At 66.9% G+C, this 57,024-nt stretch carries 53 protein-coding genes and 3 pseudogenes (1 of these 56 only partly in view); 29 read left to right on the top strand and 27 right to left on the bottom strand.

What is annotated here, in order from left to right:
- Both ACWEKS_RS35955 and ACWEKS_RS35950 read right to left on the bottom strand, forming a co-directional pair.
- On the bottom strand, positions 1–207 hold the 5' end (the start) of the coding sequence (locus ACWEKS_RS35955; protein WP_452344231.1) for an LLM class flavin-dependent oxidoreductase. The gene continues 852 nt to the left of window position 1, outside the view; the window shows 207 of its 1,059 coding nt (coding positions 1–207); it begins with the start codon at positions 205–207; its stop codon lies beyond the left edge, outside the window.
- 28 nt (positions 208–235) lie between these two features.
- Positions 236–1,327, bottom strand: coding sequence for an acyl-CoA dehydrogenase family protein (locus ACWEKS_RS35950; protein WP_452344230.1), 1,092 nt, complete (start codon positions 1,325–1,327; stop codon positions 236–238).
- Positions 1,328–1,688: 361 nt separating this feature from the next.
- Here ACWEKS_RS35950 and ACWEKS_RS35945 point away from each other — a divergent pair, with 361 nt between their 5' ends.
- The 5 genes from ACWEKS_RS35945 to ACWEKS_RS35925 are packed head-to-tail and all read left to right on the top strand — an operon-like array spanning position 1,689 to position 7,981.
- On the top strand, positions 1,689–2,864 hold the full coding sequence (locus ACWEKS_RS35945; protein WP_452344229.1) for an acyl-CoA dehydrogenase family protein: 1,176 nt from the start codon (positions 1,689–1,691) through the stop codon (positions 2,862–2,864).
- Between the two features lie 21 nt (positions 2,865–2,885).
- On the top strand, positions 2,886–4,538 hold the full coding sequence (locus ACWEKS_RS35940; protein WP_452344228.1) for an ABC transporter substrate-binding protein: 1,653 nt from the start codon (positions 2,886–2,888) through the stop codon (positions 4,536–4,538).
- Positions 4,539–4,557: 19 nt separating this feature from the next.
- A complete protein-coding gene (locus tag ACWEKS_RS35935) occupies positions 4,558–5,511 on the top strand; it encodes an ABC transporter permease (RefSeq protein ID WP_452344227.1) in 954 nt (317 codons plus the stop codon).
- Positions 5,508–6,371 carry an ABC transporter permease gene (locus ACWEKS_RS35930; RefSeq protein ID WP_452344226.1) on the top strand — a complete coding sequence of 288 codons (864 nt, stop codon included), beginning with the start codon at positions 5,508–5,510 and terminating at the stop codon, positions 6,369–6,371. Before ACWEKS_RS35935 ends, ACWEKS_RS35930 begins: the two co-directional genes overlap by 4 nt.
- Positions 6,368–7,981, top strand: a complete 1,614-nt coding sequence (locus ACWEKS_RS35925) for a dipeptide ABC transporter ATP-binding protein (RefSeq protein ID WP_452344225.1) — start codon at positions 6,368–6,370, stop codon at positions 7,979–7,981. The genes ACWEKS_RS35930 and ACWEKS_RS35925 overlap by 4 nt, the downstream gene beginning before the upstream one ends.
- Positions 7,982–8,052: 71 nt before the next feature.
- On the opposite strand, the gene ACWEKS_RS35920 is transcribed toward ACWEKS_RS35925, so the two are convergent.
- From ACWEKS_RS35920 to ACWEKS_RS35905, 4 genes are read right to left on the bottom strand one after another with little or no spacing between them, the layout of a single operon-like run.
- Positions 8,053–9,219: an ATP-binding cassette domain-containing protein gene (locus ACWEKS_RS35920; protein ID WP_452344224.1), complete on the bottom strand. Its 1,167-nt coding sequence runs from the start codon at positions 9,217–9,219 to the stop codon at positions 8,053–8,055.
- The gene (locus ACWEKS_RS35915) at positions 9,167–9,718 is read right to left on the bottom strand and encodes a hypothetical protein (RefSeq protein ID WP_452344223.1); all 552 of its coding nucleotides are present in this window, start codon (positions 9,716–9,718) and stop codon (positions 9,167–9,169) included. Before ACWEKS_RS35915 ends, ACWEKS_RS35920 begins: the two co-directional genes overlap by 53 nt.
- Positions 9,715–11,067 (bottom strand): NtaA/DmoA family FMN-dependent monooxygenase, encoded by a 1,353-nt coding sequence (locus ACWEKS_RS35910; RefSeq protein WP_452344222.1) that lies wholly within the window; start codon positions 11,065–11,067, stop codon positions 9,715–9,717. The genes ACWEKS_RS35915 and ACWEKS_RS35910 overlap by 4 nt, the downstream gene beginning before the upstream one ends.
- Positions 11,064–12,626 (bottom strand): ABC transporter substrate-binding protein, encoded by a 1,563-nt coding sequence (locus tag ACWEKS_RS35905; RefSeq protein ID WP_452344221.1) that lies wholly within the window; start codon positions 12,624–12,626, stop codon positions 11,064–11,066. Before ACWEKS_RS35905 ends, ACWEKS_RS35910 begins: the two co-directional genes overlap by 4 nt.
- Before the next feature lie 264 nt (positions 12,627–12,890).
- On the opposite strand from ACWEKS_RS35905, the gene ACWEKS_RS35900 reads away from it, so the two are divergent.
- The 5 genes from ACWEKS_RS35900 (at position 12,891) to ACWEKS_RS35880 (ending at position 17,577) form a co-directional block, all read left to right on the top strand.
- On the top strand, positions 12,891–13,796 hold the full coding sequence (locus ACWEKS_RS35900) for a LysR family transcriptional regulator (RefSeq protein ID WP_452344220.1): 906 nt from the start codon (positions 12,891–12,893) through the stop codon (positions 13,794–13,796).
- 105 nt (positions 13,797–13,901) lie between these two features.
- Positions 13,902–14,984 (top strand): aldo/keto reductase, encoded by a 1,083-nt coding sequence (locus tag ACWEKS_RS35895; protein ID WP_452344219.1) that lies wholly within the window; start codon positions 13,902–13,904, stop codon positions 14,982–14,984.
- Positions 14,981–16,018 carry an aldo/keto reductase gene (locus tag ACWEKS_RS35890; protein ID WP_452344218.1) on the top strand — a complete coding sequence of 346 codons (1,038 nt, stop codon included), beginning with the start codon at positions 14,981–14,983 and terminating at the stop codon, positions 16,016–16,018. The genes ACWEKS_RS35895 and ACWEKS_RS35890 overlap by 4 nt, the downstream gene beginning before the upstream one ends.
- 1,055 nt (positions 16,019–17,073) lie before the next feature.
- Positions 17,074–17,298, top strand: a complete 225-nt coding sequence (locus ACWEKS_RS35885; protein ID WP_452344217.1) for a hypothetical protein — start codon at positions 17,074–17,076, stop codon at positions 17,296–17,298.
- Positions 17,299–17,346: 48 nt separating this feature from the next.
- Positions 17,347–17,577: a hypothetical protein gene (locus ACWEKS_RS35880; RefSeq protein WP_452344216.1), complete on the top strand. Its 231-nt coding sequence runs from the start codon at positions 17,347–17,349 to the stop codon at positions 17,575–17,577.
- Positions 17,578–17,635: 58 nt separating this feature from the next.
- On the opposite strand, the gene ACWEKS_RS35875 is transcribed toward ACWEKS_RS35880, so the two are convergent.
- From ACWEKS_RS35875 to ACWEKS_RS35835, 9 genes are all read right to left on the bottom strand, one after another.
- Positions 17,636–18,448, bottom strand: a complete 813-nt coding sequence (locus tag ACWEKS_RS35875; protein WP_452344215.1) for an SDR family NAD(P)-dependent oxidoreductase — start codon at positions 18,446–18,448, stop codon at positions 17,636–17,638.
- Between the two features lie 314 nt (positions 18,449–18,762).
- Positions 18,763–19,713, bottom strand: a complete 951-nt coding sequence (locus tag ACWEKS_RS35870; protein ID WP_452344214.1) for a TIGR03564 family F420-dependent LLM class oxidoreductase — start codon at positions 19,711–19,713, stop codon at positions 18,763–18,765.
- 172 nt (positions 19,714–19,885) lie between these two features.
- Positions 19,886–21,205 (bottom strand): maleate cis-trans isomerase family protein, encoded by a 1,320-nt coding sequence (locus ACWEKS_RS35865; protein ID WP_452344213.1) that lies wholly within the window; start codon positions 21,203–21,205, stop codon positions 19,886–19,888.
- Between the two features lie 3 nt (positions 21,206–21,208).
- Positions 21,209–22,090: an NAD(P)-dependent oxidoreductase gene (locus tag ACWEKS_RS35860; RefSeq protein WP_452344212.1), complete on the bottom strand. Its 882-nt coding sequence runs from the start codon at positions 22,088–22,090 to the stop codon at positions 21,209–21,211.
- Positions 22,091–22,204: 114 nt separating this feature from the next.
- Positions 22,205–22,792, bottom strand: a complete 588-nt coding sequence (locus ACWEKS_RS35855) for a TetR/AcrR family transcriptional regulator (protein WP_452344211.1) — start codon at positions 22,790–22,792, stop codon at positions 22,205–22,207.
- Positions 22,793–22,992: 200 nt separating this feature from the next.
- Positions 22,993–23,217 carry a hypothetical protein gene (locus ACWEKS_RS35850; protein WP_452344210.1) on the bottom strand — a complete coding sequence of 75 codons (225 nt, stop codon included), beginning with the start codon at positions 23,215–23,217 and terminating at the stop codon, positions 22,993–22,995.
- Between the two features lie 57 nt (positions 23,218–23,274).
- Positions 23,275–23,982, bottom strand: coding sequence for a response regulator transcription factor (locus ACWEKS_RS35845; RefSeq protein ID WP_452344209.1), 708 nt, complete (start codon positions 23,980–23,982; stop codon positions 23,275–23,277).
- Between the two features lie 38 nt (positions 23,983–24,020).
- A complete protein-coding gene (locus ACWEKS_RS35840; RefSeq protein WP_452344208.1) occupies positions 24,021–24,269 on the bottom strand; it encodes a hypothetical protein in 249 nt (82 codons plus the stop codon).
- A 19-nt stretch (positions 24,270–24,288) separates the two neighbouring features.
- The gene (locus tag ACWEKS_RS35835) at positions 24,289–24,669 is read right to left on the bottom strand and encodes a MerR family transcriptional regulator (RefSeq protein ID WP_452344207.1); all 381 of its coding nucleotides are present in this window, start codon (positions 24,667–24,669) and stop codon (positions 24,289–24,291) included.
- A 66-nt stretch (positions 24,670–24,735) separates the two neighbouring features.
- On the opposite strand from ACWEKS_RS35835, the gene ACWEKS_RS35830 reads away from it, so the two are divergent.
- The 4 genes and pseudogenes from ACWEKS_RS35830 to ACWEKS_RS35815 all read left to right on the top strand — a co-directional run.
- A complete protein-coding gene (locus ACWEKS_RS35830; RefSeq protein ID WP_452344206.1) occupies positions 24,736–25,950 on the top strand; it encodes an MFS transporter in 1,215 nt (404 codons plus the stop codon).
- Complete coding sequence (locus ACWEKS_RS35825; protein ID WP_452344205.1) at positions 25,947–27,296, top strand: NtaA/DmoA family FMN-dependent monooxygenase; 1,350 nt, start codon at positions 25,947–25,949, stop codon at positions 27,294–27,296. Before ACWEKS_RS35830 ends, ACWEKS_RS35825 begins: the two co-directional genes overlap by 4 nt.
- On the top strand, positions 27,293–28,525 hold the full coding sequence (locus tag ACWEKS_RS35820; protein ID WP_452344204.1) for an LLM class flavin-dependent oxidoreductase: 1,233 nt from the start codon (positions 27,293–27,295) through the stop codon (positions 28,523–28,525). The genes ACWEKS_RS35825 and ACWEKS_RS35820 overlap by 4 nt, the downstream gene beginning before the upstream one ends.
- Before the next feature lie 181 nt (positions 28,526–28,706).
- Positions 28,707–28,934: pseudogene (locus ACWEKS_RS35815) on the top strand (relaxase domain-containing protein); the annotation flags it as partial.
- 96 nt (positions 28,935–29,030) lie between these two features.
- Here the strand turns inward: ACWEKS_RS35815 and ACWEKS_RS35810 are convergent.
- The 4 genes and pseudogenes from ACWEKS_RS35810 to ACWEKS_RS35795 all read right to left on the bottom strand — a co-directional run.
- Positions 29,031–29,357, bottom strand: a pseudogene (locus ACWEKS_RS35810) (hemin ABC transporter ATP-binding protein); the annotation flags it as partial.
- A pseudogene (locus tag ACWEKS_RS35805) lies at positions 29,353–29,600 on the bottom strand (transposase); the annotation flags it as partial. The pseudogenes ACWEKS_RS35810 and ACWEKS_RS35805, both read right to left, overlap by 5 nt.
- Positions 29,582–29,800 (bottom strand): hypothetical protein, encoded by a 219-nt coding sequence (locus ACWEKS_RS35800; RefSeq protein ID WP_452344203.1) that lies wholly within the window; start codon positions 29,798–29,800, stop codon positions 29,582–29,584. The pseudogene ACWEKS_RS35805 and the gene ACWEKS_RS35800, both read right to left, overlap by 19 nt.
- Positions 29,801–30,023: 223 nt before the next feature.
- Positions 30,024–30,335, bottom strand: coding sequence for a hypothetical protein (locus tag ACWEKS_RS35795; protein ID WP_452344202.1), 312 nt, complete (start codon positions 30,333–30,335; stop codon positions 30,024–30,026).
- Between the two features lie 135 nt (positions 30,336–30,470).
- Here ACWEKS_RS35795 and ACWEKS_RS35790 point away from each other — a divergent pair, with 135 nt between their 5' ends.
- On the top strand, positions 30,471–31,025 hold the full coding sequence (locus ACWEKS_RS35790; protein WP_452344201.1) for a hypothetical protein: 555 nt from the start codon (positions 30,471–30,473) through the stop codon (positions 31,023–31,025).
- Between the two features lie 12 nt (positions 31,026–31,037).
- Complete coding sequence (locus ACWEKS_RS35785; RefSeq protein ID WP_452344200.1) at positions 31,038–33,911, top strand: M48 family metalloprotease; 2,874 nt, start codon at positions 31,038–31,040, stop codon at positions 33,909–33,911.
- 265 nt (positions 33,912–34,176) lie between these two features.
- Here the strand turns inward: ACWEKS_RS35785 and ACWEKS_RS35780 are convergent, their stop codons facing one another.
- From ACWEKS_RS35780 to ACWEKS_RS35755, 6 genes are all read right to left on the bottom strand, one after another.
- Positions 34,177–34,824: a hypoxia/intracellular survival transcriptional regulator MosR gene (locus tag ACWEKS_RS35780; RefSeq protein ID WP_452344199.1), complete on the bottom strand. Its 648-nt coding sequence runs from the start codon at positions 34,822–34,824 to the stop codon at positions 34,177–34,179.
- A complete protein-coding gene (locus tag ACWEKS_RS35775) occupies positions 34,814–35,242 on the bottom strand; it encodes a TIGR04255 family protein (protein ID WP_452344254.1) in 429 nt (142 codons plus the stop codon). The genes ACWEKS_RS35780 and ACWEKS_RS35775 overlap by 11 nt, the downstream gene beginning before the upstream one ends.
- 104 nt (positions 35,243–35,346) lie before the next feature.
- Positions 35,347–35,655, bottom strand: a complete 309-nt coding sequence (locus tag ACWEKS_RS35770) for a hypothetical protein (protein ID WP_452344198.1) — start codon at positions 35,653–35,655, stop codon at positions 35,347–35,349.
- Positions 35,652–35,924 (bottom strand): hypothetical protein, encoded by a 273-nt coding sequence (locus ACWEKS_RS35765; RefSeq protein ID WP_452344197.1) that lies wholly within the window; start codon positions 35,922–35,924, stop codon positions 35,652–35,654. Before ACWEKS_RS35765 ends, ACWEKS_RS35770 begins: the two co-directional genes overlap by 4 nt.
- On the bottom strand, positions 35,921–36,181 hold the full coding sequence (locus ACWEKS_RS35760; protein ID WP_452344196.1) for a hypothetical protein: 261 nt from the start codon (positions 36,179–36,181) through the stop codon (positions 35,921–35,923). Before ACWEKS_RS35760 ends, ACWEKS_RS35765 begins: the two co-directional genes overlap by 4 nt.
- Positions 36,182–36,260: 79 nt before the next feature.
- Positions 36,261–37,193: a LysR family transcriptional regulator gene (locus tag ACWEKS_RS35755; protein ID WP_452344195.1), complete on the bottom strand. Its 933-nt coding sequence runs from the start codon at positions 37,191–37,193 to the stop codon at positions 36,261–36,263.
- A gap of 270 nt (positions 37,194–37,463) precedes the next feature.
- Between ACWEKS_RS35755 and ACWEKS_RS35750 the strand changes: the two genes are divergently transcribed.
- The 12 genes from ACWEKS_RS35750 to ACWEKS_RS35695 all read left to right on the top strand — a co-directional run bounded on the left by ACWEKS_RS35750 (position 37,464) and on the right by ACWEKS_RS35695 (position 54,036).
- Positions 37,464–38,387, top strand: a complete 924-nt coding sequence (locus tag ACWEKS_RS35750) for a zinc-binding dehydrogenase (protein ID WP_452344194.1) — start codon at positions 37,464–37,466, stop codon at positions 38,385–38,387.
- A 139-nt stretch (positions 38,388–38,526) separates the two neighbouring features.
- Positions 38,527–42,693: a type I polyketide synthase gene (locus ACWEKS_RS35745; RefSeq protein ID WP_452344193.1), complete on the top strand. Its 4,167-nt coding sequence runs from the start codon at positions 38,527–38,529 to the stop codon at positions 42,691–42,693.
- Complete coding sequence (locus ACWEKS_RS35740) at positions 42,690–44,105, top strand: MFS transporter (RefSeq protein ID WP_452344192.1); 1,416 nt, start codon at positions 42,690–42,692, stop codon at positions 44,103–44,105. Before ACWEKS_RS35745 ends, ACWEKS_RS35740 begins: the two co-directional genes overlap by 4 nt.
- An 83-nt stretch (positions 44,106–44,188) precedes the next feature.
- Complete coding sequence (locus ACWEKS_RS35735) at positions 44,189–45,433, top strand: acyl-CoA dehydrogenase family protein (RefSeq protein WP_452344191.1); 1,245 nt, start codon at positions 44,189–44,191, stop codon at positions 45,431–45,433.
- Complete coding sequence (locus tag ACWEKS_RS35730; protein WP_452344190.1) at positions 45,433–46,173, top strand: SDR family NAD(P)-dependent oxidoreductase; 741 nt, start codon at positions 45,433–45,435, stop codon at positions 46,171–46,173. The genes ACWEKS_RS35735 and ACWEKS_RS35730 overlap by 1 nt, the downstream gene beginning before the upstream one ends.
- On the top strand, positions 46,164–46,607 hold the full coding sequence (locus ACWEKS_RS35725; RefSeq protein ID WP_452344189.1) for a PaaI family thioesterase: 444 nt from the start codon (positions 46,164–46,166) through the stop codon (positions 46,605–46,607). The genes ACWEKS_RS35730 and ACWEKS_RS35725 overlap by 10 nt, the downstream gene beginning before the upstream one ends.
- A 2-nt stretch (positions 46,608–46,609) precedes the next feature.
- Positions 46,610–47,638, top strand: coding sequence for a 3-oxoacyl-[acyl-carrier-protein] synthase III C-terminal domain-containing protein (locus ACWEKS_RS35720; protein WP_452344188.1), 1,029 nt, complete (start codon positions 46,610–46,612; stop codon positions 47,636–47,638).
- Positions 47,639–47,645: 7 nt separating this feature from the next.
- Complete coding sequence (gene egtA / locus ACWEKS_RS35715; protein WP_452344253.1) at positions 47,646–48,971, top strand: ergothioneine biosynthesis glutamate--cysteine ligase EgtA; 1,326 nt, start codon at positions 47,646–47,648, stop codon at positions 48,969–48,971.
- Positions 48,968–50,389, top strand: coding sequence for an ergothioneine biosynthesis protein EgtB (egtB, locus tag ACWEKS_RS35710; protein ID WP_452344187.1), 1,422 nt, complete (start codon positions 48,968–48,970; stop codon positions 50,387–50,389). The genes egtA and egtB overlap by 4 nt, the downstream gene beginning before the upstream one ends.
- A complete protein-coding gene (gene egtD, locus ACWEKS_RS35705; protein ID WP_452344186.1) occupies positions 50,386–51,357 on the top strand; it encodes an L-histidine N(alpha)-methyltransferase in 972 nt (323 codons plus the stop codon). Before egtB ends, egtD begins: the two co-directional genes overlap by 4 nt.
- Before the next feature lie 1,667 nt (positions 51,358–53,024).
- Positions 53,025–53,273 carry a hypothetical protein gene (locus tag ACWEKS_RS35700; protein ID WP_452344185.1) on the top strand — a complete coding sequence of 83 codons (249 nt, stop codon included), beginning with the start codon at positions 53,025–53,027 and terminating at the stop codon, positions 53,271–53,273.
- A 388-nt stretch (positions 53,274–53,661) separates the two neighbouring features.
- On the top strand, positions 53,662–54,036 hold the full coding sequence (locus ACWEKS_RS35695; RefSeq protein ID WP_452344184.1) for a LuxR C-terminal-related transcriptional regulator: 375 nt from the start codon (positions 53,662–53,664) through the stop codon (positions 54,034–54,036).
- Positions 54,037–54,072: 36 nt separating this feature from the next.
- On the opposite strand, the gene ACWEKS_RS35690 is transcribed toward ACWEKS_RS35695, so the two are convergent.
- Positions 54,073–55,539, bottom strand: coding sequence for an MFS transporter (locus tag ACWEKS_RS35690; protein ID WP_452344183.1), 1,467 nt, complete (start codon positions 55,537–55,539; stop codon positions 54,073–54,075).
- Positions 55,540–55,667: 128 nt separating this feature from the next.
- Between ACWEKS_RS35690 and ACWEKS_RS35685 the strand changes: the two genes are divergently transcribed.
- Positions 55,668–56,510, top strand: coding sequence for a TetR/AcrR family transcriptional regulator (locus tag ACWEKS_RS35685; RefSeq protein WP_452344182.1), 843 nt, complete (start codon positions 55,668–55,670; stop codon positions 56,508–56,510).
- A gap of 245 nt (positions 56,511–56,755) precedes the next feature.
- Here ACWEKS_RS35685 and ACWEKS_RS35680 read toward each other — a convergent pair.
- On the bottom strand, positions 56,756–57,024 hold a 269-nt coding region (locus ACWEKS_RS35680; RefSeq protein ID WP_452344181.1), incomplete at its 5' end, for a hypothetical protein.

Here is a 57,024-nt window from a genome sequence, read left to right as displayed (position 1 = left end):
GGTGCGTGCGGCCAGCGCGGCGGCCACGGTGAAGGTGTCCGGGCGGCCCCATCCGGTGCCCAGCAGGGCGCCGGTCCAGCCGTGTTGCTCGAGCGCGGCTGCCTGGGTGGTGAGCGTTTGCAGGCTGTTGTGGTCGGTGCTGACCGGTTCGCCGCGGTGACCTGCGGTGACCTGGTTGGGGATGTACCAGAGGAATTCGGGACTCATGGAAGGGTCGATCCTGTTCGTGAGGTGATCAGCGGGCCAGCTCGGCCAGCTGGGCCCGGCGCACATCGGCGGTCTGTCCCTGCACCAGTACGAAAAGTGCGGAGCGGGCGTGCAATTGGGCGGTGTCGTCGCGGCTCAGACCGCGTCCGGATCGGGCGATGAGCAGGGCGCGGGTCAAGGTGGACAGCGCTTCGCCGCTGGCGACCTTGGTGGCGAGACGTTCGTCGAGGCGATGGGGTCCGCCGCCGTGGGCTTTCGCCTCGTCGGCGAGGGCGTAGGCGCGGGTGCGGATCGCGGCGACACGCGGGCGCCAGGTCTGGGCGACGTGACGGGCCTGCGGGTCGGTGACGGCTTCGAGTTCGCGCAGCACCGTCTCGGCCAGCCCGAAGTGGTGGCTGCGGGCATCGCTGGCCAGCCCGACATCGAGCAGGCGGGCGCGGTCGAGCGAGTGCGCCGAGAGCACCTGCTCGTCGGCGACGAAGACCTCGTCCAGACGTACCCGCTCGGTACGGCTTCCGGCGACGGCGGCCAGGGTGAGCGGGGTGTCGCTGCGGGTGCGCTCATCGACTGGAACCAGCGCGGTTACCACGGTTTCGGTGCCCGGATCCACTGCGGCCACGGTGAGTGCGGCGTTGAGTCCCCACCCGCTGACCCAGGAGATGGTGCCGGTGAAGGTCCATCCGCCGGGAGCGCGCGAGGCGTGGATGTAGTGGTCGGGGTAGCGACGCACATCGCTGATCCCGGCGCCGAGCAGCAGTCGCCCGCGCAGCACGCGGTCGGCGAGTTCGGAACCGGCCAGTCCTGCGGCTCGCGCGTCGATGATGCGCTCGGCCAGGGGAGCGTGCTGGGCCCAGACCAGCCAGGTGTTGAAACACGCTCCGGAGATGATCTCGTGCACCCGACGATCGGTGTCGCGGTCCACGGCCAGGCCCCCGTATTCGGTGGGGGCGAGATGATTCAGCAACCCCAACTCGGCCAGCTCGCCGATGCGTGCGGACGGCACACCGTCGCGGTCGGTCCGCAGCGCGTGCGGCCGTAACACCGATTCGGCGTAATCGCCGACGCGCGTGAGGAAGGTGTGAGTATCGGTCGCGGTGACCGAGGCACTGTCGGCCGCCATCGATCTCCTTTCGTCATGCAGTTCATGAGAATTCGGCTGTGCACCGCTCAGTTCATCGATATGCTCACCGCATTATCGGCTTGTATTTCGAGACGACGTTCGCGACTATGGTCGGGCTTCGATCCGGAAATGTTTCCTGAGCAGCGCGAGAGGTCGGCCGAGTGGATAAAACTCTCGACGATTTCAGTTCCCCGCGACCATGTTTCAGAAAAACTGAACGATTCGCGAAGCGCAGCTCCGTTGTTCGCCGTAGAGCGGTCGTGCATTCTGCTCGACAAGTTGAGCAGGCTATCGGGCGCATTCCGCTCGACCTCGCGGCAATTCTTCTTCGCAGTATTGCAGGCAACCAGAAAGGCACACGATGACTGTGGCGGTCACCGCGCACGCCGATCCCCTCTCCGGATGGGACGAACCGGCGTGGGAATCCACCCTCGGCCACATCGCCGCGCAGGCCGACAGATACGACCGGTCCTCGACGTTCCCCCACGACTCCTTCGCCGCACTGCGTGAGATCGGCGCGCCGGCGTTGGTGGTACCGCGCGAATTCGGTGGCGGAGGAGCGGATCTGGCGACCGCGGTGGAGGTCATCGAGCGCGTCGGTGCGGCCGATCCTTCGGTGGGCCTGATCCTGCAGTGGAACTACACCAACCACTTCAATCTGCTGGATCCGGATTGTCCCTGGCCTTCCGAGGCGCGAGAGGCGGTGTTGCGCTCGGCCGCTTCCGACGGCGCGCTGATCAACGGCTTGGGGGTGGAGCGTGCGCTGGGCAGTCTGTCCCGCGGTGGTTTGCCGGCCACGACGGCCACCCGGCTGCCGTCGGGGGACTGGCGCATCGATGGTGAGAAGGCTTATGCCACCGGCATTTCCGGACTCGCCTGGTTCACGGTCACCACGCGCACGGCCGACCCGCAGCCCCGGTTGGCGACCTTCCTGCTCGATCGCTGCGCCTCCGGATGGCAGGTGGAGCCGACCTGGAATCACCTCGGGTTGCGCGCCTCCGACACCCAATCGGTCGTGTTCGACGGCACGGTCGTGCCGCACGCGCGACTGGTGGAGATCCGGGACCCGAGTTCGGGTCCGGGCCCCGTGCGGCCGGGGCGGCAGGCTCTGCCGCTGCTGCTGGCCGCCAACTACAACGGTGTCGCCATCGCCGCCCGCGACTGGCTCACCGCATACCTGCACACCCGTGTTCCGACCGCGCTGGGCGCGTCGCTGGCGACCGTGCCGCGCTTTCACGATCGGGTCGGGGAGATCGAGGCCGCGATCCAGACCAGCCGGGCACTGCTGCGGCAGGGGGTGGCGGATCTGGCGCGCGACCGGCGAAGCGAACTACCCGGCCTGGCGAAACACGTGGCCACCACGACAGCGGTGCGGGTCACCGAATCCGCGCTCGATCTGACCGGCAATCCGGGGCTGGACCGCCGTCATCCGCTCGAACGGCACCACCGCGACGCCATGGTCGGCCGGATCCATTCCCCGCATAGCGATCTGGTGCTCAGTGCCCTGGGCCGCGCGGCGATCGCCCGCGCCCGCTGACAACAGGAGTTTCGAAAGACGATGCAGAACAACAGATTCCGGCGCACCGCATTGTTCGTGACGGCCGCCGTGTTCGCCACGGTCCTGGCCGGATGCGCCGCCTCGGGCGGCCACGTCCAGGGTGGCGACGACGCCGGGCCGCCGGTCTCGGGCGGCACCTTGAAGTTCGGCGTGCTGGACGCTCCCGCCAACCTCGACCCGCACTCGGGCAGCTCCTATCCCGAATCGCTCATCACGAGCAATGTCACCGACAAGCTCACCTACCAGAACCCCGACACCGGGGCCATCGAACCGTGGCTGGCGAAGTCCTGGGAAATCAACGATGCGCTGACCCAGTTCACCTTCCACCTGCGCGACGACGTGAGCTTCAGCGACGGAACGAAGTTCACAGCCGATTCGGTCAAGGAGAACTTCGATCTGCTCGGTCGCGGGGACAAGGCGCTGGGCATCGTCCCGGTGACCGCCTACTGGGTGGGCTACACCGGTACCGAGGTCCTGGACCCCGCGACGGTGCGGGTGAGCTTCGACCGCCCCAATGCCGGTTTCCTGCAGGCACTGTCGCTGTACTTCTCGGGAATTCTCGGGCACTCGACCCTGCAGTTGTCCAAGGAACAGCGCGCCCTGGCCCAGAACATCGTCGCGACGGGTCCGTTCACCATCGCCGAGCACATCTACCAGCAGAAGACCGTGCTCAAGAAGCGTCCCGGATACGCGTGGGCGCCCGCCAGCCGCAAACACAACGGCGAGGCGTACCTCGACCAGGTCGAGATCGACGTCATCCCCGAAGCCGGGGTGCGCACCGGCGCCCTGCGCTCGGGGACCGTCGATGCCATCCTCGATGTCAACAACACCGACGAGGCCCCGCTGCGCGCCGAAGGGTATCGGATTGTGCCCCAGCTCATTCCGGGCCGCGATATCTCCTTCGACTTCAAGACCGACAAGTTCCCGACCGACGACCGCGTCGTGCGTGAAGCGGTGAAGCTGGGCTGGAATCGCGACGCGCTGGCCAAGACGGTGCTCACCTCGAGCTACAAGGTGTCGACCTCGGTGCTGTCCTCGCGGGTGCCGGGATACCACGATTTCAGCCAGGACCTGAAGCAGGATCAGGCCAAGGCCGAGCAGATCCTCGACGCCGCCGGCTGGAAGAAGGGCTCCGACGGCATCCGCGTCAAGGACGGCCGCCGCCTCGAACTCGCGCTGCTGGGCATCGACAACCTGGTCAACAACAAACCCGCGTATCAGCTGATCCAGCAGGACCTGCGCAAGATCGGCATCGATCTGCAGCTCAATGTGCTGCCCATCCCGGACTACACGGCCGCGAGCACCCAGAAGGGCCGCTGGAACGTGCAGGTCGCCAATCAGAGCCGCGCCGACGTGGCGGTGCTCGAGCAGATGTATTCCCCGCAGTACGGCAACATCTCGGTGCTGGCGCCGGACAATCCTGTCTCTCAGCAGGCGATCGACATGCTCAGCGCGCTGAGCAAGACCCTCGATCCCGCGGCGCGGGCCAAGGCGGCCGAGCAGGCGCAGCGCTTCCTGCTCGACGATCAGGTGCTCACCGTGCCGGTCTACAACCCCGCGCAGGTCACCGCGGCCTCGCCGCGGGTGCACAACGTCGGATACGAGGCGCAGTCGCGCAACGTCTTCTACGACACCTGGCTCTCACCGAAGTAGCGGCAGGGGAGGTTTTCGCATGCTGCGCTATGTGGCCGCCAAGTTCGCCCAGGCGGTGTTCGTGGTCTGGGGCGCCTACACGCTGACCTTCGCGCTGCTCTACGTGCTGCCCTATGACGCGGTGGATCTGTTGTTCGACCCGACACAGGGTGATCTGATCACCGAGGCGGACAAGCACAACGCGCGCGTGTATTACGGGCTCGACCACAATCTGATCGGCCAATACCTGCACCGGCTGGCCGCCGCCGCGCACGGCGACTTCGGACGCTCGACCCGCACCGGGCAGGACGCGTGGTCGATGCTGGCCTCGGTCCTGCCCCAGACCGCCGTGCTGGCCGCGACGGCGCTCGTCTTCGCCGTGCTGATCGCGGTCACGGTGGCGCTGGCGGCGGCCTACTCCCAGCGGAGGTGGCTGTCGGATCTGCTGGCGTCGCTGCCGTCCGCGGGCGTCTCGATTCCGGTGTTCCTGGTCGGATTGGCACTGCTGCAGGTCTTCTCGTTCCAGCTCGGCTGGTTTCCGCCCATCGGCAACGACGGACTCGCCGCGCTGGTGCTGCCGGCGGTGACGCTGTCGATTCCGGTGTCGGCGCCCATCGCGCAACTGCTGGTGACAAACCTGGACAGCGGCATGCGGGCCGGATACGTGACGGTCTCACGCGCCAAGGGCGCGACCCGGTGGTGGGTGCTGCTGCGGGAGGTGCTGCGCAACGCGGCATTGCCCGCGCTCACCATCGCCGGTGTCACCTTCGGCAATCTGCTGGCCGGCGCGGTGATCGTCGAAACCGTCTTCTCGCGTTCGGGATTGGGCCGGATCACCGAGACCGCGGTGCGCACCCAGGACGTCGCGGTGGTGCAGGCGGTGGTGGTGTTCGCCGCGCTGGTCTTCGTGACGGTGAACTTCGTGGTCGATCTGATCTACCCCGTACTGGATCCGCGCCTGCGGGCCCGGCTACGCAAGGACGTGCTCGCATGACGGTCCTCGAGATCACTTCCGCGGGACCGCGACAGGTCATCGCCGGTCCCGCGCGCCTGCTGCGCAGGGCACTGGCCCGGCCGGGCCTGATCATCTCGACCGCGGTTCTGCTCCTCGTCGCGGGGTGGGCGGTGGCGCCGTCCTGGTTCACCGATTACAGCCCGACCGAGGGCGATACCGACGCCAGCTTCTCACCACCAAGTGCGGCGCACCTGTTCGGCACCGACCGGCTGGGCCGGGATCTGCTGGCCCGCACCATCTACGGGACCTCCACGACGGTGAGCGCGACACTGCTGGCGGTGGCGATCGGCTTCGTCGTCGGTTCACTGATCGGGCTGCTCAGCGGATTCATCGGCGGACGGGCCGACGCGGCGATCATGCGCTGTGTGGACGTGCTGCTGGCCGTCCCTGGACTGCTGCTGGCCATGACGGTAGTCACAGCGCTCGGCTACGGCACCGTCAATATTGCTGTGGCAGTCGGTGTTTCCGCGATCGCAGCCTTCGCGCGCGTGATGCGCGCGCAGGTGCTCGAGGTCGCCGGAACCGACTACGTCGAGGCCGCCTACGGCTCCGGCGCCGGATTCTGGCGTGTGGTGATCCGGCACGTGCTGCCCAATTCCGTCACCACGGTCTTCGCACTCGCGGCGCTCGAATGCGGGTCGGCGGTGCTGGCGGTGGCCGCGCTGGGCTTCCTGGGCTACGGCGCGCCGCCACCACAACCGGAATGGGGGCTCGCGGTGGCCGAAGGCCGCGACTTCCTGGCCACCTATCCGTGGATTGCTCTGTTCCCCGGAGCCCTGATCGCCGTTGTCGTGTTGTCCGCCAACCGAATCGGCCGAGCGATAGGAGAATCGCGATGAATGCACTGAACCCGCTGCTGCGGATCAGTGAACTGAGTGTGTACTATCGCGGGCACACCGCACCGTCGGTCGAGCATGTCTCCCTCGAGGTGGGCGCCGGTGAATTCGTCTCGGTGGTAGGGGAGTCCGGCTCGGGCAAGAGCACCACCGTGCATGCGGCGCTGCGGTTGCTGCCGAGTTCGGCGCGGGTGCAGGCGGCCGCGCTGGAACTGGATGGGCGTGATATCTCGACCTGGAGCGATCGGCGGCTGTCGCGGCTGCGCGGTCCCTTCGTGGGGTTCGTGCCGCAGGATCCGGGGACCTCTCTCAACCCGGTCAAGCGGGTGGGCGCCCAGGTGCTCGACGCGTTACGGTTGCACCGGCGCGTCGAGTCCGGTCCCGCTCGCGCACTGGCACTGGCGAAACTGGAACTGGCGGGACTGCCGGCCCGGGTGTTCGAGCAGTATCCGCACGAATTGTCCGGGGGGATGAAGCAGCGGGTACTCATCGCGATCGCGCTGGCCAATGATCCTGCTCTGCTGGTGGCCGATGAGCCGACCTCGGCGCTGGATGTGACCGTGCAGAAGCTCATCCTCGATCACCTGGCCTGCCTGCGCGATGAGCTGGGGCTAGGAATCCTGCTCGTCACCCACGATCTCGGTGTCGCCGGCGAGCGCTCGGACCGGATGATCGTCATGCGTGAGGGCCACATCGTCGAAACCGGCAGTACCCGAACGATTTTCGAGAACCCTCGTCAGGACTACACGCGGTCGTTGCTGGCCGCCGCGCCCTCCGCCCATCGTGGCCGGCTCGAACCCTCGATCCGCGTGCCACGGCCGGTACCCGCCCCCACCGATGAGGTACTGCTGAGACTGACAGCGATAAGTAAGCGTTTCGCTTCGGGAATTCGTGCCGCGGACTCGGTGTCGCTGGACATCACCTCCGGCTCCACGCATGCGCTGGTCGGGGAGTCCGGGGCCGGCAAGTCCACGGTGGCCCGGATCACGGCGGGGCTCACCGCGCCCGACAGCGGTGCGGTCGTGCTCGGCGGCGATATCGTGCCCAGCGCACGGCGCTCACGTGAGCTGCGTAGGCAGATCCAGTTCGTGTACCAGAACCCGTACTCCTCGCTGGATCCGCGTTTCGACGTCGAGCGGATCGTCGCCGAGCCGCTGGTGAACTTCGGGCTGATCGGTGACCGCGTCGGGCGACACGAGCGGGTCACCGAACTGCTCGAGGCGGTGGCATTGCCGGGTGATCTTCGCCGTCGTAAGCCCGCCGAGCTCTCCGGTGGCCAGCGTCAGCGGGTGGCCATCGCCAGGGCGCTGGCCGCGCGACCACGGGTGCTGGTTCTCGACGAGGCGGTCTCGGCGCTGGATGTGTCGGTGCAGGCACAGATTCTGCAGCTGCTGGTCGACCTGCAGGCCCGCAACGGCTTGACTTACCTGTTCATCACCCATGATCTGGGGGTGGTGCGGCTGATCGCCGACGACGTCACCGTCATGCAGGGCGGGCAGGTGGTGGTATCAGGTCCTGCGACACGAATTCTGGACAATCCGGAGCAGGATTACACGCGCCGGCTGTTGTCGGCGGTGCCGGTGCTCGACAAGGGTCTGGTTCGCGCGGTGTGAGCGTGTGAACGACGACTGCCGCCTGGGCCATATGGTCCGGTCGGCAGTCGTCGTTCAGCGCGGTGCGGGAATCACTCGGCACTCGATAGTGCAGCGATCGACTTGCCGGGGATCGCGGCCAGCAGCGCTTGGGTGTAGGGGTGTTGCGGTGCCTCGTAGAGCTGTTGGGCGGGACCGTGTTCGACGACTCGGCCGTGGCGCATCACCACCAGTTCGTCGCACAGGAACCGCACCACGGCCAGGTCGTGAGAGATGAGTAGCAGTGTCAGTTCGCGTTCGTGGCGCAGTCGTTCGAGCAAACGCAGGATGCGCGCCTGCACCGACAGGTCCAGAGCCGACACCGGCTCGTCGGCGACGATCAGAGCCGGATCACTGGCCAGCGCTCGCGCGATGACCACCCTCTGCAGTTGGCCGCCGGAGAGTTCGCGAGGCAGCCGATCGGCGTAAGCCGGTGGCAGCTCGACCTCCTCGAGCAACGCCCGTACCCGCGAGGCCACCGACTCACCTCGCAGGTCGACACCGTTGAGCTCCAACGGTTCCGCGATCGATCGCCCGATACTCAGACGAGGGTCCAAGGCGCCGAACGGGTCCTGGAAGACGTATTGCACCGCACGTCGCCAGCTGCGTGACTGTGCCCGGTCCAGAGCGTCCAGCGACCGGCCGTCGTACTCGATCGTGCCGCTGTCGGGTCGATCCAGACCGACGATCTGGCGCGCGAGCGTCGTTTTGCCCGAACCGGATTCGCCGACGATCCCTACGGCCGCGCCCGCCGTCACCTCGAGGGAGACCCCGTCCAGAGCGATGTGCCGAGTGCGGCGCAACCGGCCAGGGGTTGTTACCGGGAAGGACCGGTGCAGGTAGCGGGCCCGTAACAGCACCGGCGCAGCGAGGACGGGTTCGGAGTCGGAGGTGGTGCCGCAGACCGGTGTGGCGCGCTGCAGCAGCGCCGGTGTGGCCGCGAGCAGTCCGCGTGTGTAGGCGTGACGTGGCGAGTGCAGCACCTCGGCGGTGGCGCCGGATTCCACGATCCGGCCCTCCGACATGACATGCACCCGGTCGCTGCGGTCGGCGATCACCCCGATGTCGTGGCTGACCAGCAGCACCCCCAGCCCGTGCTCGCCTTTGAGTTCGTCGATCAGGTCGAGCACCTGCGCCTGGACGCTGACGTCGAGGGCAGTGGTCGGTTCATCGGCGATCAGCAGGGCCGGATCGCGGGCCAGGGCCATAGCGATGACCACGCGCTGATTGAGTCCGCCCGACAGCTCGTGTGGGAAGGCCGCCAGGGTTTTGCCGACCTCGCCGAAGAAGTCGGCGCAGCCACGGCGATCGCCCGGTGGCGGCCACGTACCCGATGATCCCCCCGGTGAAAACCCCGAACGCCAGTGCCGCGGCTCCCAGCGTCGCGCTCGGCGCCAGGCGATCCAACGCCAACGTGAGCGGATCACTGTTGTAGCGCAACGATTTCGGGAAATTGCCGGAGAACATGTTCACCAAGAAGCGCACGTACTGCTCGTAGAGGGGCCGGTCGAAGCCGTAGAGCCGGCTCACCCGCTGCAACTCGCCTGCCGGTGCGTCGGGCGCGACGAGCATGACCGCTGGATTGCCGCTCGCGGACAGCGCGAAGAACACCACGGTGACCGCGCCCCACACAGCCAGTGGACCGGTGAGCACCCGCCGTGCCAGATAGTACGGTGGCAGCGGTAGCCGCAGCACCCGGCCGGTGTGCACCGCGGTCATGCCCCGGCTCCGGGGGAGTGGCGGTGCCCGGCCAGATTACCGCGCAGTGTCGTGTCGGCGTACTCGGTGCGGAAGATGCCACGCCGCTGCAGCTCCGGTACCACCGCGCGGGCGATGTCGTCGAAGGCGCCGGGAAAGTGGGTGGGGGAGAGCACGTATCCGTCGACGGCCTCGGCTTCGAACAGCCGTGCCAGCTGATCGGCGACTTCGGCGCCAGTGCCGACCAGCTGCGGAGTGAACTCGCTCGCGCCGAAGTGGCGGGCGACCTCGCCGAGTGACAGTTCGCTGCCGAGGGTCTCCCCGTTCCCTTCCGCGAGTGCGGTCAGGTTCTCGAGCAACCGGACGCCGGTCGTGGCGTCGGTGGCGCGTTGAGCGACGGCATCGGTGAACCGCAGGGCGGGGTCGAGTCCGGTGAGGTCTACGCGAACGAACTGGCTCAGGAACGCCACCGCGGCGTCGACACCGATGAGGGTGGTGAGGAATTGCTGTCGTGCACGGGCGATCTCGGTGGTCTCGCCGATGATCGGCTGGGCTGCGGCGATGAGTTTGACGCTGTCGGGGTCGCGCCCGGCCGCGGCGGCGAGCCGGCGCAGGTCGTCGCGCTTGGCGCGCAGATCGGCCTCGTTGTTCTCGATGGCGAAGACCAGCTCGGCCCATTTCGCGCCGAATCGCCTGCCGCGCGGGGAATCTCCGGCCTGGATGAGGACCGGTTTGCCCTGCGGGGATGGCGGCAGGGTGAGCGGTCCGCGTACCTGGACGTACTTGCCGTGGTAGTCGGGTGTGGTGATCTGTGCGGGATCGGCGAAAACGCCGGACTGCTTGTCTACCACGAGTGCGTCGGCCGACCAGGAATCCCACAGTGCGACAGTTGATTCCACGACCTCGTCCCCGCGGTCGTAGAGCTGTTCACGGTCGAGTTCCTCGACGAACGGAAAGTTCGCCTGCGTCGCTTCGCCCTTGCTCATGATGATGTTCCAGGCCACCCGGCCGCCGCTGAACTGGTCGAGACTGCCCAGGGTGCGGGCCAGATGGTAGGGCGCGTTGTAGCTGGCCGACAGGGTCACCCCGATGCCCAGGTGCCGGGTGGCGCCGGCGATCACCGCGGCCAGTTGAGTGGGTTTGTGCTTGAGTGCGTTGCTCAGGCCGAAGCGTGCGAAATTCGGGTTGTGGGCCAGTGTTTCGGGGATGAAGGCCATGTCGAACTTGGCGCGTTCCAGGGTGCGCCCGACGTGTTCGAACAGGGCGCGGTCGTTGAAGTCTCGTTCGGAGTAGGGGTGGCGCCACGCTCCGATGTAGTGATTTCCGGGGAAGAGAATGTATCCGGCGAGAAACAGCTGTCGTTGGCTCATGCTCGGCCGACTTCCTGTGCGTAGAGGTAACGGGTGGTGCGCGGGGTCCAGGTGAGGCCGTTGCGTATCAGGGCGGTGAAGGTGCCCGGCCACAGGAAGACGGTCTCGGCCTGGTCGTGGTAGCGGGCGGTGGCCTGATTGGCCAGATCGCGTGCGGTGGCGGGGTCGGTGGCGGCTTGGAGCCGGTTGATCAGATCGTCGAAGACCGGATCGGTGATGTTGCTCTGGGGGTAGCGCGATTTGCTGGTGAACGGGTCGAAGATCGTCCATCCGTTCTTGTAGTAGCTGCCCCACCCGATGTAGACGAGGTCGGCGGCTTGGTCGCTGGGCCCGTTCTGGCGTGCGAGCCATGCCGGGAACGGCGTCTCACTGATGTTGATCTTGATGCCCACCGCGGCGGCCTGCTGGGCTACGGCCTGCCCGATCGCCGTGCCCGCAGCGTAAGTACCGGACGGGATGTCGAGGTTGAGCACGACGTCACCGGAATGCCCGGCCTCGGCCAGCAGCGCCCGTGCCTTGTCCGGGTTGTAGTCGTAGGCGCCGACCGCGGGATTGGGTTCGTAGAACGGCGGTGCGAGAACCTGGCCCTGCGACGGCGAGACCGCACCTTTGAGCAGACCCGAGACGATCGCCTTCTTGTCGATGGCGTAGTTGAGGGCCTGGCGCACACGCTCATCGGTGAGCGGTCCGCCCTTGTTGGTGTTGATCGAGATGACCTGAACCCACGAGCTGTCCGACAGTGTCGAGCGGTAGTTCTTGTTGCCCGAGAACTGGTCCAGGCTCAGCGGATCGAGGTTCAATGCGATGTCGACCTCACCGGCTTGCGCCGCCGACACCCGCGCGGCCTCCGAGGGCAACACCCGGTATTTCACGTGCTCGAAGGCCGGCTTGGTACCCCAATAGTTCGCGTTGGCGGTGAGCTCGGCGCCGTTCTCGAGGTCGATGGAATTCAGCACGTACGGGCCGGTGCCCAGTGCCTGGGTGTTGTGATTGCCATTGTCCCAGAACTTCTGGGTCGTGATGTAGAAGTTCCACAGCCGCGAGGGCAGATCGATGGCCGGCACTTTCAGATGGAACACCACCACGTTGGCGCCCTCGGCGCTCACCGAGTCGGTGTAGATCTTCAACTGTGCCCCGAGCTGGCTCTTGGTGGTGGGATCGAGCAGTTCGCCGAAGTTCCAGGCCACCTCTCGAGCGGTGAGCGGTGTTCCGTCGGAGAAGCTGCCCCCCTCACGCAGGGTGAAGCGCCATTCGAGCGGTGTGGGATTGGTCCACGACGTGGCCAGCCGCGGCTGGACTCGACCATCGGGGTCCAGCGCGGTGAGCGCCTCGTAGACCGTGGCCTTGACCGAGCCGTCGCTGTCGGGAGAACCGCCGTTGTGCGGGTTCACGCCGGTGAACTGTCTGGACAGGGCGAGGGTCAGTGTGTGGTTCGCATCCGGGGCGCCTCCCGCCCCGGAGTCGCCGCCCAGCGCCGAGCCGCAGCCTGCGGCGAGCACGCTCGCGCCCACCACGAGCGCCGCGATCAGCCGCCGGCCGCCGGAAAAGGAAAATCTCATCGGTGCTCCGAAAGTTCGTACGACAACGAACGTGCTGCCGCCTGGGAAGGATTCGCAGGAAAGGGTGCTGCGATGAACCTGAAGTGTGCACACGCCCGAAGTGGCGAACAACGAAGCTCAGCTTTGCGATTCGTTCAGTTTTCGTGCACGGTGGCACGGCCTGTGAAGGTGGAATACACAAAATCGTTCTGATCGTAAGGATTTTCTCGCCGATTGCTCGATTCGATGATGAATGTCGAAGCGCGGCTGCAGAAACGAGGGTCCATGTACGACATACGACGCCTGATCCTGCTGCGGGACCTCGCCGAGCACACCACCATGACAGCGGTGTCGGAACTGCACGGCATCACCACCTCGGCGGTCTCACAGCAACTGCGGATTCTCGAGGACGAAGTGGGTGCGGTGCTGACCCGCAGAGAGGGGCGCGTGCTGCGCCTGACCCACGCCGGTCGGGTGCTGGTCGATCACACTTCCCGCATCCTCGCCGCGCTCGAGGAAGCCGAGAGCGCGGTCACCGCCACCGGGGAAGCGGTCACCGGTGTTCTGACCGTGGCCACCTTCCGCACCGCGCAACTGCCGCTGGCCCTGCCTGCGGTCGCGCGCCTGCGCGCCGAGCACACGGGGCTTCGGGTGCGGCTGGTCGATCTGATGCCGGTGGATTCGGTGCCCGCGGTTCGTCAGCAGGACGTGGATCTGGCGATCACCTACTCCTATTCCTTCCGCTCCCGGGATCTGCCCCTGGGGCTGTCCTCGGAGTTCCTGTTCAGCGACCCACTGGTCCTGCTGGCACCCGCGCCACTGCGTGAGAGGGTCCGCCAGTCCGGGCTCAACGCCATGCGCGACGCCGACTGGATCGCCGCGCGTGACGGAGCGCCATCGATCGCCTCGGTGGTCTTCGCCTGCCGCGAGGCCGGATTCGCGCCGCGTATCGAGCATCGCTGCGGCAGCTTCACCGGTATGGCCGAAATGGTCGAGCACGGCCTCGGCGTCACGATCGTCCCGGAGATGGCGGTCCGCGAGCGGCATCGAGCCCTGATCGCCTGCACGATCACCGGCGGCTCGCGACAGGTGGGCGTCACCTACCGGCAAGCCTCGCTCGAGCGACCAGCGATCGCGGCGGCCATTCGCGCGTTGCGATCGATCGCACAACCGCAGCGACTGGCCTCCTGAACGAACGCTCAGCTGACCGGCGCCGTCGAGAAAACTGAACGATTCGCGTAGATCGGCTTGCTTGTTCGCTGCCGGGAGCACTCGAATACTGGTCCGGCCGTCGAAATGAAAGGACATTCATTGGTACACAAGGAAAGTCGCGAGCGATCCTTCCGATACCTGGGCCGCACCGGCGTCCTGGTGAGCCCACTCACGTTGGGAGCCATGAACTTCGGTGCCTGGGCCAACGGCGACCACGACGACGCTGTTCGAATCATTCACCGCGCACTCGATTCCGGCATCAATGTCATCGACACCGCCGATGTGTACTCGCAGGGAGAGAGCGAGGAGATCGTCGGCAAGGCCCTGGCCGGACGCCGCGACGACGTGGTGCTCGCCAGCAAATTCCACGGCCAAGTCGGTAACAGCCCGAACAGCCGCGGCAACTCCCGCCGCTGGATCGTGCGCGCTGTCGAGGACAGTCTGCGCCGGCTGCGCACCGATCACCTCGATCTCTATCAAGCCCACCGGCCCGACCCGGACGTGCCGCTGGAAGAGACGCTGCGCGCACTCGATGACCTGGTCACCGCCGGTAAAATCCGCTATCACGGCACCACGACCTTCGAACCCCATCAACTGGTCGAAGCCCAATGGATTGCCACCGACCGCAACCTGCGTCGGCCGGCCACCGAACAGCCGCCGTATTCGATCCTTGCGCGTGCTGCCGAACGTGCGACCCTGCCTCTGGCCGAGCAATACGGTTTGGGCGTGCTGACGTGGAGCCCGCTCGCAGGCGGATGGCTTTCCGGGCGCCACCGGAACGGGGAACCGGTGGCTGTCTCGAGCCGGCTGGCGCGTCAGCCCCACCGCCACGACCCTGCGCTGGCAGCCAATCAGCGCAAACGGGAAGCAGTCGATAACCTCGCGAAACTCGCTGCGGAGGCGGGAATTTCGCTGATCCAGCTGTCGCTGGCCTTCGTGCTGCAGCATCCGGCGGTCAGCACCGTCATCATCGGTCCGCGCACGCTCGAGCAACTCGAGGATCAACTCGACGCCGTCGACATACGTTTGAGCTTCGAGGTCCTCGACCGCATCGACGACATCGTCGCCCCGGGCCTGACGATCAGCGCCGCTGATGAGGGCTACATCCCGCCCTCGCTCACCGATCCGGCGCAGCGCCGCCGCACCCCGACAGGAGCCCGCCGATGAGTCTGTCCGACCTGCGCCTTCTCGGTCGCACCGGGGTGCGTGTGAGTCCATTCGTGCTCGGGGCGATGAATTTCGGCACCCGAGGCGGCACCACGCACGAGGAATCGATCGCACTGATCCACCGCGCCCTGGACGCCGGCATCAACACCATAGACACCGCGGACACCTACTCTCACGGCGAATCGGAAATCATCGTCGGCAAGGCGCTGGTAGGCCGACGCGACGAGGTCGTGCTGGCCAGCAAGTTCCACAACGCGGTGGACGACGACCCCACTCACCGCGGCAACTCACGGCGTTGGATCGTGCGCGCAGTGGAAGATAGCCTGCGTCGGCTCGGCACCGATCACCTGGACCTGTATCAAGTGCATCGCCCCGAATCGGTCACCGACATCGACGAAACTGTCGGAACGCTCGACGATCTGGTCCGGGCCGGCAAGATCCGCTACTACGGAACTTCGGTGTTCTCGCCCGGCGAGCTGATCCAAGCCCAGTGGGCGGCCGACCGCCGAGCCCTGAACCGCCCTGCAACCGAACAGGATCCGTACTCGCTGCTGGTTCGTGGCATCGAACGTGAAACGCTGCCGATCGCACGCAAATACGGCCTCGGCGTGCTCACCTATGGGCCGCTGGCCGCGGGTTGGCTGTCGGGGAGCTACCGTGTCGGCGCACCACAGCCGGAGTCTCGTCGCGCCGACCTCATTCCGGGCCGATTCGACATCGCCACGTCGGACAACGCAGCCAAACTGGCCGCTGCCGACGCGCTGGCAGAACTCGCCGACCAGGCCGGACTGAACCTGGTCGAACTAGCCATCGGATTCGTTCTCGCACATCGCGATATCACCGCCGCCATCATCGGCCCGCGCACGCAAGAACACCTCGACACGTATTTGCGTGCAGCCGACATTGTGCTCAACGACGACATTCTCGACCGAATCGACGAAATCGTCCCTGCGGGAACCGTTTTCCGGGAACGTGACACGGGAACGATCCCTGACGCCCTGGCCGAACCGTCCAAGAGGCGCAGGGTCGCCTAACGGAAGCCTCGGTCGGTGGCGGTCAGCCTATCGCACCGGGTCTGGCCGCGCCGCCCGGTAGTGGTCGCTTGTTTGGTCTAGCGTAGATATGTATACGGCGCAGGCACAATTCTGGTGACAGTGGGTGAGGTGACTGGCTCACGTTGATGCCGCCGAGAATGCGCGTATGGGTGTGGAGGCGTATACCTCGTGGGGAGTTCGCCTATTGGCGATTCAGTGGTTGTCGCGCCGTAGCGAGCGAAACTCGACAGACTGACCCTTCAGGCGAGGAGTCACATGGATGTGATTCGCTTCAGGCCGTTGTCACCGGTTGTGCCGCAGAAGGTTCGGTGGTGCTAGGCGGCGCCCCGCGGCACCTCAAGAATCTCTGCAAGAGCGCGCCCGATGCCCTCCCGGCCCCAAGATCCCGTCGAGCAACTCGGATTCCTGACGCAGCCCGAGGACGTTGCCAAGACTGGCAACCTGAACGAGTCGCGAACGACACGATGAACTGGAAGCAGTTGGCAGCAGCCGAGGCAAGCACGGAGAATGCCCGAGCCTCGGCTGTAGCCGGCGATCACATCGCAAAGCCCTCGAGGGGGTTGGGCGGACCTGGGTGCTGCACGCGAGGTCCAGTGACGAGAAAGTCACGCCTAGAGCTTCTAACAGGTTCGGTCAGTTGGTGTCGGGTTCTGTTGCAGTGCAGGATGTTTCGGCGCAGCAGCCCCCTGGATCGTGGATGATGAGTTGTGGGCGGTAATTCGAACCGCTACTGCCGGTGAAACTGGCCGGAACACCGGGACCGCCGCAGATGGGCAGCCGACGGGTGCTGAAGGGGTCTTGTTCGTGCTGATCACTGGGATCGGGTGGGAAGACCTCCCCTAGGAGCTGGAGTTCGGGTCCGGGGTGACATGGTGGCGTAGGTTGCGGGACTGGCGAGCCGCCGGGGCGTTCGACAGATCCATCGGGGGCGTGCTTGCCCGTTGCCACGGCGCAGGGTTGATCGATTTCGACCGGGTCATGGTCGACGGCGCGGTGAACTCGTCGCGGTCGGCGGTCCCCGCGAGAAACTGGACGTGCTGCGAGGAGTGCGCCGCATTCGCGCCTGCGCGCACCTGATGCGGGCGATCGTGCTGCTGGCGGCGGTGGGCTTCTTCGCAGTCGACCTGCGGGTGACGGCCCGGCTGCTGGCCAAGTCCGAATTCGGTGTCGTGCCTGCGACTTTCGGGCTGGTCGCGACGTCGCTGGCCGCTGGTTCGCGGCTGTGCTCGGCGGGGCGGAGGCCGTGCTGGGGCGGGTGACGAATCTGACGGCGGCGATGGTGCTGGCTTGCGGTGTGCGGGGTCGCGATGACCTCGTTTCTGCCGTCGACGAATCACCATCTGCGGTTGAGCTGCGGGCCCGAGGACCGCACCCATGTCATCGCTGTCTGCACCACAATTGTGCAGGGCGTGACCCCGCTGGCCGCACTTGCGGTCGCGTTCTTCGCCCATCGGGTGGGGGTGCTGGCGGCCGGTGGTCTGGCCGCGCTCGGCGTCGTGGGTGCGATGCTCCCGCAACAGCGTCGCGCACGGCGATGACGAGGGACGCGGGCGGGGATGTCTGGGTCGGTGGGGCAGCCCTGGCGCGGGTGTCATCTCAGCGGCCCGCCAGCAACTCGCGGGTCAGCGCGTCGAGTGTGCGTGCCGCGGCGGGATCGAACCCGGGGGCGCCTACGTCGATGCGTCTGCCCTCGACGTAGGCGCTCAACAGCTCCCTGGGCGGAGAATCGATGAGCTCGATGATCGGTTCGGCCGCGACCGGGATCGGTTTGCCGTGGCGGCGCATGTTCTCCACCATGGCCAGAGTGCCGGGGTCGTATTCGCCGGTCTGACCGGTCGCGGTGACGCCGGGGTGTACCAGGATGTAGCGGGTCTTGCCGTGCGGGTACTGCTCGGCGAACGACACCCCGAGCAGGTCATTGAGCTTGCCGCCCTGACCGAGCGCGGCTCCGCCGGCGTAGTGGCGGGCGAACTGCAGGTCGCCGAAGTTCGCCGCGGACAGCGGTGCGCCGGGACCGGCCACATTCACGATGGCCGGTGTGTCGGCCCGTTCGAGCGATTCGCGCAGTTCGTGGCTGAACAGGAAGCGGCTCAGATAGAAATGCGCGAACGTCGACTCGATCCCGTCGGGGGTTTGGGCCCGGCGCGAGCGGTAGAACCGGGCGCACAGCACGAGGGTGTCGATCACCGAATAGGACGCCTTGATCTCGTCGAGGACCTTCCGGTTCGCCGCGAGCGGGCCGAGGTCGGCGCGCACGAAGATCCCGTGCTCGCCGGCGTGGGCGAGGAACGCGCGGCCTTTCTCGGCGTCGCGGCCGATCACGACAACCCGGTCACCGCGCTTGACGTATTCGTCGGCCAGATACCGGCCGATGCCGTCGGTGCCGCCGGTGATGACGATGGTCTTCACTTATGCCTCCTGGCCGACCGCGGTCGGCGACGATGGAGTTCTAATTCAGTCATGCCGGATGCTTTTGGCACGCTGGGGATTTCGTACCAGTGTGAGCAGGAGTTGCTGGGCCGGTGCCGAAAACGAGGACACCCGGTTGTCCTGGAACGGGTCTAAGATCGGCGGATGACGCTGACCAGGCCGATCGACTGGACTTGTTTCGCAGTGCATTTCGATATCTAGTAGGACTGGGTCATCGATGCTAGGTGGACAGGCTGGTTGGTCGGCGACACCGTGCGCGTGCGCGCCGGGGCTGAGCTCGGGATCGCGCGGTGCTACACCGTGGGCAGGGATGCAGCCGCCGAGGAGTCGGCCCGGTCGGCGGTGAGTGCCCCGGCCAGTGCCCAGGTGCGGTGCTGATTGTCCGGGCCGGCCAGGTCTGTGGTGGTCAGTACGACCTCGGTGGCGCCGGCGTCGTAGTAGCGCTGGATTCCGGCGGCGATGGTCTCCTCGTCGCCGATGAGCGCCAGATCCGCCGCCCGCGAGGCGCCTTCGAGTTCGATGACCCGGCGATAGGACGGTACCTGCTCGTAGAACGCCAGGTGTTGCACCGCCGTCGCACGGGTGCCCTCGACATCGGAGGTGACGATTGCTGGGACGAAGGCGACGATGCGCGGCGCGGTTCCTGACGTCCGCGTGATCACTGGCACGATGTGCTCGCTCAAGGTCTTCGGGCCTGCCAGATACGGCAGGATACCGTCGGCGAGTTCCCGGGTGACGCGTAGTGCTTGCGGCCCCATCGCGGCCACCAACACCGGTACGCGTGGTTCGGCCCCGGGAACCGCGGTCGGTAGCGGCGGTGTGACCGTCAAAAGTTCGCCGTGGAAGCCAGCGGTGCCTGTGTCGAGCAATTCCCGAAGGGCGGTGAGGAACTCGCGCAAGCGAGCAATGGGCCGGTCGAAGGCCATGCCGAACGCGCCGGCGGCGAGCGTCGAACCGACGGCCAGACCCAGGTGATAACGCCCATGCGTCGCGGCTTGGACGGTCTGCGCCTGAGAAGACACCAGCAGCGGATGGCGCCCGACCACGGGGATGGCCGAGGTGCCGACCTGTACGCCCGGCACCTCCCGGCCCACGATGGCGGCGAGGGCGGGGGAGTCGTAGTCCATCCGCTGTCCGAACCACATCGACCCGATACCCAGCTCGGCGACTGAGCGGGCCTGCGCCACGATCTGGTCGACGTAGTTGCCCGAATTGGAGGCAGCGAGCGCAATTCCGAGAGTCATGCCAGGCGCAACCCACGCGCGTGAGCGCCTGTTCCTCAACAGCGAGATGAAATCATCTTGATCACAAGGATTTTCGTCATCCAGGAGTCTGCGGGACGATCCTTTGGGAAGTGATACGCCGATGCGGCAGTGGCGACTGGGCCTGCTGTTATCGGCAGGACCCGTGCCGGGATCAGGAACTCGCCGACCAGCGCGAAAAATCTGCCCTGAACAGTATTTCCGTTGCATCTTCCGGCGATGCTATGGCGACCCCAGAAGCGGGCGAAGACTCCGCTGGTTCGATCAGGTACGAGCCGACTTGGTACAGCCAGAATCGTTGTGATCGTAACGATTTCTTGCACAGTGCTGGGTGACGATGATGGAGGTCGGATGTCCGGCAGGAGAAGCGAGAACACATGTACGACATTCGACGGCTGATGCTGCTGCGTGGCTTGGCCGGGCACGCGATGCGGACAGCGGTTTCCGACTGCATAGCGTCGGCGGTCGGCAACAGCTGCGCATCGTCGAGGACGAGGTCGGCGTCGTCATGACCCGGGTGCGAAGGCCGTATCCTGCGCCGGGTGAGCCGGTGATCGTTTGGGCTGGTGCGTCGGCTGGTGGGGGAACTCGTTCCGTCGGAGTATGCGCTGACGGCGGCGGCCGGGTGGGTGGTCAGGCGTGCGAGGAATCGCCCGCATAAGTCGGAGACGACGCTACCTGAGGTGGTCATGATGTCTTGCTCCTGGAAATCTCGGTACTGCTCACAGGTATTCGAAGATCCGACCATGGCCGGAGAACCGATCGCCGATCCGAGGCTGCGCAGCGCATGCCAGTACAGGACGGCGTTGTTCGACAGAACGGGCTTGTCGAGGAACAGTTCGGCAGCAGCGGCGAACCGTGCCATCGCGATGTTGGTACCCACTTGAACGATGGCTTCGATGTCCAGGGAGTCCACCGTCTCTACGGCCGCACGAAGGCTGCGGTGATCGATATGGGCGATCGATGCCGGCGTCGCGGCGCCCAGTCCCTCGATCGCGACGACGTCGTCGTACTCCCAGTCGTCGAAAAACCTTCGTACCGTGGTGCCTCCGAGTTTCAGATACGGCGTGATCACAGCGAACCGAGTCAGCCTGCCCAGCTGGCTCAGCGCCGCGCTGATCGTGTCCGCGCTGGTGATCACCGGACGCCCGCCGGCGTCGTCCCGGAACGCCGCCACGATCTTGTCCTGGTTGTCGGACCCAGCCCAGAACGCTTCCGGGGACCCGCCCACCACGACGATGTCGGGATCGGCCGTGCACAGCGATTCGATGGCCGGTGTGGCGGACGCGCGGATATCGTCGAGGACTTGGTCGAAGCCGGGGCGCTCGACCATCGTGGAATTGCGAATCACCATTCGCGAAAGAGGATTGGTGACCCCGACCGGACGCAGATCATCGATTTCGGGTTGGGCGGAGGTATTCGTGGACGGCACCAAGAAACCGACCTTGGCGCGATATCCCTGGCTGTCGGTCATTGTTCACTCATCGCTTCGGTCGGCGAAATAGCTCGCCGCCATGTCCTCGTGGCCGTGCCCGGCCCGCTGTGCCGCTCGATAGCGCGCGAGCCCGGCCTCGATTTGCGGCAGCCACACCTTGGCTGCCGCGGCCGCGTCGATGGCCAGTTCGGTGTCCTTGATGGCGTTGTCCACCGTGAAGTTCGGAGAGAAGTCCTGCTGCAGAATGGCATTCGTTTTGATCGTGCCGAATGCGGACTCCAGTGGTCCACCGGTGACGGCGGTCGGCAACAACTGCGGGTCCACGCCGAGGGCTTCGGCGAAGCGGATCGATTCGGCGACTCCGTGGGTGATCGCCGAGATCAGTGTGTTGACAACCAGTTTCAGCTTGCTCGCGTCGCCGGGGCGGTCCGAGACCCAGATCGTCGCCTTACCGATCGCGTCGAACACCGGGGCCACCGCTGCGCGGACCTCCCGAGGTCCCGAGGCGAGGACCACGAGCTGGGCATTCTCCGCGGGACCCTTCGTTCCCTGCACGGGAGCGTCCACGAGGACCAGCGAGCGAGCCGCGGCCGCCTTGGCGATGTCCGAGATTCCCTGGACACCGACCGTGCTGATCTGAACGAGCACAGTGCCCGGGGTCAAGGCGTCCCCGGCGGCCTCCAGAATCGCCAGGACCGCCGCGGCGTCCTTGACGACGGTGAGCACGATCCGGGCGCCGTGCACCGCGTGGGGGACCGAGTCGGCGACCCGGACATCGTCGGTCCGCAGATGGTGCGCCCGGTCGACGGTGCGGTTCCAGACGGTGACGGCGAATCCCGCGCGCCGAAGGTTGCGCGCTATGGGCGCGCCGATCGTTCCGGTACCGAGTACGGCGACGGCGAGTTCTTGCCGGGTGAAAGTCATGATTCCTTCCGATCGTATTGAACTGTTCGTTCCAGTAAGAGGCAGCGCGCGTAACGCTGGAGAATGCGGGGGCGGCGCCTGGCGCCGAGACGACGGGATCGAGATCCTGCGCTGTTATTGGTGCAACGGTGCGAGACAGGTATCGGTGGCCGCGCTCAGCCATTGCGCGCGATGGTCGGCAGCGATCGCCTTGGCCACCACGCGTAATCCCTGCACGGTGACCACGATCGACCGAGCCAGCGCTTGCGGATCGACCGAGGATTCGACCTGTCCCAGCGACTGTGCGCGGCGGATGGCGCCGCAGATGGTGTCCGCCATGGTCGTGAGGTTGTACGAGGTGAGTGCGCGCACCGCGTCGTCGCGGCCCGAGAACTCGAGTGCGGCATTGGCGACCATGCACCCCATGCCCCGCGAATCACCGAGCTCGTCCTCGATCACCGACCGGACCAGCTCACCGATCGCCTCGACCGGCCGAGTCGAACACTCGATCAGCGCGTACTGCTCGCTACATCGGGCGTGGTACCGCCGCAACGCCGCCAGATACAGCTCACGTTTGCCGGAGAACGTGTTGTACAGGCTGCTTCGCTGCAGCCCCGTGGCCTCGATGAGGTCCTGGATTGAGGCATCGGCGTACCCCTTCTCCCAGAACACCGACATCGCCAGATCCAGAACCTGATCGCGATCGAACTCGACTGTACGCATCGAAGGTGGCCCCGTTCTGTACTGTTCGGTCCGGTTAGGTGTAGACAGTAACGCCCCACCGCACCTGTGTACAACGAAGGAATCACTCTGAATCTTGGGGTAGATTGCGCGGAATCCGGCGCTAAGGAATTACTGTTTGGTGCCGTCCCATATTTGACGTGCTCGTACGCCGCCGGAAGTCACCGATGTGCGACCTCGTTCTACGCCAGGTGCTCGGGCAGATCACTGGCTATCGACTGCACCGGCAGCGCGGTCTCGGCCGAGCGGCCGCCGTAGCAGCCGGCGCTCACCCGGGTGAGGCTGGCGCGCGGGGTCGTCCCCTCGGCGACCAGGCCGGGCACAGCGAGCAACTCGACGACGAGCCGGTCGGAGTATGTGACGCACGGGTACCAGCGATCCGGCGCGGGCCCCATGGACGCCGGCACTCGATTGTCATTCGGGGTTTCGCCCCCTCGGTCGGATGATGTGGTTGCGGCGGCCGGTCAGGATCGCGACGAGATCGCGCATCCGCATGAGCACGTACTGATCACCGAGTTTGGTGGCGCCCATGCGTTTCGCGACGATGATGCCCGCGGGGGCGTCGTCGTGGACCTTGGCGCGAGCTGGTCGCCGAGGCCGAACGCATGAGGGTTGCAGGCGAGCATGAGCAGCAGATCGAACTCCTTGCGGGTCGTCTCCACCCGCCTTCCGTGCACGAATACCGCCCTTCGGGCGGGCTCGATTCGCAGCGCTCCGAACTTGAGGGGTGCCTCCTGGCTCTCAGTCGATACGCTGCGGCGCATGACAGCGTGGATGCGGCACAACAGTTCCCGGAAGCTGTAGGGCTTCACGACATAGTCGTCGGCGCCGGATCGGAAGGCAAGCACGCGGTCGAGTTCGTCTCCTCGGGCGGTGACGACGATGATCGGGACCGCGCTGATCGTCCGGACAGCGCGACAGACCTCGAGTCCATCGATATCTGGGAGTTCGAGGTCGAGCAGGACGAGCGCGGGATTCTCGATCGTGTGCAGGATTTCCGAGCCGCTCTGAACAACGTCGGCCGAGTGGCCGTGGCGGCGCAACCGCTGAGACAAGTCCTCGGATTCGGCGGGGTCGTCCTGTGCGATCAGGATCCGGAAGGTTTCCGGGGATCTCGACGCCTTGAGCGGAACCGGCCAGGAGAAGGGTATTTGGTCGGTGTGCCCGAGCATGTGATGTCCCCCTCAGGATGCGAACGAAAGGACGCCGACTACCAGAGTCCATCGGCCGAAGGCGTCGGACGTCCATCACCAGTGGTCGGGTTGTCAACGATGACCCAGTCGGCGAGGAGTTCCCAGGCTATCCCCGAGGCTTGCCTTGCTGGATCGTTCGGGATCAGTGGCGGTGTCGCGGAACCCGTTGGTTCCTGCGAGGATTCGCGTTGTCGATAGTTGAAATCAAGAGATATGAAATCCGAGCTTGCGTCGGTGCGGGCGTCGAAGAGGTTTTGTTGCAACATCTCTCATGCTCCTCAGGCGTCATGAGGTCGCGCGGAGATCGTCGGCGTCCAGGACGGCCTCGAGGTACTCGGCGATGGCGTCGCGGTTGTGGGTGAGCACTTCGATGCGCTCGGTCATGCGGTTCAGCTCGTGCTCGAGCGTGGCGATCATCTGCGGGGTGGCGTCGGTGAAGTGGATGACTCGGGGTTTGTTCAGGCAGGGCAGGATTTGCTTGATGATGCGGGTCGGCAGGCCCGCGTCGAGCAGGCCGCGGATCTGCATCACCCGGTCGACGAAGGCATCGTCGTAGTCCCGGTAGCCGTTGGGTGAGCGGCGTGCGACGATCAGCGCCTTTTCCTCGTAGTAGCGCAGCAACCGGGTGGACGTGCCGGTGCGACGGGCCAGCTCTCCGATGCGCATGTGATGTTCCTCATCTCGGCGAATCCCTTGACCTTCACACTTATGTGAAGGTTTCACGATACCCGCATGGCGAATCGAATACAGGTCCCGCGGTCGGAGACGACCACGAAAGATGCTCAGCGACTGCCAGTTCCGTCGTTGCTCGCGCTGACCACCGCAGCGTTCATCACTGTGCTCACCGAGGCGTTGCCCGCTGGCGTACTGCCCGGAATGAGCGCCGACCTGAGCGTCGGCGAGTCGGCAACCGGGCAGCTGGTCACCGTCTACGCGATCGGAACTGCGGTGTCCGCCATTCCGTTATCGGTGGCGACGGCTGGATGGCGGCGCAAGCGGCTGCTCCTGGCTGGAGTGGCCGGATTCGCGGTGGCCAATACCGTGACGGCGGCGTCGCTGTCGTACCCGCTGACGCTGGTCGCGCGGTTCATCGCCGGCATCGCGGCCGGTCTGGTGTGGGCGTTGCTGGCCGGGTATGCGCGCCGTCTCGCGCCGGAATCGTTGCAGGGCAAGTCGATTGCGATCGTGATGGCCGGCATTCCACTGGCGCTGTCGCTGGGCATCCCGCTGGGGACGTTCCTCGGCGATGCGGTCGGCTGGCAAGTGACGTTCGCGGTGATGTCAGTGCTCGCGGTGGTGCTACTGGCATGGATCTCGTTGGTGGTTCCGGACTTTCCCGGGCAGTCGGGCGGCGGTCGCATTCAGCTGTCGGCAACCGCACGAGTTCCCGGGGTGGGTGCGGTGCTGTTCGTCACCCTGGTGTTCGTTCTCGCACACACCGTCCTCTACACCTACATTGCCAGCTTCCTCGATGGGGCCGGGTTGCACGGCATGGTCGGTGCGGTGCTGCTGGTCTTCGGCATCGCGTCGATGGTGAGCATCTGGTTCACCGGCGCGCACATCGACCGCCGCCTGCGTGGATTGACCATCGCCGGAACGATTCTGGTGGCCATCGCGGCCGCGATGCTGGCCGCGCAGGTGCACAACGCGGTGCTGATCTACGTGGCGGCCGCGCTGTGGGGATTGGGCTGGGGCGGCGTGCCGACCCTGCTGCAGACCGCGGTGGCGATCGCCGGCGGTGACGCCGCCGATGCGGCCCAGGCCATGCTGGTCACGCTGTGGAACGTGGCGATGGCCGGCGGCGGTGTCGTCGGCGGGGTGCTGTTGACGCTGTTCGGCCCGATGGCATTCCCGTGGACCGTGCTGGTGCTGCTGGCACCCACCCTGCTGGTGGTCCTCGGCGCTCGCGGGCATGCCTTCCCCGTTCGATCGAAGGACTACGCGTGAAGCAGATTCACCTCGCCGCCCAGTTGCCCGGCATCCACCACACCACCGTATGGTCGGACCCACGGGCGGGAAGCCAGATCGAATTCGAATCGTTCGCACAACTGGCGCGCACCGCCGAGCGCGGCCGATTCGACTTCTTCTTCCTCGCCGAGGGACTGCGGCTGCGGGAACACAAGGGACTCCTGCACGACATGGACGTGATGGGCCGTCCGGAATCGCTGACCATGCTGTCGGCGCTCGCTGCGGTCACCGAACGCCTGGGCCTGGCCGCGACGATCAACGCCACCTTCAACGAACCCTATGAGGTGGCCCGGCGGCTGGCCACCCTGGACATTCTCAGCGATGGCCGGGCCGCATGGAATGTGGTGACGAGCTTCGACGCGTTCACCGGTGAGAACTTCCGGCGCGGCGGGTTCCTCGCCGAGGCGGACCGGTACACGCGCGCCGCGGAATTCCTGGCGACCGCGCGCGAGCTGTGGGACAGTCTGCGGTCGGACGACATCCTCGCCGACCCTGTCGGCGGTGCGTTCATCCGGCCCGGTGCGGGCGAATTCTCCCATCCCGGACAGCATTTCGACATTCATGGCAGGTTCGCCACGCCATCGGGTCCGCAGAGACACCCGGTGATCATCCAGGCCGGCGAATCCCCGGCGGGCCGTGACTTCGCCGCCCGGGAAGCAGAGGTCGTCTTCAGCAAATACGACCGGTTCGACGAGGCTCGCGCGTTCTACCGTGACGTCAAATCCAGGCTCGCCACCTACGGCCGGACGGCCGACGAACTGCTGATCTTCCCTTCGGTCACGTATGTGCTCGGCGATACCGCGGCCGAGGCCGCCGATCGCGCTGTGGAGATCGCTCGTGCCCAGGTCGGCCCGCGCACGGCCCTGACTTTCCTGGAAGGGATCTGGGGCTGCGATCTGTCCGCATACGATCCGGACGGGCCGCTACCGGAAATCGATCCGATTCCGGAAAGTCAACTACTTCAAGGACATTCGACGTTCCGCAGCGGACGCATGGAGACGGCTCTGCGCTGGCGGGAGATGGCGGCAGCGCGGGGGTTGAGCATTCGGCAACTGGTGATCGAGATCGCCGCCCGTCCGACCTTCGTGGGCACGCCGGTCGCCGTCGCCGACGCCATCGAGGACTTCGCCCGTCGCGGCGGCGCCGACGGCTTCATCTTCGTCCCGCACCTGACACCCACCGGACTGGACGATCTGGTCACTCATGTCGTCCCGCTGCTCCAAGAGAAGGGGGTGTACCGCACCGAGTACACCGGCACCACGCTGCGCGAGCACCTGGGCCTGGACCGCAGGCCCGGACACACCACTGCAAGGGAGGCATCATGACCGAACTACACCTGGCCGTCGCGCTCGACGGCGCCGGCTGGCATCCGGCGGCATGGCGCGAGCCGAACGCGCGCCCCCGCGAGTTGTTCACGGTCGGATACTGGCGCGAGCTGGTCGCCGAGGCCGAACGCGGGCTGCTGGATTTCGTCACGATCGAGGATGCGCTGGGCATGCAGTCCGCTCGGTTCCATCTGCCCGACGACCGCACCGACCAGGTGCGCGGCCGCCTGGACGCGGTCCTGCTGGCCGCCCGGCTCGCGCCATTGACCACGCATCTGGGCCTGGTGCCGACGACCAATGTCACCCACACCGAACCGTTTCATCTAGCCATGGGTATCGCGACGCTCGACTATGTCAGCCACGGGCGTGCCGGCTGGCGTCCGCAAGTCTCGTCGCGTGCCGCGGACGCGGCCCATTTCGGCCGCCGCGAGACCCCACTGCTGTCGCCGACGGATCTGTCGGGCCCCGAGGCGATCGCGGCGGCGCTGGCCGAGTTGCACCGCGAGGCCGGCGACGTCGTCGAGGTCGCTCGGCGGTTGTGGGACAGCTGGGAGGACGATGCCGAGATCCGCGACGCCGCCACCGAGCGGTTCATCGATCGAGACAAACTGCACCACATCAACTTTCGTGGTGAACACTTCAGTATCCGCGGCCCAGCGATCACCCCGCGGCCGCCGCAGGGGCAGCCGCCGGTCACTGTGCTCGCTCATGCCTCGGTGCCCTACGAGCTCGCCGCAGCCGCAGCCGCCGCCGACATCGTCTACGTCACACCGCACTCGCGCACGGATGTGACTCGGATCCTGGGTGAGGTCGACGCCGCGCGGGCGAAGACCGGCCGTCCCGCTGACCGGCCTCTCGCGGTCTTCGGTGAACTGCTCGTCGTGCTCGACGAGCAGCCGGGCGCCGCCGCCCGTCGCCTGCACCGGTTCGACACTCTCGACGGCGAAGCACTGACCTCCGACGCCGAGATCTTCACCGGAACCCCGGGCGAACTGGCAGATTTGATGGTGGACTGGAAATCGGCCGGTATCAACGGCTTTCGGCTGCGACCGGCCGTGCTGCCCGACGATCTCCAGGCGATCTGCCGCGACCTGGTCCCGCAATTGCAGAGCCGGGCGGGGTTTCGGACCGCGTACGAGGCGACGACCTTACGGGGCATGCTCGGCTTGGCCCGGCCGATCAGCCGCTATGCCGACGCAAGCCAGCGCCGGACGGCGGCGACATCGTAAGGGCGGAGTGCAAGCAACCAAGCGGCACCACGGCCGTAGTGCCGGATGGGCCGTCGGCCCACCGCGTGCCGACGGTCCGCAACGTCCACCAAGTCGGCAGCCGGATTTCGCGCTTACGGTAGCCGCACTGGGTCGGTAGTCGTTCAGCGAGCGTCCTGGCACCGACCCGGCGAGGCGGCCGATCCGCGAAGTCGATGGTGTGCCACTGGTGTTGATCGACTATTGGTCAAGCCGCGATGCCGCGATCACCGCCCGTCTCGACGTGCTCGCGGCCAAGTTCGCACGCGGGGTCGGGCGCGAACCGATGCCGAAGGAAATGTTCGCGCTCATGGAGCGCGCGGCCCTTGAGACCCGACCGTCCTGGCATCGATCCCGTTCCTGGGCCGAGCAGCGCGCCGACTGGCGCCGGCAAGCCGAATCTCTTCTCGGCACGCCGGAGATGCAATCGGTGCCGCCGGCGTGCGGGCCGGGGCGAATGCGCCTGGCCCGCACGGGTTCCAGCGGGTCAGCGGCGGACGGGCAGCACCAGTTGCGCGCCGGTCGCCGGGTGGTCGAAGACGTCGACCGGGTGCTGGTAGACGCGGGAGAGCAGTTCGGGGGTGAGGATCTGGCGGGGCGGGCCGTCGGCGGCGATGCGCCCGGCTTCCAGGACGGCGACCCGGTCGGCGTAGGCGGCGGCGACGCCGAGGTCGTGGAGCACGACCACGACGGCCGCGCCCGCGGCGGCACGCTCGCGCGCCAGGTGCAGCACCTGCTCCTGGTGGCCGAGATCGAGTGCGGCGGTCGGCTCGTCGAGCAGCAGGGTCGCGGTGCCCTGGGCCAGCACCCTTCGAAAGCCCTTGTGCGGTGCGGCGTTCAACGTAGGCGTGGGTGCGGGGGTCATGGCGCATGCGGACCACGGCGATGGCGTAGAGGGCGTTGTTGGCTGCCCGGTCACCACCGCGGCCCCGGCGGTGTCAGCGGGTGCGACCGGATGAGGCGGGATTGGGGCGACGCCGGCCAGGTGCGCGGACGCGGCTTCCGAGCGCATGTGTTGGGGATTGTCGCCGGCGCTGGTCAGCAGTTGCCCGGCGGTCTCAGGGCCGACACGTCGAGCTCGCCGTGGAAGCCCCGGCGGGCGCGGTTGCCGTAGCCACTGGCGGTGCGGCCGTCGAGGACGGTGCGCATGTGGCCGTATTGGATGGCCAATACCACCAAATCGCGGGTTCGGAGCTCGAGTTCCTGGTCTATCAATCCGGCTTGGCGACGGCCGAATCCCGCTTCGATCGTCAGCATTCCCCATGCGAACCGCTGGTCGACTCCGTTCCCATCCTTATAGTGCCCCGCCGAGGGCACAGCCGGGACCATCATTTACCCAGGTCAGGCGCAGTCCGCGAATCGCGAGGAAATCAGCGCAAATGCAAAACCCCAGGTTGGGAGTCGCAGGTTAGCATCATAGGGGATTGCTGTCAGCTAACACCCCAGCTCAGAGCACCTATAGCGCAGCATAGCTAGCTGATCAGCCCTTCGAGATGACCACGGCATGTTGACCTTTCGGCGTGCTGCGTGGAGTGTTGCGATGACCGCCTGAACCCATAGGGAAGACCGGCCGGGCAAGGAAATTCAACATCGCCTGCCCATATCCGGTCAGCAGCCCCGCAGGCGCGGGCTGGCTGGCCGCGCACTCGCCGAAGGTCAACAGCAGGGTGCTCTTGCCGACGCCGGCCTCACCGCGCAGCACCATCACCGCGCCTTCTCCAGTCTGTACGGCGCGATCGACGCATCCCAGTAGCAAGGACATCTCGTCAATTCGGTCGACCAGAGCCTGCATCGATCCACGACAACACGCGTCCCCTCCGGATCGACAGAGCGTGTGACTGGGTATCACCTCTTGTTCGGGCGCATAGGGTTCCCTCGCACGGTACCCTTGACAGGTAGGCCTAGCTGGCTCTCGTTGGGGGGAAAAATGGCCGAGCATTCGGTCGACAACGCCGAAAACCTTGACAACAGTACGGTTTTCGCAATCGTCCGTGACGTGATCGCCATCGTCTCGCCGGACGAACTGCCGATCATCGACGGAATGGCGGGATTCGACGCGTCAACGATCACTCAGAGACTCGAACAAATGAAGGCGTCGAGAGAGCCGCTCGGCTTCGGAGTCGCCGCAGTCGCGGCCCTGGCGACACCAGTGGTGTGGATTGCGGTCAACCGTGCGGCAGACCGTCTGGGTGTGGCCGTCGGTGACGGTGCCGCATCGGCCATGAAAACCTTGACCCGAAAGGTGTTTCGCCGCAAGGCCGAGCAGCCCAGGAGAATGCCGCCGCTGACCGAGGAACAACTCGCCGAAATACAGCGGCAGGCTCTGGAAATCGCTGGGCAACGAGGGCTCGACGAGGCCCGAGCGCAGGCCATCGCAGACGGTTTGGTCGTGCGCCTGATGCTGACCGCCGCCAACAAGGACGAGTCATCGCCTCCCACCCCCTCCGAGGAGGAACGTCGCTCCGGCACTTCACCTTCTTGAGGTGAGGCCGAGATGACCGACACCCGCCCCGACGAACAGCTCGGCGATGATGCGATCGGTGCTGGCACGACGCTCCGATTCGTCTTGTTGACGGTCCTCTTGATGGTCGCCAGCGCGGCGATGGCCTGGACCGTCCTCAGCGACTACATCGGCAGCGGACGCCTCGGCTGCGATATGGCGGCAGGAGTGGACCCGACTCGCGGGACAGTGCAGCGTGCGCTGCGCATCAAAGATCAGTGGACCGCCTATGAAACCTGCGTCGCACGCTACGAGCCCCTTCCACCTGCCTGGGTGCCAATGGTGTGGACCGCCCTCATGCTCACGGTCACCTTCGCGATCTTCTTCGGGATCGGTGCCTGGAAATGCCGCCGCGCCAAAGTAGTTCCGTTCACAAGTGTCGATCCGACCGGCGACATTCGTGCCACCTTGACCGCCTTCGAGCAGGAATGCCGTTTGGCAGACAGCCCACGCTATGTCGTGGACAGGACCGCATTGTCCCTCGGCGCGGCGGTCTTCGGTCGGACCCGTCGGCCGATAGTTCGATTGAACGGTGGCCTGCTCGCGGTAAGGAACTCCGAACCGCACCGGTTCCGAGCGGTCGTGCTTCACGAATTGGGGCACGTCCGAAACCGGGACATCACCATCACCTACCTGTCGGTTGCGATGTGGCGGGCATTCATTCTGCTCGTTCTCATTCCATATCTGGTCTGGAACACGTATACGCTCCTGCGCGGGTTCACGTGGCAACGAGACGAAATCCCGACCATACGAAACATCGCGCTGGTCGCCTCCATGGTCGTTTTGATCTACTTGGCCCGCGCGGATGTCCTACGGAGCCGTGAGGTCTACGCCGACCTCGCAGCCGTGCGCTGGGGAGCCGACCCGCGCGGATGGGTGATCGCCAAACCGCACCAGTCACCGGGCTTCGTTCAACGGTCACTCGGCTCTTTTCAGGAGCTCTGGCTCACACACCCACGCTGGGACCTCCGACGCGGGATACTGAACGATCCGAGCGAATTGTTCGGTGTCCGCGGCCTACCCGTGTTCTTGACCGGAGCCGCCGCCGGACTGACAGTCGGCCAAATGTCCGATATTCTGGCAAACTTCCACCTGGCGCGCAGCAATTGGACTCAAATCATCTCCGCCGCGATCGCGGCCGCGATCGTATCGGGAATTGTAGGCTTCGCGCTCTGCCGGGCAGTCTTGTACGCGTCGCTGACTGGACAGAGACCACCCCGGCCTCTATTCGTTGGCCTTTCACTCGGGGCGGGCGGCGTGGCGGCCGAACTGATCATGGGCCGCGTCGCACCGGCGGAGTGGCTCCCCGGCAAGCCATTGGCACTGCTACTGATCCTGGCGTTCTTTGCTGGATACGCCTGGTGGAGTTCCGAGTTGACCGACCACTGGCTCACCGTGTGGCGCGCCAGGAGCCTCCGAACGATTGTTTATCTCGTCGTCGCATCGAGCGGAATCCTGCTGACTTTCTGGTACGGGTGGTGGGAACGCGAAGGTCAAGAGTATTCGATCGGCGCAGCCCTTGATATCGGAGCAGTACGTAAATGGAGGAATTCATTCTTCGGTGGGTACAATGCTGAGCACCGCGCCGAGGTCTGGGCGCAGAGCGCCCTGGACAAAATCGACATCTTGTGGCCCTTCGTCGCCGTGGCCGCCCTCACCCTCGCAGTATTTCTGGTCGCCCCGCTGGCGGCGTGGGGCGTCCGTGGCGCAGATTTCCTTCCGCGGCTACGACGCATAACGGGACCGGCATTTCTCGGTGCCGTGATCGCATGGATCGCAGCTGTCGTTGCATCGGCACACGCACACGACGTCATCCTGCTCCCGATTGCGGCGGCGCAAGGCCGATTGTCGACATCAAGGAAACAGCAGCTGTCGGCCTACTTGTCCTCCTACGACACCTGGATTATCGGCGCGGTTCTGCTCGGGGCCCTCGCCACTTCCGTCATAGCCTGCGCACTGGACCGACGCCATCGTCTTCTGCTCAGCATGCTTTCCACGCAGTTGGCAGTTATCCTCGGCGCGGGAGGAATCCTGCTGCTTCAATCCACCGACGGTTGCGTCGACCGGATCAAAGTCGTGCACCGGTACTGCGAATGGCACATCGATACCAAATCCGGCGTCATTCAGGACCTGGTAATTGTGTCACTCGTCGCGCTGGCGGGCGATTGCGTGCTCGTGGTGATCTGGTCCGCCGCCGCCCAGATCCTTCAATTCCGCCGAGGACGGTCGGGGGCCGAATCTCAACCGAAACATGTTGCGCGCCCAACCGTACGCCGACTCTTCCTCGCGGTAACGTGCATCGCTTCGGTGGCCATCGTCATTCCGGGGCTGGTCCACGCGCGATATATCGCCACGGGACCATCATCCGATTCGCCGGCAACCGCAGCTGCACTACTGCCATCCCCAGACTCACAGGCCTCACCGACGAAGGTCGAGAAATATCAGATCAAAGCCTGGTGGCAGTATGGAGGACTGGATGTCGTAAGACAATTCCAAAAAGCCACCGACGATTTTGACTCGGCAATCAGCAAGGACGCGAGCTCCGACATGGGAGAAACGCTGACTCGACTGTCGACGAGCTGCGGCGAGATCGCAGACACGTCCACATCAGCCTCACGCTATTTCCAGGTCCCCGCCCCGGTATCCGAGATCTCGTGGAAGACGTTTATCGACAGGGCCCGGACCGGAGGAACTGGCTGCCACGACGCGGTCCGCGCCATCCAGGATGCGAGGAGTTCGGGCAAGGACCCCGACGACACCGACAAGCTCATCGCCGACCTCAAGACCGCCCTGGACACAATACAACAGGCCCGCGACGCCTTCGAACTGTCGCTGACAACCTTGGACACCTCTCTGAGTCGCCCATAGGCCGGAATTCAGGCGGCCGTAAACTCCCCTCAACCGGCAGGATCGATCCGGTCACATAGCTGGAACAGATCGAAGAGTGGATTGCATCCGCGGTGTCTTCTGACAGTCCGACTCGCTGTGTAGGCACAGCCTTCGTGACCGTTGAACTGATCGTTTCGCGCCGACTGGGGCAGAGACGACCACCACGGCATATCGACCGCGCCAAAGGCCGCGGCATTGACCCGAATGGGGGAGTGTCATTCTGGCGTTTCAAGCTTGTTCGCTGTCACTCCGTTTGGCCTTCAGCTCTTGGGTCTGATCGAAACGATGCTGTCATCAGCAACGAATGTCTCGAAGGCGTCGTCGACTCTGGTTTCTCGTCAGTTGGGTTCGAACGCGTCGAAAGCTGCGTCCACGGCGGAGCCGTCGGTGTAGTGGCTCGCAAGTTCCAGCACAAGCTGTGGCCGGCCCCCGCGAGTATGTCCATGGGTGTGAGCGCAACAGCGGTACGCGGCCGCGCCTCCAGCCACGACACTGGCTCCTCGATCATGCGATCGGTCAGCATATCGACCAGCGCAAGAACCTCCGCCAACCGTCGGCGGTTCAACTCATTGGCACTTTCACCGCGGCGCCACTTCGTCACCGCCGCGACGCTGACTCCGGTGATTTTGGCGATGTCACGCCACGCAAAGCCGAGGTCGGACGGCTCCTCAAGTATCGTCTTCGGGGCTTTGCGGGCTTGCTCGTTTCGCCGCGCCTCAAGGTCGCGGATGAGCATGTCCCTTCGCAGCTCACCGGTTACGCCCTGCAGGTCTCGGACCTGACGATGCAAAACGTCTGCGTCACTGACGATCTCCGCTGTCATTCGGGTTCGAGGCAGGTCGGGGAACGCGTAGGGGCTGCCGCCAGCAGCGCTAACAAGCTCACTGCTCATCGTCGAACACCTTCCTCAGCTCGTCGGTAATCAGCGACTCGAAGAGCTCCTTGATCGGGGCATGGATACGATCACATATCCCCAACAGGATGGGCGTGAGGAACTCCGGAATCCGATTCTGGGTATCGGTCCAAGCACCGTCGGTATCGATCAGGAAGAACTCCCCGTTCGGTGTGCCGTTCGGCCGAACGAGATCAACCTGCGACTGAAACACCTGCCCGAATCCGGAACCGTAACGGAGGGTGTAGGAATCGCCCGCGTTGACGGTCGAAACGTACTGGATTGCGCACGGCTGCTGCTGGGTCCGCAACTGTGCATCCGAGGCCTGGCCATGCGGCCCAAGCAGCGATTCGGAAACCCAGCGTGACCAATCCACCGGACTCGGGTCTGACACCCGAATCTCGTCGATATATCGCAGCCCGACGCGCGGTCATGGTTCCAATGCTCCGAGCGCGGCCCACTCTGGCCGGTAGTCCTGGTGTTCGGCCCAGATGGCGGCGATCGGGGCGAGGTCGGCCTCGATCATGTGCTCGGTGTCGTGATGTCCCCAACCTGCGCGATCCGCCGGGCCGACGAGTCGACGCTCGTACGCCACGCGGCGCACTCGCACAGCACTTCGCGCGGGCTCGGCGCGCCGGGCGCGAAGTTGGACGACATCGCCCGATCGCCGCCGGGCCGCCGGACGGATCGGACGCGGCGCCGGACGAACCGGACCCACTGGTATTCGAGGTCGAATTCACCCGGTGGGAAGAACTTTTCGAGATCGAGCGCCTCGTGTGCCGCGGCCTCTCGCTCGGTGAGCCGGGCCTCGATGAATGCCGCGATGCTCACAGTGCCCACTCCTGCTGGTAGTCCGGGTGATCGGACCATACGGCGGCCACCACGCGTTGATCGGATTCGGACAGTTCGCGGGCAACCGAGGGGGCAGCGAGCAGCTGGGCGGCGGTTTGTTCGGAACGGGACCACACGCTGCCGTAGCTGGCGGACCCGGGACCCGTTCCGCGCCGATCGATCTCGGCGTGGAACAGCGCCGAGGTGATCGCGTCGACGTCGGTCGTCCGCTCAGCGAGGCGGGCCTCGATGAATGCCTCGATCGTCACGATGCCCGCCTCGGCGCGAGCTGGTCGACGACGGCCTCGGACACGGCGAGATAGTCCTCGCTCGGGGCGCCGTAGGTGATCCGGAGTTCGCCGCCGGGGTAGGTCTTCTCGGCATAGTTCCCGTGCCGGTCGTACTCGCGTCCTTTCGTCTGCGCCCATTCCTCGGCGACGTCGCGGTCGGTGAACAGGTACGCGGTGGTGTCACTGTGCCGGTCGGCCCAGATGACGACGGTCCGTGTGTCGCCCGAGGTGGTCATGCTGTCTTGTCCTCCGGTTCCAACAGCGCTCGATGAGCTTGTGCGCCCGGATCCATGCGACCGGAGTCACTGATGGTGATCATCCGGCCGTCGCTTGTGCGAAGGGCGTCTCGGAAATGTCGAGATCCCTGGGGACGCTGGCCCGGCAGGTCTCGACGAGTTGCCGGACGGCAGGCGTCAATTCGCGCACGACCAGCGAGGTCTGCGCCACGATCTCCGGATCGGTCAGCCGACGGAAGGCTACCCGTCGGGTGGGCAGTGCGGTGGCGGCCTCCTCATAGAGGACAGTCCACGACGGCTGCCCGGATCCCAAGAGCGCCAGGGTGTTCTGCACGGTGGTGAAGGCGCCCGCCAGCTGCGGAGTGAAACCCGCCGACCCGCACGCCTGTAACACTGTATCCACGAACGTGCGACTGGATTCCCGCTTGGAAAGACGCAGCGGAATCGCCGCCAGCCGCTGGAAGGGCAGTGTCGATTCCCCGGCCAGGGGATGTTCGGCCGGGAGCGCCGCGACCAGGCGATCAGTCCACAACGGAATCGCCCGTAGCCCGGAAATCGGCCGCAGCATGCGGATGAACGCGGCGTCGAGCTGGCGATCGGCCACCCGGGCCAGCCGCTCGGAGGCCGACAGGCTCTCCAGCAGGATCTGTGTCGTCGGCGCCTGGTCGTGCAACATCGCCAGAATGTGCCCGAGGCGCGAGGTCATCCCCTCGGCGGTGCCGATTCGCAACTGCGCCTGCATGTTCTCGCGGTGGGCGAGATCCTCGGCGAGGGTGCTGAACTGGTCGGCCGCGCCTAGGACGATCCGGGCCTGCTCGAGCAGCCGATGCCCGGCCGGGGTCAGGTCGGCGCCGGCGGCGGTGCGATCGAACAATCGCAGGCCGAGCTCGCTCTCCAGCGCCTTGATGCGCTGGCTGAGGGCAGGCTGCACGATGTGCAATCGGCGGGCCGCACGTCCGAAGTGTAATTCCTCAGCGACCGTGACAAAGCTCGCGAGATGCCTGAGTTCCATACACGCCCCCGTTGTGCGGTAACCGGTTCGCCGGAAATCCTACCACTCGACAATGAGAAAGGGCGGTTTGTAAAACCACAAAAGATACCTTACGGTCTCCCAATGGAGAGAGCGCCATAGTTATATTCCCCCTGATCCAGTGATCTCGATCACTATCCCTTGAGTGGCGATAATTCTTCGTGATCGGCCGATTAAAAGCCGTTCCTTCTCAGTTCTGACTACCGATGGAAGTATTCGAAGAGAACGTATCAGCACAGGAAGAGGGCACGAATGCTAGCAGTAATCAATAACCCGAGCGGTGATTCGCCGGTCTCCTTCGGAGATGTCGACGAACCAGTCCCCGCGCCACATGAGGCTCTCGTCGCGATCCGCGCGTTCTCCCTCAACCGTGGCGAATTGGCGCTGCTGGGGATTCGCCCCGAGGGCTGGCGGCCCGGCCAGGACATCGCAGGCGTGGTGATCGAGAGCGCGGCCGACGGCTCGGGCCCGCAGCCCGGCGCCCGCGTGGTGGGCATGGTCGACCAGGCCGGCTGGTCCGAGCGTGCGGCGGTGCCCACCTCACGGCTGACGGTGCTCAACGACGAACTCACCATGGAACAGGCCGCCGCCTTGCCGATGGCGGGCCTGACCGCCCTGCGCACGTTGCGCATCGGCGGTAGCGTGCTGGGCCGCAAGATCCTGATCACCGGTGCCAACGGCGGCGTCGGACGTTTCCAGGTGCAGCTGGCCGCGCTGTCGGGCGCGGTCGTCAGCGCGGTCACCACGCAGGCCGCCCAGGTCGCCGAGGAGCTCATCGGCCTGGGCGCCGCGGAGGTGGTGACCGATGTCGAAAGCGCCACCGGGCCTTTTGATTTGGTCCTGGAATCGGTCGGCGGCGCGGCCCTGACCGGTGCGCTGGCCAAGCTGGCTCCGGGCGGCACCGTGGTCGTGCTGGGCAGCAGTTCGGGCGAGAAGGCGCCGCTGGACGTGTACAACTTCATCGGCCACGAGGGCGCCCGCCTGCAGAACTATATCTCTTATGCCGCAACCGATCCCGACGACGTGGACCTCGCGATCCTGGTGTCGCTGGCGGCGGCGGGCCGGCTGGTGGCGACGCCGGGCCATGTGTCCGGCTGGGGCGACCTGGGCAAGGTCGTCGAGCGTATGCGGCAGCGCGAGCTGCCCGGCGGCAAGGTCGTCCTCGCCGTCGACTGAGGGTTCACGACCGCGGCGGGCGCCGCCGGCGCCGCCCGCCCGGCATATGCCTTGGTGGTTGCCAGGGAGGGGCGAAGAATTGAATACACGGGAAATTCCAGTTGGCGCCGGTATCGATTCCACTGCGGTGGACGAGCGCATGATCGCGATTATCGGAATGGCGTGTCACGTACCGGGAGCACATGGCATCGATGAATTCTGGCAGCTGCTGCTGGATAGAATAGATGCGATAACCGAAATACCCATCACGCGATTTCCGATCGAACAGTTCTATCAACCGGGCGGCCCCGCGGCCGGCAAAATAATCACTACCGCGGGCGGCTTTCTCGACAATATCGATGGCTTCGATGCCGATTTCTTCGCCATCTCCCCGCGCGAGGCCGAGGCCATGGATCCCCAGCAGCGGCTGTTGCTCGAATGTGCCTGGGAGGCCATCGAGGACGCCGGACTGACCCGCGACCAACTGGCCGGGAGCCGGACCGGCGTCTTCGTCGGCACCGACAGCTCGAACTACTGGGAGCTGCAGAATCGCGGGAAGCCCACCATCTACGGGGTCATGGGCGGCGGCGCGCGCTCGGCCATCGCCGGCCGGTTGTCGTTCGCTTTCGATCTGAACGGGCCCGCCCTGGCCGTCGACGCCGCATGCGCGTCGTCGTTGTCGGCGCTGAACGTGGCCGTGCAGAGCCTGCGCAGCGGTGAGTCCTCGATGGCCATCGCCGCAGGAGCGCACCTGGTGCTGAGCCCGTGGGAGAGCGTGGCCTTCTCCTCGGCGGGCATGCTGTCCCCGGAGGGCCGCTGTAAGTTCGGCGACCGGGACGCCAATGGTTTCGTACGCAGTGAGGGCGTCGCGGCGGTGATCCTCAAGCCGCTGTCCGCGGCCCTGGCCGACAGCGATCCGATTCACGCGGTGATCCGCGGCGTGGGTTCCAGCAATGACGGCATGGGTAGCGGACTGTTCATGGCCCCGGCCATCTCCGGCCAGGTCGCAGTGCTGCGCAACGCCTACGCCGACGCCGGAATCGATCCCGCCACCGTCGATTTCGTGGAGGCACACGGCACCGGCACCCAGGCCGGTGACCCGGTCGAGCTGAAATCGCTGGGCACCGTGCTCGGCGCGAATCGCACCAAGCGGCTGCTGGTGGGCTCGCACAAGACCAATATCGGGCACAGTGAGGCGGCGGCCGGTCTGATCGGCGTGATCAAAGCTGTACTGTGCCTGCGTCATCGGAGCGTGCCCGGCAATTTGCACCTGCGCACACCCAATCCGATCATCCCGTGGGAGGAGCTGCCGCTGACGCTGCCGTCGGTGGCGACGCCGCTCGAGGATGACAAGCGGCTGGTGGCCGGGGTGAGCGGTTTCGGTGTCTCGGGCACCAATGTGCACGTGGTGCTCACCGAGATGGATCCGGCCACCGCGACCCGCGTCCGGCATTCCGACGCCGGGCTGCTCGAGACCGGCGACGCGCAGCTGCTCGCCCTCTCGGCCCAATCCCACGAGGCGTTACGGGATCTGGTGCGCTTCCATCTGACCTATCTGGGTGTCCACGGCGCCGGCCGTCACGAGGACATTCGAGATATCGCCTATACGGCCGCGGCCCGCCGCACCCATCACGACCGCCGGGTCGCGGTGGTCGGCGCGACGCATGACGAGTTCGTCGAGCAGTTGCGCGCCGTGCTGCACGGCGACGCCGAATTCCTGTCCCACGACAGGCCGCGGGTGGCGTTCGTCTTCCCCGGGCAGGGCTCGCAGTGGGTCGGCATGTGTCGTGAGCTGCTCGAGGTTTCGCCCGCGTTCCGCCACGCGCTGGTGCGCTGCGATGCCGCCATCCAGGCCGAAAACGGGTGGTCGGTGCTGGAATTGCTGCGGGACGGCACCGAACTCAGCGGCATCGACGTGGTGCAGCCGACCCTGTGGGCGGTGGAGGTCGCGCTGGCCGAGACCTGGCGCGCCTGGGGTGTGGAACCGGACCTGGTGATCGGGCACAGCATGGGCGAGGCGGCGGCGGCCTACATCGCCGGCGCGCTCAGCCTCGAGGACGCCGCTGCGGTCATCTGCCGGCGCAGCGCGCTCATGCGCCGCGTGGCCGGTCAGGGCGCGATGGCGGTCGTCGGCCTGTCCATCGACGCCGCGCGCGAGCTCATCGCCGAGGTGACGACGCGGGTGTCGGTGGCGGTCAGCAACAGTCCGAAAACCACTGTGCTGTCCGGTGATCCGCAGGTGCTGGCTGAACTCAAGGCCACCCTCGAGGCCCGCGACGTGTTCTGCCAGATGGTCAAGGTCGACGTGGCCTCGCACAGCGTGCAGATGGATCCGGTGCTCGACGACCTGGTCGAGGCGCTCGCCACGATCACACCGCTGGCCGGGACCGTACCCGTGCACTCCACGGTGCTCGGCGAACCCGTCGCGGGCACCGACCTCGAGGCCGCGTACTGGGCCCGCAACCTCAGGGAGCCCGTGCAATTCAGCGCCGCGATCCGGGGCGCCGCGGCCGAGCGCCCCACCGTCTTCGTGGAGATCAGCCCGCATCCGATGCTGGTGCAGGCCATCCGCGAGAACATCACCGATCTCGGCGTTACCGGTGAGGCCGTGGGTTCGCTGCGGCGCGGCCAGCCCGAGCGTGCCACCCTGCTTGCCGGATTGGCCGCCCTCTATGAGCGCAATACGCCGATCGCCCTGTCCCGCCTGTATTCCGCCGGCCGGTGCGTGCCGCTGCCGCACTACCCCTGGCAGCGTGAGCGATTCTGGCTCGCCGACGCCGATGCCTCGGTGACCACCAACACGCTCGCCCGCGAGTTCGTCCTCGACACGACGGCCTCGCCGTATCTGCTCGAACACGTCGTGAACGGGGTCCGGCTGGTGCCGGGCACCGTATTCCTGGACCGGGTACGGCAATTCGGGCAGGAGGCGGCGGACGGGCAACCGGTCGCGGTCTCCGATGTCGAATTCGTCGCCGCACTCGTCCTGACATCCGGCGAAACCCGTACGCTGCGCGTGGAATTGACGCCCGCGGAGTTCGGCATCTGGCGTTTCACCGTGACCGCCGCCGAGGGCCCCGGCGGCCCGATGGTCGAGCACTGCCGCGGCACCGTGCGCACGGGTTCGATTCCGCCGCAGGCCCATCGGCCGCTGGCCGAGATCCGGGCCCGCCTCGTCGAGCAGTGCACCGGCGCCGGGTTCTACGCCTGGGCCGAGGAGGGCGGCACCGCCTGGGGTCCGTCCTTCACGGCCCTGACCGAGCTGTGGTACGGCCCGGGCGAGGCGCTGGCCTACTTTGAGCTGCCCGCCGCGCTGGCCGCGGATCCCGAAGCGGCCCTGGCCCATCCGGCGCTGCTGGAAGCGTGCGCCGCGCCCCTGCTGGCGCTGTTCGACAGGCCGGTCTGGATGATCGCCGATCATCTCGAGCTCGCCCGGGTCGGTGAGGCGCCGATCCACCGGGGGTGGACCCACGTCAAGGTCACCTCCTCACCCACACCTTCCACGGTGATCGCCGATGTCACCGTCTTCGATGATCAGGAGTCCATCGTGGCCGAGCTCACCGGTCTGCGCGTCCGGCCCACCGCGAATCCGCTACCCGAAATCCTGCCGTTATCAGAGCTATCCGCGCTGTCGGCGGCACCGGCGGCCACTGCGGCCCCGACCGAGTCGGGCGCACCGGCCGGTAGCGGCCCAACCATCGAGGTGCGCGGCGAACTCCGCATCCGCGACGCCGCCAGCCGGACCGTGCTCGAGCTGTCCGGCAGCCTGGCCTTCCGCCCGGACGGGATCGCCTCCTTCGGCGCCACGCCGGCGGAAACCGTGGCGGCACTGCCGAATACGTTCGCCCCGAAGGCGGTCACGCCCGCTGTGCCCATGGCCCGGGGCGCCGCGCCCACGGCTCCCGCGCCTGTGCCCGTACCGCAGCCGACGAACGGCCGTTCCCTGGTCAGTGTGCCGAACGGCCTCTCTGCCCCGCAAACCCGCCCCGCCTCGGCCGCCGACGGCGCCGCACCTGCGCCGGCAGCAGCAGCGGAACCAGCTTCGGCTCCGGTCGCGCAGCGGCGCGACCCCAGTCCGGAAGCGGTGCTGGACAGCCTGATTGGACAGATCGCCGCGGTCACCCGCCGCCCGGCGGCCAAGATCGACGCGCGCAAGTCCGGCACCGAGATGGGGCTGGATTCGCTCATGTCGCTCGAGGTGAAGTCGCACCTGCAGCAGACCTTCGGCGTCACGGTGCCGGCCAAGCTGCTGCTGGACGCGGATTCCCTGCGTACCGCCGCCGAGCAGATCGCCGCACTGGCCGGACCGGACGGATCGAACGCGCTGTGACCACTACCCTCGCGCCGACCGGCGCCCGGCGGGCCAGGCCGGTCATGGTGGTGCTGGTCGGCGCCCAGTTCATGATCTCGATGGATGCCACCATCGTGAATGTGGCGCTGCCGTCCATCCGGCAGCAGCTGGGTTTCAGCGACGTCATGCTGAGCTGGGTGGTCAACGGGTACGCGCTGCCCTTCGGCGGCCTGCTGCTGCTGGGCGCGCGGCTGGGGGACCGGCTCGGCGCGCAGCGCATGTTCCGCTGGGGCACGGTCATTTTCGCGGCCGCCTCGCTGTGGTGCGGAGTGGCGGCCGGGCCGATCGAGCTGGTGGCGGCGCGGGCCGCACAGGGAGTCGGGGCCGCGATCATGTCACCGGTGGCGATGACGCTGCTGGTCGCGCAGTTCGACGGCCCGGCGCGGCATCGGGCGCTGGGGTGGTGGGGCGCCATGTCGGGGCTGGCGGGCGGGATCGGCATGCTGCTCGGCGGCGCGCTGACCACGGTGTCCTGGCGCTGGAACTTCTTCATCAATGTGCCCATCGGCGTGGTGATCCTGCTGCTGTCGCGGTTCACCGGCGATCGGCGGCTGCCAGCGGTGGGCCGCCCGGACGTGCTGGGCGCGCTGCTGAGCACCACCGGGCTGATGCTGGTGGCCTACGCGGTGATCGGCACCGAACGGCTGGGCTGGGCGGACTGGTCCACCACGGGCCTGCTCGGCGTGGCGCTGCTCTTGCTGGCCGGGTTCACAGTGTGGGAGACGCGGGTGCGCGATCCGCTGGTGCCGTTGCGCATCTTCGGGTTTCGCAGCGTCTGCGCCGGCAACACGGTCATCGCCCTGGTCGGGGCGATCGGTCAGATCACCTATTTCACCGTGACCCTCTACCTGCAGCAGGTGCTCGATTACACACCGCTGCAATCGGGTGCGGTGTTCCTGCCGATCAGCGTGACCCTGTTCGTGGTCTCCACCGCCGTGCCCCGGCTCATCCGCGGCCTCGGCCTGGCCTGGTCCCTGGGCGGCGGTCTGGTGATCGCGGCGGGCGGGCTCATCTGGCTGGCGGCGCATCCACCGCAGGGCTCGTACACCCGAGATGTGCTGGGCCCCACCGTGCTCTGGGCGGCAGGCTGGGGCATCGCGCAGGCGGCGTCGTTCGTGGCGGGCGCGCAGGGTGTGGAGTCGGACCTGGCCGGGGTCGCCTCCGGCCTGATCGCGACCACCTACCGGCTCGGCGGCGCGATCGGCCTGGCCAGCATGATCACCCTCGCCGCCACACGCACCGAGCAGCTGCGGGCCGCCGAATCCCAGGCGCGGGCACTGGCGGGCGGTATCACCTACGCGTGGTGGGCGGGAGCGGGCTGCGCGCTGGTCGCGGCGGCCGTGACCGTGCTGTTGCGCCGTCCCGCGCCGGCGGATTCCGCCGCGCACTGAACCTTTCGATCCCACCGACTTTTCCACCCGATCGCGGCCGCCACGGCCGCGATCAGCGCTCGACCGAGAAGGTATGAAAGACAATGGAATTCACGCTGACCGATGAGATGATCACCTGGCGCGCCAAGGCTCGTTCCTTCGCCGACACCGTCGTGCGGCCGGTCGCCGCGCAACTGGACGCCCACTCCGATCCCGAGCTCGCGTGGTCCTGGAAGCTGGTCGAGGCAGCCAACGAGCACGGTCTGCGCCAGGCCCCGCTACCGGTCGAGTTCGGCGGCGCGAATACCGATTACGTCACCAACTGCATGATCCTGGAGGAGATCGCCGCCGCCGATCTGGGCACAGCGGTGGTGCTGGCCCAGCACTGGAAGTTCGCGCAGATGCTCAACGAGCTGGGCACCGATTCCCAGCGTAGGAACCATCTCGCCCGCAATGCCGACAACCCGTGCGGCCTGTTCGCGGCCTCGTTCACCGAGCCGCGCGCCGGCTCGGACAACCTGCTGCCCTACACCGGCCGCGGTGGCGGCATGCAGACCTTCGCCGAGAAGGTCGCGGGCGGGTACCGGATCAACGGCATGAAGCACTACATCTCCAATGCCAACCGCGCCGACACCGTGCTGTGCTTCGCCCGCACAGACAAGGACGGCCCGCTGACCGAGAGCGTCACCGCGTTCGTCGTGCCCAGCGACGCCGCGGGCTTCCGCGTCGGCCGCGTGCATGACAAGAACGGCGAGCGCACCGCCAATAACGCGGAGATCTTCTACGAGAACGTCTTCGTGCCCGACGAGGACGTGCTCGGCGAGCCGGGCACCGCCCTGCGCAGCGTCGGCCGGCTGCTGCGCGCCAGCAACTCCTACGCCGCCTCGTGCGCGCTGGGTGTGGGCCGCGAATGTTTCGACCGTACCCTGCGCTGGTGCCGCGAGCGGGTGCAGGGCGGAGTTCCGATCATCGAGCACCAGGCCGTCGGCTCCTATCTGGCCGATATGTACCTCAACGTGGATGTCAGCCGCACCTACATCTGGCGCGCCGCCTGGCAGGCCCGCACGCCGGAGACTTTCGATCCGGCGCTCGCGGTGGCGCCGAAACTCATTACCTCCGAAGCCATCTTCGACTCCGCGCGGCGCGCTATGGAGCTGTGGGGCGGGCACGGTGTGATGAAGGAGAACGGCATCGAGAAGCTGCTGCGCGACGCCTCGATCTGGCTGCACTCCGATGGCACCAACATCATCCTGCGCCAGCGCCTGGCGAACCTGCTGCGCAACGGCGACCCGGACGTGATGATCTGGGACGCGGTTCCCTCTGTCACGGCGATGGTCGGGATTATCTGATGCGGCTACGCGGGAAGGTCGTGATCGTTACTGGCGGCACCCGCGGGCTGGGGCGCTCGATCGCCGAATCCGCGCTCGCCGAGGGTGCGAAGGTGGTGTGCGCGTCCCGGTCTGCCGGGGACTTGGAGCGGATCCGCGAATTCGGCGGCGACCGAGTGTATTTCGAGCCGACCGATGTGCGGGACCTGGCCTCGGTCGAGAATCTGATGGCGGCCACGGTGCGCCATTTCGGCCGTCTGGACGTGCTGGTGTGCAACGCCGGGATGAGCAATGACGGCATGATTGCCAGTATCGCTCCCGAGCGCTGGACCGAGGTGATCCAGACCAATCTGATCGGCACCTTCTATTGCGTGCGTGCGGCCGTGCCGTATCTGAAGGGAAGCGGCGGTGGGCGGATCATCGCCATCTCCTCGGCGCTGTCCACCCGGGTCTCACCCGGCGCGAGCGCGTACTGCACGTCCAAGGCGGGGATCGAGATGTTCGTGCGGTCCTGTGCCGCCGAGCTGGCCGCGGACGGCATCACCGTCAACGCGGTCGCACCGGGTTTCGTCGACACCGGGCTCGGCGCGCGCTTGTCGGAAAACGACCTGGTGTGGGACCAGGTCGCCGGTCGGCTGCTGTCCGGGCGCAGCGGGACAGGCGACGAGGTGGGCAAGTCGGTGGTCTTCCTGGCCAGTGACGATGCGTCGTATGTGAATTCACACATCTTGGAAGTGAACGGGGGACTGCTGTGGAGCTGATCGAGGGACAGACGCTCAACGATGCCATCGCGGCCGGATCGACCTGCTGGGCGTGCGGGCCGGCGCGCACCGACGGGCTGCTGCTGCGCTATCTGCCCGAGGGGCCGGGCGTGGGGACGGCCTGGTACGCCGATCCGCAGTATCACGGCGCGCCGGGCCGACTGCACAACGGCGTGGTGGCGGCCCTGCTCGAGGAGGTGGCGGGCTGGGCGGCCTACCGGCTCCTGACCGACGCCGGAATCTCCTTGGCGGGCTTGGCCATTGCCGATCTTGCCGTGGAGTACCGGCAGCCGGTGCCGACCGAGGTGTGGGTGGCGCTCTACGGCGAGGCCACGTCGATCTGCGACGGATTGGTCCGCACCCGCGCGGAGCTGCGCGTGGACGATGTGGTGCTGGCGACCGCGAAATGCACTCTGCGCATCGGGCAGGAGTAGGCATGCCCATCAGAGAGCCGGTCGCGGTGATGGCCGCGACCTGTTGGCTGCCCGCGGTTCGCCAGCAGCCCGCCGACGTGGATCAGGCGCTGCGCCCGGCGGATCCGGGCTACGCGGCGCTGGCGGTGTCGGAATCGCTGTCGGGTCCCGAGCTCGCGGTGCTGGCCGGGCGGGAAGCGCTGGCCGGGGCCGGATGGGGCGGCGCGGATCTCGGGCTGCTGTTCTACGCGTGGAGTCACTATCAGGGACACGACTTCTGGTCACCGGCGCACTATGTGGCCGACCGCCTCGGTGCGGAGGCAGCGCTGCCGCTGGGCATTCAGCAGATGTGTAACGGCGGCGCGGCCGCGGTGCAGGCCGCCGCCGCCTACCTGCGCGGCGATCCCCGCTGCCGGCGCGCCCTGGTCGGTACAGGTGATCGCTTCGCCGAGCCCGGATTCCGCCGCTGGACCGGCGATTATGGTGTCGCCTATGGCGATGCCGGGACCGCGGTGCTGCTGTCCACCGAGTCCGAGGCGCGGCCTCGGCTGTGGCTGCACACCGTGGCCACCGTCGCCGCCCCCGAACTCGAGGCCATGACCAGGGGCGACGATCCGGCCTCCCCCGCTCCGCGCTGGCTGCGCGGCACCATCGATATCCGCGCCACGAAGAAGGCCTTCCTGCGCCGGCTGCCCCGCGATCACTACGCGGCCATCGAGCGTGCGAAGGTGACCGAGGTGATCGCGACGGCGCTGGCGGACGCGGACCTCACCGGCGACGATCCGCGCCTGACCCGGGTCGTGCTGCCGCGCTTCCACGCCGACACCCTCGAAACCGCCTACCGCCCGCTGGTATCGGAGCTGACCCGAGCCACCTTGGTCGACTTCGGCCACGACACCGGGCATCTGGGCGCGGGCGATCTGGCCGCCGGGCTGGCCGATCTGCTCGGCGAATCCCTGCTGGCGCCGGGGGAATTCGCGCTGGTGCTCAGCGCGGGTGTCGGCTTCACCTGGTCGTGCGCGGTGGTCTCGCGCCCCGAGAGAATGGAGTGACACCGTGATGGATCTGGCCCACACCGCCGGCGCTGGCATCCGGCCGGACGCGAATCCCGCTGCGGCGTGGGAACTTCCGTCCCGCACGGCTGCGGAGGCCTACATCGGAGGCGTGTGCTTCAAGCAGGGGCCGCCCACCTTGATCGGCGCCGAATTGGAATGGCTCACGGTCGAAGCCGCGCGCTCGGCCCCCACCGGGGCGGCAGGTCCGCGGCCCCCGGCGGCAGTGCTGGCCGCCGCCCTCGGGCCCTACGCGCCGCGCTCGATCGCACCGGACTCCCCGGCACTTTCGCTACCGGGCGGTAGCCGCGTCACGGTGGAGCCCGGCGGCCAGATCGAATTGTCCAGCACCCCTTTCGAATTCGCCGACGAGCTGTGCGAGCGGCTCGATGCGGACGTCCGCTTCCTCGACGGCCTCCTCGAAACTCGTTCCATCCGCAGGCTTTCCGGTGCCGCGGACCCCAAAAGGCGACCGGATCGAGTGCTCTGCTCACCGCGCTATCGCGCCATGGAGCGGGTATTCGACGGTATCGGACCTTTCGGCAAGCTCATGATGTGCAGTACGGCCGCCACCCAGATCAGCGTGGATGCCGGGGCCGACGCCGAGGAGGTGGGCGCCCGCTGGCGGGCCCTCTACACCATTGGGCCGGCACTGGTGGCGGCCTTCGCGTGCTCGCCGGCGCTGCGCAGCGCACCGGTCGGCAGCTGGGCGTCTCAGCGCATGCGCGCCTGGCTGCGTCTGGACCACACCCGGACCCGGCCGCCGGTGCGGGACTGGCATGATCCGATCTCCGGATACGCGCGCTGGGCGTTGCAGGTACCGCTGTTGTGCGTGCGCCGCACCGGTGCCGAGGCCGAGTGGACCGCGCCGGAGGGGGCCACCTTCGGCGACTGGCTGTCGGGTGCCTTGGATTCCGAGCTGGGCCGCCGCCCGGACCGCGATGACCTCGACTATCACCTGACCACCTTGTTCCCGCCGGTGCGTCCGGCCGGGCACCTCGAGATCCGCTATCTCGACGCCCAGCCCGGCCCGGACTGGCGGGTGCCGGTGCACACCATCGAGGCGCTGCTGTCCGCGCCGCGGGTGATCGCCGAGGCGACGGCCGTGGCGGAGCGGGTGGCCGAGCGGTGGCAGGTCGCCGCCCGTGAGGGCCTGGCCGATCCCGAAATCCGTGCCGCCGCCGTGGATCTGCTGGCACTCGCCGAAGCGCACGCCCGGACACCGGCCGCAGTCCGGGACCTCGCCCGTGCGGTGCAGCGGTGCCGGGACGCGCGCATGCCCGATTGCGCGGTCGCGACCGCGCACCGGACCGCGGTGCGCGCGGCCGGATGACCGACCGTTCACCGCACGCCGACCGTGCGGACGACAAGGGTGGGACTGTGGTGGACGCTCGGGTCGGCGGTTCACGCCTGGCTGGAACAGACCGTTCCGAATCCGAGCGGCTCCGGGAGCGCATCGCGGACACACTGGGGCAGGCCCGCGACCGCACCGCCGCGCTCACCGACTGCGTGTCCGAAACCGAGCTGGTGGCGCAGCATTCACCGCTGATGAGCCCGCTGGTCTGGGACCTGGCACACATCGGCGATCAGGAGGAACTGTGGCTGGTACGCGATGTCGGCGGCCGCGCGGCGGTCCGCACCGACATCGATCAGCTCTACGACGCCTTTCGCCACGCCCGCGCCGACCGGCCGGCCCTGCCGCTGCTCGGTCCCACCGCGGCCCGCGCCTACACCGAGACGGTGCGCGGCCAAGCGCTCGACGTGCTGGCGGCCCACCCGCTGCACGGAACACCGCTGGCGGAGTGCGGTTTCGCCTTCGGCATGATCGCCCAGCACGAACAGCAGCACGACGAGACGATGCTGGCCACCCATCAACTCCGCGCGGGCGCACCGGCGCTCGGCGCCCCGCCGGCCCCGACCGCCTCCGTCCCAGTCACCGGCGAGATGGTCATTCCCGCGGGCGAATTCACCATGGGGACCGACACCGATCCGTGGACCCTCGACAATGAGCGGCCCGCGCATCGAGTCGAGGTGCCCGGATTCGCTATCGACGCCGCGCCGGTCACCAATGCCCGCTACCGGGAATTCATCGCAGACGGCGGCTACGAGCGGCCCGAACTCTGGAGTGCTCGCGGCTGGACGCATCGCAATACCGCGGGCCGGACCGCCCCGCAGTTCTGGGAGCGCGATGGAAATGACTGGTGGCGGCGGGTTTTCGGGGTGATGCGGCGGGTCCGCCCCGAGCAGCCTGTGGTGCACTCGTGCTGGTTCGAGGCCGAGGCCTTCGCGACCTGGGCGGGCCGGCGGTTGCCCTCCGAGGCGGAATGGGAGAAGGCCGTCCGCGTCGATCCCGCGACCGGACGTTCGCGCCGATACCCATGGGGCGACGCCGATCCCGGACCGTACACCGCCAATCTCGGCCAGCGCCACCTGGAACCGGCCGAGGCCGGCGCGTACCCCGCCGGCGCCTCCCCTTCCGGCGTGCATCAGCTCATCGGTGACGTCTGGGAATGGACCGCCTCCGATTTCACCCCGTATCCGGGCTTCCGCGCCTTCCCGTACCGCGAATACTCCGAGGTCTTCTTCGGCGGCGACTACAGAGTGTTGCGCGGCAGCAGCTTCGGCACCGACGCGGTGGCCTGCCGCAGCACCTTCCGCAATTGGGATCACCCCATCCGCCGCCAGATCTTCGCCGGCTTCCGGCTCGCCCGCGACCTGCGACCGCACGAATCAGAAAGGGCATCCTCATGACCACGCCGACGCTGGACATCCACCTGACCGACGCGGACCTCACCGCCGCGCTGCGCGCCGACGTCCTGCGCGGGCTCACCGCGGAGCGGAAATGGCTGCCGCCCAAATGGTTCTACGACGCCCGCGGCAGCGAACTGTTCGAGCGGATCACCGAGCTGCCCGAGTACTTCCCCACCCGCACCGAGTGGGCGCTGCTCGAGCAGGCAGTCGACGAGATCGCCCGGCAGGCGCGGGCCGAGGTGCTGGTGGAGCTGGGCGCGGGCTCGGCCGCCAAGACACGGCTGTTGCTGTCGGCGCTCGCGGCCGGTGGACCGCTGAAGGCATATGTCCCCCAGGATGTCTCGTCCTGGGCCCTGCGGGCCGCGGCGTCGCGGGTGGCCGCCGAATTCCCGCTGCTGTCCGTGCACGGCGTGGTCAGCGACTTCACCGACACCCTGCACACCCTGCCCGGCGGCGGCCGTCGCCTGGTCGCCTTCTTGGGTGGCACGCTCGGCAATCTCGTTCCCGCTGAACGCGCCACCTTCCTGCGCGACCTGCGCGACATGCTCGATCCCGGAGAGCATCTGCTGCTGGGCGCGGGCCTGGTGACCGACCCGGACATCCTGGTCCCGGCCTACGACGACGACGCCGGGGTCACGGCCGAATTCAACCGGAACGTCCTGCGGGTCCTCAACTATCGCCTGCACGCCGACTTCGTGCCCACCGACTTCGCCCACGTCGCCGTGTGGGACCCGGAATCCCAATGGATAGAGATGCGTCTGCAGGCCACCCGGGACATGCGGGTCGACGTCCGCGATCTCGATCTGACCGTGCACTTCGCCCGCGCTGAGCATCTGCGCACCGAGATCTCCGCCAAGTTCCGCCCGGAGTCCCTCGGTGCCGAGCTGGCCAGCGCCGGATTCACCGTCACCCGCGTCTGGACTGATCCCCGCACCCGCTATGCCCTATTCCTCGCCGAACGCGACTGATCACCCCACCCCAGGTCCGGACCGCGCCATAATCGACGCCCATCCCCACGACGAGAACGGGCGAAGGTCATGGGTGGTCGATCCCTGACGGAGACATTGCGCGATCGGATGTCGTTCCTGCGGTGGCCGGTGCTCCGATTCGTGCTGGGCCAGCAGACTTTCGTGCGAACCGGGGCGGGTGGGCGACGGGCGCGAGGCAGCGGCCTGCGACTATGTGCTCGCCCACTCGACCGCTGGGGATCCCGACAGCGTGCTGGCGGCCTTCGACGACTTCACCCGTAACCGCAGCTTGCTGGCGAATGTCGGCGACGAGAATGGCCTCATTCTCGATGCGACGCTACGGAGACCACGCCGAAGTAGTGCGCGTCCTAGTGGTGATCTGCGTGGTCGTGTCCTGGGTCGGCCTGTACCTGCTGTCCAAGCGCCGTGCCGCTTCGCAGCGGCCGTAATCGTGCGGATCGGTGCGGTCAACGCCGCCGCGAGGGCCAGAGCGGTCAGGATCAGCAATGCCAGTAGTGATTTCGCCGCGCCTCCGCCCGACCAGTCCGCGGTGTCGATGGTCGATTGCAGGGCGGTGGTGGGTAGATGCGGCGCGCTGAGGGCATGGCCGACAACGGCAGGGAGCACACGTAGACCACAGCGGTCACGCCGGCGGCGATTCCGGCTGACCCCAGCTGTGCCGCGAACACCGCGAACACCGCAAGCGAGCCCACCGCTGGGGGGCAGCGGGTACGAACCGAACAGCGGCCAGCATTCATACAGCGCCCCCAGCCGCGGCCAGCGTGGTCGACGCGATCACCCGCCGCCGATACCAGGGTACGCGGCAGATACGGCCGCACCGGGGAGACTTCGCGGCTGAAGTAGTAGATGCCGATCGGGTCGGGTATTCCGTATCGCACACGCCTGCGCCGCCAGCACTATGGCCACTGCAGCGACGAGCAGGTCGCTGTACTTCACATACTGTTCCTGCTCGCCGCGCCGGTCAGGGTGTTGCCGATCGTTCTCGCCCCGCGCGTCCTGCCCGAGTTCTGCGATGCCGGGTGCCTGGACCTCCTCAGCGCCGGACTGTGCATGACCGCCGTGCTGCTGGTGGTCTTCGGCATGAAGAAGGCCGCCCGGGACGGCCCCGGCGCGGCCGTCGGCACTGAGGGCGGGGATCGCGATCGGCGCGCTTTCGTTCGGCGACAACTCACTACATCCGAGCCGATGCTGGATCTGCGCCTGTTCCGACTGGCAGCTTCCGCACCGCGCTCAATATGGTCGCGATCTTCGTGGCTTTCGGCGACGCGCTGTTCGTGGGCCAGTATTTCTAAATCAACGAATCCAACTCGGCCACAACATGATCCAACACCACACATCATATCTACCAGTACACGCTCAGCCGAGTGCCGTTGCAGTACGAGCACGACAGTTGTATTTTGTTGCGCTGTATTCGTTTTCGCTGGTAGCGGAGTGTTCTGACATAGCTTTGGTGTTGTCGTCGCCATCGACAAGCGGCCAGGGCGTAGGTGCGGGCGGGGCGCCGGACGATCGCCAGGAGACGGCGGATGTCGGCGACTGTGATGTTTCCCAGCTCGTGTGGGGCTTGGGTCGGTGGTGGCGGTGACGGTGAGGAAGGCAAGCCGTTTTCACAGCCGCGCGCGGATGTCACCTTGCGCCGTGGCGATATGACTGCGGCTCGGCGCGAGGGGCTCGCGGCGCTGGGGTTGCTACCGCGTTCGGCGTGGGGCATCGGGGTGGGTTATGTGTTGTTGAACGTGGTGCTGGCCGCCACCGAGCTCGGCGATTGGCAGACTGCCGACAGTTGCCTGGTCGAGATGCCCGACGCGATGTACGACACGATCTACGGTGCGCAGTACCTGTACCCGCTGGGCCTGCGTTTGCTGGCTGCCGATCGCCTGCGCTCTACTCGATGACCTGCAGAAATGCGGGCGACTGCTCTGTGAGTGGGGGATCGATCAGCCCAGCTTCATTCCCTGGCGCGCCGAGACGGTCGAGGTGCTGCTGCGGTTGGGGCATCGCCGCCAGGCGGCCGCGTTGGCCGGCCGAGCAGCTGGCAGGCACCCAGCAGTGTTTTCCGCGCACCCACGGGAACGCGCTGAGGGCCGGTGCGGCAACAGAATCCAATCCGCTGCGCCTACGCGATGTGCTGGTGCGGGCGGTCGAGGTGCTCGAGGAATCGGCCGATCGTGCGGAATTGGCCTACGCGCTGGCGGATCTGAGCGAGACCCATTTGCTGCTGGGAGAACCCGTCGTGCTCGTGCGAGCGCCGCGCGGGCCACCGGCCTCGCCGAGGAGCACGGTTTGGCGTCGTTGCTGGACCGCTTGAACTTCGGTGGTGGTGTGCTCGGCGATCCGGAGCTGGTGGCCGCCGCACCGGAGACCCACGAGTTGCTCAGTGCCACCGAATGCCGGGTGGCGGTGCTGGCCGCAGGTGGGCGGACCAACCGTGAGATCGCCACCGAGCTTTACATCACCGCGAGTACGGTCGAGCAGCACCGATTTATGTCTATCGCAAGCTCAAGGTCAAAGGCTGCGATGATCTGGCGGCGCATCTGTCCGAGGCCGGACTGCTCTCCGAGTTCGGGTTGGGTCAACGGGGCGCGGCCTGATCATTCTGGCTCACATCCGATGTCGATGATCTCATCAGTCGCCGGCGCGGCCGGGCCGCTCTCATAGGCGACTGTGGGAGCGGCCCGGCCCCATCGGCGGATCTCAGGCTGTTGCTGGCTGTTTGTGCATCACAGACACGCTCACCAGCAGCGCGATCGCGCACGCCACCACGGCGGCGATGACGGCGGTCGACAGTCCGTGGGCCAGGGCCTCATGGCCGTGACGGCTGTGCTGGCTGGACTGGTAGATCGTGGTGAGAATGGCGACGCCCAGCGACAATCCGATCTGCTGTGTCGCTTGCAGCAGTCCGGACGCGGCACCCATGTCGCGCGGTTGCAGTCCGCCCAGGACGGTGATGTTCAACGTCACGAAGGCCAGGCTGAGTCCGGCGCCGAGCAGGATGAACGGTCCGAGGATACCGGTGAGGTAGGTGCTCGACGCGGTCGTGGTGGTCAGCCACAGTGCTTCCAGGCCCATCAGAGTCACCCCGGTCACCAGGACGGGCTTGCGCCTGAAACGCGCGATCAGTTTCGGTGCGCGCCGGGCGGTGAAGAACTGCACCACCGCCATGGGAAGAAACGCCAAACCCGCTTGCCAGGAGCTGAATGCGAGTGCGTTCTGCACATACAGCGACAGCAGGATGTAGGTGCCGCCCATCGACACCATGAGCAGCACGAACGACAGGTAGGCGCCGGCGCGCACACGCTGGCCCAGCAGGCGCAGCGGCACGATCGGCTGTTCGGCGTGACGTTCGATGAACACGAAGATCGCGAGGAGAATCAGCCCGCCCGCGAATGCGGTCCAGGCCAGCGCGTCGCCCCATCCGGCGGTCGAGGCGCGGGTGAGACCGTAGACGATCCCGACCATGCCTCCGGTGGAGACGATGGCGCCGAGAAGGTCGAATCTGCCTGGGTGCTTGTCGGTTTCGGTGAGATAGAGCTGGGCGAGCACGACGGTCACGATGCCGATGGGCACGTTGATGAAGAACACCAGCCGCCAGCTGAGCGTGGTGAGCACCCCGCCGAGGATCAAACCGAGGGTGATGCCGAAACCGGTGACCATCGAGAACACGCCCAGGGCGCGGGTGCGGTGTGGCCCTTCGGCGAAGGTTGCCGCGATCAGTGAGAGTGCGGCAGGTCCGGCGAAGGCGAACCCGACGCCCTGCAGCGCGCGGGCTGCGATGAGCAGACCCTGGTTGGGTGCGATGCCGCCGAGGATTGAGGCGATCACGACCAGCGACAGGCCCCAGACGAACATGCAGCGGCGGCCGAGGATGTCACTGGCGCGCCCTCCCAACAGCAGCAGGCCGCCGTAGGCGAGCGAGTAGGCGCTGAACACCCAGGCCAGTGCTTGTGCGGACATGCCGAGTCCGGACTGGATTTCGGGCAGGGCGATGTTGACGACGTTGCTGTCGACGGACACCATCAGCTGGCAGGTCACGATGACGCCGAGGGTGATGGCCAGTCTTCGTCTGGAATCGACTGCGGCGCTGCGGTGTTCGGGCGAGGGGGCCTGGGCCGGCTGTGGTGCTTGAGCGGTGGGCTCGGACTGCGTTTCTGGGCTGGTCATGCAGATGTCCGTTCGCGGAGTTCGATGACAGGTGAGGTGGCGGCGCTGCGCTCTGCTCTACGCTTGTATGCTCGAGTCAGTCTAAGGCCACGGCGGTAATCCGTCTACACTTGTTGAGCGAGGTTGTCGTGACAACACAGGAATCGGGCACTATTGCGCAGGTCCCGGACGAGGTACCCGAGTCGACCGGTGCCGGTGCGGGCAGTCGGGTCGAGCGACGGCTGCAGACACGGCGGCAGATTCTCGATGCCGCGCGTGCGTTGTTCGCCGAGCGTGGCTATGTCGAGACCACCATCCGGGGCATCGCCCAGCATGCCGGCGTCGATCCAGCCCTGGTCATGCAGCATTTCGGCAACAAGAAGACGCTCTATGACGCGGTCGCGGGCATTGCGGAAACTCTCGACGAAGCCCTCGAGGGCCCGCCCGAGGAGCTTGGTGAACGCCTGATCCGCCATGCGCTCGCCGATGTCGATCGCAAGGAGGACCGCACTATGCCGGTGCTGCGGTCGATGCTGACCCATCCCGAGGCGGCGCATGCCGTGCGGTGTGCGATCGTGAATCCCGAGACCAGTCCGTGGACGCGCGTGCTGGCGGGACAGGACGCGGAACTGCGCTCGGTGCTGATCGGCACGCTGGTGCTGGGCGTGCTGGTCGCCCGGTACATGGTCGACATCCCCGGAGTCGCCGACGCGCCGGCCGAACGGCTCGTCGAGCTGCTCGGCCCCTGCCTTCGCCCGCTGGTCACCGAGGGAATGCCCGCGGAGAATCCGGAGTCGTGCTCGGCGCTTGAGGAGCTGGCCCGCGCCGAGTCGGAGCTACGCCGTGCCGCCGCGCAGGTGGACGAACGCGCCCGCGCCGCCCTCGCGGCCGGTGCCTCCTACGGTGACCTGGGCCGATCGCTGGGCATCAGTCGTCAAGCCGCGCGCAAGCGCTGGCCGATGGGTGAGCCCCTCGTCGCTTCGATCGACTAGCGACAACTAAAGTTGTCGTCCTTGGGCTTCTTTCGCTGCCCACAACCCAACTCGGATCCACGACAACCTTGGTTGTCGATACCTGGGGTTGCTGCCCACGCCGGCACGCAAGATACCGCTGCTGATCGCCGCGGGCGGGCGTCGCGCCACGTGGTTGCCCTTGGACACGGCGATGGCCTGGCGCTCGAATGACGTTGATCGGCACGTCGTGGAGAAACTGATTGAGTTGATCGCCTTTGCCGCGTTCAGTGGTTTCCTGCTCGTTTTCGTCGTGTGGCTTCAAGACGGCCAGCACTATTCAGCCTTGCGGGCCGGTTGTCGTAACTGTCGCGTTCTCGCTCTGAGGACCGGCCGCCGCCCCGCTGATCGGACGCCTCACCGTGTAATTCGGCCGTTACACGGTCCTGGCCGGCGCGCTCCTCGGGGCTGCCGGCATCCTCGCGGTACTCGGTGCTGCCACGACCGCCACCACCGATGTGGACACCTGGCTGCTCGTGCCCGGACTGTTCGTCAT

The organism is Nocardia sp. NPDC004711 (assembly GCF_053601595.1).
This window is presented reverse-complemented; position numbering and strand designations above follow the sequence as displayed.

Bases quoted from the DNA above. Each gene is read 5' to 3' on its own strand.
- ACWEKS_RS35950 (WP_452344230.1), bottom strand. From the start codon at position 1,327: ATGGCGGCCGACAGTGCCTCGGTCACCGCGACCGATACTCACACCTTC.
- ACWEKS_RS35945 (WP_452344229.1), top strand. From the start codon at position 1,689: ATGACTGTGGCGGTCACCGCGCACGCCGATCCCCTCTCCGGATGGGAC.
- ACWEKS_RS35940 (WP_452344228.1), top strand. From the start codon at position 2,886: ATGCAGAACAACAGATTCCGGCGCACCGCATTGTTCGTGACGGCCGCC.
- ACWEKS_RS35935 (WP_452344227.1), top strand. From the start codon at position 4,558: ATGCTGCGCTATGTGGCCGCCAAGTTCGCCCAGGCGGTGTTCGTGGTC.
- ACWEKS_RS35930 (WP_452344226.1), top strand. From the start codon at position 5,508: ATGACGGTCCTCGAGATCACTTCCGCGGGACCGCGACAGGTCATCGCC.
- ACWEKS_RS35925 (WP_452344225.1), top strand. From the start codon at position 6,368: ATGAATGCACTGAACCCGCTGCTGCGGATCAGTGAACTGAGTGTGTAC.
- ACWEKS_RS35915 (WP_452344223.1), bottom strand. From the start codon at position 9,718: ATGACCGCGGTGCACACCGGCCGGGTGCTGCGGCTACCGCTGCCACCG.
- ACWEKS_RS35910 (WP_452344222.1), bottom strand. From the start codon at position 11,067: ATGAGCCAACGACAGCTGTTTCTCGCCGGATACATTCTCTTCCCCGGA.
- ACWEKS_RS35905 (WP_452344221.1), bottom strand. From the start codon at position 12,626: ATGAGATTTTCCTTTTCCGGCGGCCGGCGGCTGATCGCGGCGCTCGTG.
- ACWEKS_RS35900 (WP_452344220.1), top strand. From the start codon at position 12,891: ATGTACGACATACGACGCCTGATCCTGCTGCGGGACCTCGCCGAGCAC.
- ACWEKS_RS35895 (WP_452344219.1), top strand. From the start codon at position 13,902: ATGAAAGGACATTCATTGGTACACAAGGAAAGTCGCGAGCGATCCTTC.
- ACWEKS_RS35890 (WP_452344218.1), top strand. From the start codon at position 14,981: ATGAGTCTGTCCGACCTGCGCCTTCTCGGTCGCACCGGGGTGCGTGTG.
- ACWEKS_RS35880 (WP_452344216.1), top strand. From the start codon at position 17,347: ATGACCTCGTTTCTGCCGTCGACGAATCACCATCTGCGGTTGAGCTGC.
- ACWEKS_RS35870 (WP_452344214.1), bottom strand. From the start codon at position 19,713: ATGACTCTCGGAATTGCGCTCGCTGCCTCCAATTCGGGCAACTACGTC.
- ACWEKS_RS35865 (WP_452344213.1), bottom strand. From the start codon at position 21,205: ATGACCGACAGCCAGGGATATCGCGCCAAGGTCGGTTTCTTGGTGCCG.
- ACWEKS_RS35860 (WP_452344212.1), bottom strand. From the start codon at position 22,090: ATGACTTTCACCCGGCAAGAACTCGCCGTCGCCGTACTCGGTACCGGA.
- ACWEKS_RS35855 (WP_452344211.1), bottom strand. From the start codon at position 22,792: ATGCGTACAGTCGAGTTCGATCGCGATCAGGTTCTGGATCTGGCGATG.
- ACWEKS_RS35845 (WP_452344209.1), bottom strand. From the start codon at position 23,982: ATGCTCGGGCACACCGACCAAATACCCTTCTCCTGGCCGGTTCCGCTC.
- ACWEKS_RS35840 (WP_452344208.1), bottom strand. From the start codon at position 24,269: ATGTTGCAACAAAACCTCTTCGACGCCCGCACCGACGCAAGCTCGGAT.
- ACWEKS_RS35835 (WP_452344207.1), bottom strand. From the start codon at position 24,669: ATGCGCATCGGAGAGCTGGCCCGTCGCACCGGCACGTCCACCCGGTTG.
- ACWEKS_RS35830 (WP_452344206.1), top strand. From the start codon at position 24,736: ATGGCGAATCGAATACAGGTCCCGCGGTCGGAGACGACCACGAAAGAT.
- ACWEKS_RS35820 (WP_452344204.1), top strand. From the start codon at position 27,293: ATGACCGAACTACACCTGGCCGTCGCGCTCGACGGCGCCGGCTGGCAT.
- ACWEKS_RS35800 (WP_452344203.1), bottom strand. From the start codon at position 29,800: ATGCTGACGATCGAAGCGGGATTCGGCCGTCGCCAAGCCGGATTGATA.
- ACWEKS_RS35795 (WP_452344202.1), bottom strand. From the start codon at position 30,335: ATGCAGGCTCTGGTCGACCGAATTGACGAGATGTCCTTGCTACTGGGA.
- ACWEKS_RS35790 (WP_452344201.1), top strand. From the start codon at position 30,471: ATGGCCGAGCATTCGGTCGACAACGCCGAAAACCTTGACAACAGTACG.
- ACWEKS_RS35785 (WP_452344200.1), top strand. From the start codon at position 31,038: ATGACCGACACCCGCCCCGACGAACAGCTCGGCGATGATGCGATCGGT.
- ACWEKS_RS35780 (WP_452344199.1), bottom strand. From the start codon at position 34,824: ATGAGCAGTGAGCTTGTTAGCGCTGCTGGCGGCAGCCCCTACGCGTTC.
- ACWEKS_RS35760 (WP_452344196.1), bottom strand. From the start codon at position 36,181: ATGACCACCTCGGGCGACACACGGACCGTCGTCATCTGGGCCGACCGG.
- ACWEKS_RS35755 (WP_452344195.1), bottom strand. From the start codon at position 37,193: ATGGAACTCAGGCATCTCGCGAGCTTTGTCACGGTCGCTGAGGAATTA.
- ACWEKS_RS35750 (WP_452344194.1), top strand. From the start codon at position 37,464: ATGCTAGCAGTAATCAATAACCCGAGCGGTGATTCGCCGGTCTCCTTC.
- ACWEKS_RS35745 (WP_452344193.1), top strand. From the start codon at position 38,527: ATGATCGCGATTATCGGAATGGCGTGTCACGTACCGGGAGCACATGGC.
- ACWEKS_RS35735 (WP_452344191.1), top strand. From the start codon at position 44,189: ATGGAATTCACGCTGACCGATGAGATGATCACCTGGCGCGCCAAGGCT.
- ACWEKS_RS35730 (WP_452344190.1), top strand. From the start codon at position 45,433: ATGCGGCTACGCGGGAAGGTCGTGATCGTTACTGGCGGCACCCGCGGG.
- ACWEKS_RS35720 (WP_452344188.1), top strand. From the start codon at position 46,610: ATGCCCATCAGAGAGCCGGTCGCGGTGATGGCCGCGACCTGTTGGCTG.
- egtA (WP_452344253.1), top strand. From the start codon at position 47,646: ATGGATCTGGCCCACACCGCCGGCGCTGGCATCCGGCCGGACGCGAAT.
- egtB (WP_452344187.1), top strand. From the start codon at position 48,968: ATGACCGACCGTTCACCGCACGCCGACCGTGCGGACGACAAGGGTGGG.
- egtD (WP_452344186.1), top strand. From the start codon at position 50,386: ATGACCACGCCGACGCTGGACATCCACCTGACCGACGCGGACCTCACC.
- ACWEKS_RS35700 (WP_452344185.1), top strand. From the start codon at position 53,025: ATGACTGCGGCTCGGCGCGAGGGGCTCGCGGCGCTGGGGTTGCTACCG.
- ACWEKS_RS35690 (WP_452344183.1), bottom strand. From the start codon at position 55,539: ATGACCAGCCCAGAAACGCAGTCCGAGCCCACCGCTCAAGCACCACAG.